Annotated in this window: 53 protein-coding genes, 1 tRNA gene and 1 pseudogene (2 of these 55 only partly in view); 29 read left to right on the top strand and 26 right to left on the bottom strand. The window is 70.6% G+C overall.

Features of this window, described 5'->3' with window-relative positions; translation table 11 throughout:
- The 3 genes in view from iolB to iolC are tightly spaced (at most 57 nt apart) and all read right to left on the bottom strand, a layout consistent with a single transcriptional unit that may run on beyond the window.
- A protein-coding gene (gene iolB / locus ACFPQ9_RS02550; protein WP_380848352.1) for a 5-deoxy-glucuronate isomerase crosses the window boundary here: on the bottom strand, positions 1–50 show its start. The gene continues 838 nt to the left of window position 1, outside the view; only the first 50 of its 888 coding nucleotides appear in the window; it begins with the start codon at positions 48–50; the stop codon falls past the left edge of the window.
- Positions 51–107: 57 nt separating this feature from the next.
- A complete protein-coding gene (locus ACFPQ9_RS02545) occupies positions 108–986 on the bottom strand; it encodes a Cgl0159 family (beta/alpha)8-fold protein (protein ID WP_380845762.1) in 879 nt (292 codons plus the stop codon).
- A gap of 34 nt (positions 987–1,020) precedes the next feature.
- Complete coding sequence (gene iolC, locus ACFPQ9_RS02540) at positions 1,021–1,980, bottom strand: 5-dehydro-2-deoxygluconokinase (protein WP_380845759.1); 960 nt, start codon at positions 1,978–1,980, stop codon at positions 1,021–1,023.
- A 298-nt stretch (positions 1,981–2,278) separates the two neighbouring features.
- Here iolC and ACFPQ9_RS02535 point away from each other — a divergent pair, with 298 nt between their 5' ends.
- The 5 genes from ACFPQ9_RS02535 to ACFPQ9_RS02515 are packed head-to-tail and all read left to right on the top strand — an operon-like array spanning position 2,279 to position 7,230.
- Positions 2,279–3,295, top strand: coding sequence for a sugar ABC transporter substrate-binding protein (locus ACFPQ9_RS02535; protein WP_380845756.1), 1,017 nt, complete (start codon positions 2,279–2,281; stop codon positions 3,293–3,295).
- The gene (locus tag ACFPQ9_RS02530; RefSeq protein ID WP_380845753.1) at positions 3,295–4,374 is read left to right on the top strand and encodes an ABC transporter permease; all 1,080 of its coding nucleotides are present in this window, start codon (positions 3,295–3,297) and stop codon (positions 4,372–4,374) included. The genes ACFPQ9_RS02535 and ACFPQ9_RS02530 overlap by 1 nt, the downstream gene beginning before the upstream one ends.
- A gap of 5 nt (positions 4,375–4,379) precedes the next feature.
- Positions 4,380–5,288 carry an ATP-binding cassette domain-containing protein gene (locus tag ACFPQ9_RS02525; RefSeq protein ID WP_380845750.1) on the top strand — a complete coding sequence of 303 codons (909 nt, stop codon included), beginning with the start codon at positions 4,380–4,382 and terminating at the stop codon, positions 5,286–5,288.
- 1 nt (position 5,289) lies between these two features.
- Entirely contained in the window at positions 5,290–6,192 is a 903-nt protein-coding gene (locus ACFPQ9_RS02520; RefSeq protein WP_380845747.1) for a sugar phosphate isomerase/epimerase family protein, read from the top strand.
- A gap of 18 nt (positions 6,193–6,210) precedes the next feature.
- The gene (locus tag ACFPQ9_RS02515; RefSeq protein WP_380845744.1) at positions 6,211–7,230 is read left to right on the top strand and encodes a Gfo/Idh/MocA family protein; all 1,020 of its coding nucleotides are present in this window, start codon (positions 6,211–6,213) and stop codon (positions 7,228–7,230) included.
- A 56-nt stretch (positions 7,231–7,286) separates the two neighbouring features.
- Here ACFPQ9_RS02515 and ACFPQ9_RS02510 read toward each other — a convergent pair whose 3' ends face one another.
- The 4 genes from ACFPQ9_RS02510 to ACFPQ9_RS02495 form a co-directional block, all read right to left on the bottom strand.
- A complete protein-coding gene (locus ACFPQ9_RS02510; protein WP_380845741.1) occupies positions 7,287–8,309 on the bottom strand; it encodes a Gfo/Idh/MocA family protein in 1,023 nt (340 codons plus the stop codon).
- Entirely contained in the window at positions 8,306–9,310 is a 1,005-nt protein-coding gene (locus ACFPQ9_RS02505; protein WP_380845738.1) for a Gfo/Idh/MocA family protein, read from the bottom strand. Before ACFPQ9_RS02505 ends, ACFPQ9_RS02510 begins: the two co-directional genes overlap by 4 nt.
- A 119-nt stretch (positions 9,311–9,429) precedes the next feature.
- Positions 9,430–10,206: an SDR family oxidoreductase gene (locus tag ACFPQ9_RS02500; protein ID WP_380845735.1), complete on the bottom strand. Its 777-nt coding sequence runs from the start codon at positions 10,204–10,206 to the stop codon at positions 9,430–9,432.
- 16 nt (positions 10,207–10,222) lie between these two features.
- The gene (locus tag ACFPQ9_RS02495) at positions 10,223–11,389 is read right to left on the bottom strand and encodes a phytanoyl-CoA dioxygenase family protein (RefSeq protein WP_380845732.1); all 1,167 of its coding nucleotides are present in this window, start codon (positions 11,387–11,389) and stop codon (positions 10,223–10,225) included.
- Between the two features lie 126 nt (positions 11,390–11,515).
- On the opposite strand from ACFPQ9_RS02495, the gene ACFPQ9_RS02490 reads away from it, so the two are divergent.
- On the top strand, positions 11,516–12,535 hold the full coding sequence (locus ACFPQ9_RS02490; protein ID WP_380845729.1) for a LacI family DNA-binding transcriptional regulator: 1,020 nt from the start codon (positions 11,516–11,518) through the stop codon (positions 12,533–12,535).
- Positions 12,536–12,629: 94 nt separating this feature from the next.
- Here ACFPQ9_RS02490 and ACFPQ9_RS02485 read toward each other — a convergent pair whose 3' ends face one another.
- Positions 12,630–13,784, bottom strand: coding sequence for a Gfo/Idh/MocA family protein (locus ACFPQ9_RS02485; RefSeq protein ID WP_380845726.1), 1,155 nt, complete (start codon positions 13,782–13,784; stop codon positions 12,630–12,632).
- 122 nt (positions 13,785–13,906) lie between these two features.
- On the opposite strand from ACFPQ9_RS02485, the gene ACFPQ9_RS02480 reads away from it, so the two are divergent.
- On the top strand, positions 13,907–14,911 hold the full coding sequence (locus ACFPQ9_RS02480; RefSeq protein ID WP_380845723.1) for a LacI family DNA-binding transcriptional regulator: 1,005 nt from the start codon (positions 13,907–13,909) through the stop codon (positions 14,909–14,911).
- Here ACFPQ9_RS02480 and ACFPQ9_RS02475 read toward each other — a convergent pair.
- On the bottom strand, positions 14,901–15,245 hold the full coding sequence (locus tag ACFPQ9_RS02475; RefSeq protein ID WP_380845720.1) for a cupin domain-containing protein: 345 nt from the start codon (positions 15,243–15,245) through the stop codon (positions 14,901–14,903). The two genes, ACFPQ9_RS02480 and ACFPQ9_RS02475, sit on opposite strands and share 11 nt — an antisense overlap.
- Positions 15,246–15,418: 173 nt before the next feature.
- On the opposite strand from ACFPQ9_RS02475, the gene ACFPQ9_RS02470 reads away from it, so the two are divergent.
- From ACFPQ9_RS02470 to ACFPQ9_RS02440, 7 genes and pseudogenes are all read left to right on the top strand, one after another.
- Positions 15,419–16,069, top strand: a complete 651-nt coding sequence (locus ACFPQ9_RS02470; protein ID WP_030966991.1) for a GntR family transcriptional regulator — start codon at positions 15,419–15,421, stop codon at positions 16,067–16,069.
- A 61-nt stretch (positions 16,070–16,130) separates the two neighbouring features.
- Positions 16,131–16,880, top strand: a complete 750-nt coding sequence (locus tag ACFPQ9_RS02465) for a PIG-L deacetylase family protein (protein WP_380845716.1) — start codon at positions 16,131–16,133, stop codon at positions 16,878–16,880.
- Entirely contained in the window at positions 16,877–17,611 is a 735-nt protein-coding gene (locus tag ACFPQ9_RS02460; RefSeq protein ID WP_380845713.1) for a 4-carboxy-4-hydroxy-2-oxoadipate aldolase/oxaloacetate decarboxylase, read from the top strand. The genes ACFPQ9_RS02465 and ACFPQ9_RS02460 overlap by 4 nt, the downstream gene beginning before the upstream one ends.
- Positions 17,608–18,720 carry a 4-oxalomesaconate tautomerase gene (locus tag ACFPQ9_RS02455; RefSeq protein WP_380845710.1) on the top strand — a complete coding sequence of 371 codons (1,113 nt, stop codon included), beginning with the start codon at positions 17,608–17,610 and terminating at the stop codon, positions 18,718–18,720. Before ACFPQ9_RS02460 ends, ACFPQ9_RS02455 begins: the two co-directional genes overlap by 4 nt.
- Positions 18,717–19,667 (top strand): VOC family protein, encoded by a 951-nt coding sequence (locus tag ACFPQ9_RS02450; protein WP_380845707.1) that lies wholly within the window; start codon positions 18,717–18,719, stop codon positions 19,665–19,667. The genes ACFPQ9_RS02455 and ACFPQ9_RS02450 overlap by 4 nt, the downstream gene beginning before the upstream one ends.
- Before the next feature lie 44 nt (positions 19,668–19,711).
- Positions 19,712–20,346 (top strand): annotated as a pseudogene (locus ACFPQ9_RS02445) (MFS transporter); the annotation flags it as partial.
- A 161-nt stretch (positions 20,347–20,507) separates the two neighbouring features.
- Entirely contained in the window at positions 20,508–20,795 is a 288-nt protein-coding gene (locus tag ACFPQ9_RS02440) for a hypothetical protein (RefSeq protein WP_380845704.1), read from the top strand.
- Here ACFPQ9_RS02440 and ACFPQ9_RS02435 read toward each other — a convergent pair.
- Positions 20,788–21,729: an alpha/beta hydrolase gene (locus ACFPQ9_RS02435; RefSeq protein WP_380845701.1), complete on the bottom strand. Its 942-nt coding sequence runs from the start codon at positions 21,727–21,729 to the stop codon at positions 20,788–20,790. The two genes, ACFPQ9_RS02440 and ACFPQ9_RS02435, sit on opposite strands and share 8 nt — an antisense overlap.
- A 175-nt stretch (positions 21,730–21,904) precedes the next feature.
- On the opposite strand from ACFPQ9_RS02435, the gene ACFPQ9_RS02430 reads away from it, so the two are divergent.
- Positions 21,905–21,978, top strand: a tRNA-Pro gene (locus ACFPQ9_RS02430).
- A 64-nt stretch (positions 21,979–22,042) separates the two neighbouring features.
- Here the strand turns inward: ACFPQ9_RS02430 and ACFPQ9_RS02425 are convergent.
- The 6 genes from ACFPQ9_RS02425 to ACFPQ9_RS02400 form a co-directional block, all read right to left on the bottom strand.
- A complete protein-coding gene (locus tag ACFPQ9_RS02425; protein ID WP_380845698.1) occupies positions 22,043–22,993 on the bottom strand; it encodes a formylglycine-generating enzyme family protein in 951 nt (316 codons plus the stop codon).
- Positions 22,983–24,500: a sulfatase family protein gene (locus ACFPQ9_RS02420; RefSeq protein WP_380848349.1), complete on the bottom strand. Its 1,518-nt coding sequence runs from the start codon at positions 24,498–24,500 to the stop codon at positions 22,983–22,985. Before ACFPQ9_RS02420 ends, ACFPQ9_RS02425 begins: the two co-directional genes overlap by 11 nt.
- A gap of 83 nt (positions 24,501–24,583) precedes the next feature.
- Positions 24,584–25,585 carry an aliphatic sulfonate ABC transporter substrate-binding protein gene (locus tag ACFPQ9_RS02415; protein ID WP_380845695.1) on the bottom strand — a complete coding sequence of 334 codons (1,002 nt, stop codon included), beginning with the start codon at positions 25,583–25,585 and terminating at the stop codon, positions 24,584–24,586.
- 20 nt (positions 25,586–25,605) lie between these two features.
- Positions 25,606–26,391 carry an ABC transporter ATP-binding protein gene (locus ACFPQ9_RS02410; RefSeq protein WP_380845692.1) on the bottom strand — a complete coding sequence of 262 codons (786 nt, stop codon included), beginning with the start codon at positions 26,389–26,391 and terminating at the stop codon, positions 25,606–25,608.
- Positions 26,388–27,239: an ABC transporter permease gene (locus ACFPQ9_RS02405; protein WP_380845689.1), complete on the bottom strand. Its 852-nt coding sequence runs from the start codon at positions 27,237–27,239 to the stop codon at positions 26,388–26,390. Before ACFPQ9_RS02405 ends, ACFPQ9_RS02410 begins: the two co-directional genes overlap by 4 nt.
- Complete coding sequence (locus ACFPQ9_RS02400; protein ID WP_380845686.1) at positions 27,226–28,491, bottom strand: ROK family transcriptional regulator; 1,266 nt, start codon at positions 28,489–28,491, stop codon at positions 27,226–27,228. The genes ACFPQ9_RS02405 and ACFPQ9_RS02400 overlap by 14 nt, the downstream gene beginning before the upstream one ends.
- Before the next feature lie 153 nt (positions 28,492–28,644).
- Between ACFPQ9_RS02400 and ACFPQ9_RS02395 the strand changes: the two genes are divergently transcribed.
- The 4 genes from ACFPQ9_RS02395 (at position 28,645) to ACFPQ9_RS02380 (ending at position 35,190) form a co-directional block, all read left to right on the top strand.
- Positions 28,645–29,985 carry a family 43 glycosylhydrolase gene (locus ACFPQ9_RS02395; protein WP_380845683.1) on the top strand — a complete coding sequence of 447 codons (1,341 nt, stop codon included), beginning with the start codon at positions 28,645–28,647 and terminating at the stop codon, positions 29,983–29,985.
- A gap of 103 nt (positions 29,986–30,088) precedes the next feature.
- Positions 30,089–31,429: an L-lysine 6-transaminase gene (lat, locus tag ACFPQ9_RS02390; RefSeq protein WP_380845680.1), complete on the top strand. Its 1,341-nt coding sequence runs from the start codon at positions 30,089–30,091 to the stop codon at positions 31,427–31,429.
- 33 nt (positions 31,430–31,462) lie between these two features.
- Complete coding sequence (locus ACFPQ9_RS02385; protein ID WP_380845677.1) at positions 31,463–33,016, top strand: aldehyde dehydrogenase family protein; 1,554 nt, start codon at positions 31,463–31,465, stop codon at positions 33,014–33,016.
- Entirely contained in the window at positions 33,013–35,190 is a 2,178-nt protein-coding gene (locus tag ACFPQ9_RS02380) for a thiamine pyrophosphate-dependent enzyme (RefSeq protein ID WP_380845674.1), read from the top strand. Before ACFPQ9_RS02385 ends, ACFPQ9_RS02380 begins: the two co-directional genes overlap by 4 nt.
- 8 nt (positions 35,191–35,198) lie before the next feature.
- On the opposite strand, the gene ACFPQ9_RS02375 is transcribed toward ACFPQ9_RS02380, so the two are convergent.
- The gene (locus ACFPQ9_RS02375) at positions 35,199–35,627 is read right to left on the bottom strand and encodes an ATP-binding protein (RefSeq protein WP_380845671.1); all 429 of its coding nucleotides are present in this window, start codon (positions 35,625–35,627) and stop codon (positions 35,199–35,201) included.
- A 150-nt stretch (positions 35,628–35,777) separates the two neighbouring features.
- Between ACFPQ9_RS02375 and ACFPQ9_RS02370 the strand changes: the two genes are divergently transcribed.
- A complete protein-coding gene (locus tag ACFPQ9_RS02370; RefSeq protein WP_380845668.1) occupies positions 35,778–36,545 on the top strand; it encodes an IclR family transcriptional regulator in 768 nt (255 codons plus the stop codon).
- Between the two features lie 42 nt (positions 36,546–36,587).
- Positions 36,588–38,102 (top strand): glycerol kinase GlpK, encoded by a 1,515-nt coding sequence (glpK, locus tag ACFPQ9_RS02365; protein WP_380845665.1) that lies wholly within the window; start codon positions 36,588–36,590, stop codon positions 38,100–38,102.
- A gap of 111 nt (positions 38,103–38,213) precedes the next feature.
- Here the strand turns inward: glpK and ACFPQ9_RS02360 are convergent, their stop codons facing one another.
- The 6 genes from ACFPQ9_RS02360 to ACFPQ9_RS02335 all read right to left on the bottom strand — a co-directional run bounded on the left by ACFPQ9_RS02360 (position 38,214) and on the right by ACFPQ9_RS02335 (position 44,423).
- Positions 38,214–39,179, bottom strand: coding sequence for an ABC transporter permease (locus ACFPQ9_RS02360; RefSeq protein ID WP_380845662.1), 966 nt, complete (start codon positions 39,177–39,179; stop codon positions 38,214–38,216).
- Entirely contained in the window at positions 39,166–39,960 is a 795-nt protein-coding gene (locus ACFPQ9_RS02355; RefSeq protein WP_380845659.1) for an ABC transporter ATP-binding protein, read from the bottom strand. The genes ACFPQ9_RS02360 and ACFPQ9_RS02355 overlap by 14 nt, the downstream gene beginning before the upstream one ends.
- 34 nt (positions 39,961–39,994) lie before the next feature.
- The gene (locus ACFPQ9_RS02350; RefSeq protein ID WP_380845656.1) at positions 39,995–41,101 is read right to left on the bottom strand and encodes an aliphatic sulfonate ABC transporter substrate-binding protein; all 1,107 of its coding nucleotides are present in this window, start codon (positions 41,099–41,101) and stop codon (positions 39,995–39,997) included.
- A 168-nt stretch (positions 41,102–41,269) separates the two neighbouring features.
- Positions 41,270–41,371 carry a putative leader peptide gene (locus ACFPQ9_RS02345; RefSeq protein ID WP_380845653.1) on the bottom strand — a complete coding sequence of 34 codons (102 nt, stop codon included), beginning with the start codon at positions 41,369–41,371 and terminating at the stop codon, positions 41,270–41,272.
- An 86-nt stretch (positions 41,372–41,457) separates the two neighbouring features.
- Positions 41,458–43,419: an FAD/NAD(P)-binding protein gene (locus ACFPQ9_RS02340; protein ID WP_380845650.1), complete on the bottom strand. Its 1,962-nt coding sequence runs from the start codon at positions 43,417–43,419 to the stop codon at positions 41,458–41,460.
- Positions 43,416–44,423 (bottom strand): amino acid ABC transporter permease, encoded by a 1,008-nt coding sequence (locus tag ACFPQ9_RS02335; protein WP_380848346.1) that lies wholly within the window; start codon positions 44,421–44,423, stop codon positions 43,416–43,418. Before ACFPQ9_RS02335 ends, ACFPQ9_RS02340 begins: the two co-directional genes overlap by 4 nt.
- Positions 44,424–45,022: 599 nt before the next feature.
- On the opposite strand from ACFPQ9_RS02335, the gene ACFPQ9_RS02330 reads away from it, so the two are divergent.
- The 8 genes from ACFPQ9_RS02330 to ACFPQ9_RS02295 all read left to right on the top strand — a co-directional run bounded on the left by ACFPQ9_RS02330 (position 45,023) and on the right by ACFPQ9_RS02295 (position 52,384).
- Positions 45,023–46,159: an LLM class flavin-dependent oxidoreductase gene (locus ACFPQ9_RS02330; RefSeq protein WP_380845647.1), complete on the top strand. Its 1,137-nt coding sequence runs from the start codon at positions 45,023–45,025 to the stop codon at positions 46,157–46,159.
- The gene (locus ACFPQ9_RS02325; protein WP_380845644.1) at positions 46,156–46,671 is read left to right on the top strand and encodes a GNAT family N-acetyltransferase; all 516 of its coding nucleotides are present in this window, start codon (positions 46,156–46,158) and stop codon (positions 46,669–46,671) included. Before ACFPQ9_RS02330 ends, ACFPQ9_RS02325 begins: the two co-directional genes overlap by 4 nt.
- Complete coding sequence (locus ACFPQ9_RS02320; protein ID WP_380845641.1) at positions 46,668–47,660, top strand: ABC transporter substrate-binding protein; 993 nt, start codon at positions 46,668–46,670, stop codon at positions 47,658–47,660. The genes ACFPQ9_RS02325 and ACFPQ9_RS02320 overlap by 4 nt, the downstream gene beginning before the upstream one ends.
- Positions 47,657–48,421, top strand: coding sequence for an amino acid ABC transporter ATP-binding protein (locus ACFPQ9_RS02315; protein WP_380845638.1), 765 nt, complete (start codon positions 47,657–47,659; stop codon positions 48,419–48,421). Before ACFPQ9_RS02320 ends, ACFPQ9_RS02315 begins: the two co-directional genes overlap by 4 nt.
- A gap of 88 nt (positions 48,422–48,509) precedes the next feature.
- Positions 48,510–49,799, top strand: a complete 1,290-nt coding sequence (locus tag ACFPQ9_RS02310; RefSeq protein ID WP_380845635.1) for a sulfite oxidase — start codon at positions 48,510–48,512, stop codon at positions 49,797–49,799.
- A gap of 92 nt (positions 49,800–49,891) precedes the next feature.
- Positions 49,892–50,449 carry an NADPH-dependent FMN reductase gene (ssuE, locus tag ACFPQ9_RS02305; RefSeq protein WP_380845632.1) on the top strand — a complete coding sequence of 186 codons (558 nt, stop codon included), beginning with the start codon at positions 49,892–49,894 and terminating at the stop codon, positions 50,447–50,449.
- Positions 50,450–50,612: 163 nt separating this feature from the next.
- On the top strand, positions 50,613–51,872 hold the full coding sequence (locus tag ACFPQ9_RS02300; protein WP_380845629.1) for an acyl-CoA dehydrogenase family protein: 1,260 nt from the start codon (positions 50,613–50,615) through the stop codon (positions 51,870–51,872).
- Between the two features lie 53 nt (positions 51,873–51,925).
- Entirely contained in the window at positions 51,926–52,384 is a 459-nt protein-coding gene (locus ACFPQ9_RS02295) for an RrF2 family transcriptional regulator (RefSeq protein ID WP_380845626.1), read from the top strand.
- An 11-nt stretch (positions 52,385–52,395) separates the two neighbouring features.
- Here the strand turns inward: ACFPQ9_RS02295 and ACFPQ9_RS02290 are convergent, their stop codons facing one another.
- The 3 genes from ACFPQ9_RS02290 to ACFPQ9_RS02280 all read right to left on the bottom strand — a co-directional run.
- Entirely contained in the window at positions 52,396–53,136 is a 741-nt protein-coding gene (locus tag ACFPQ9_RS02290) for a class I SAM-dependent DNA methyltransferase (protein WP_380845623.1), read from the bottom strand.
- Between the two features lie 77 nt (positions 53,137–53,213).
- Entirely contained in the window at positions 53,214–54,488 is a 1,275-nt protein-coding gene (locus tag ACFPQ9_RS02285; RefSeq protein WP_380845620.1) for a cytochrome P450, read from the bottom strand.
- A 35-nt stretch (positions 54,489–54,523) separates the two neighbouring features.
- On the bottom strand, positions 54,524–54,932 hold the final stretch of the coding sequence (locus ACFPQ9_RS02280) for a glutamine synthetase family protein (RefSeq protein WP_380845617.1). Its footprint extends 938 nt past the window's final position; the window shows 409 of its 1,347 coding nt (coding positions 939–1,347); its start codon lies beyond the right edge, outside the window; it ends in the stop codon at positions 54,524–54,526.

Genomic DNA, 54,932 nt, shown 5'->3' with positions numbered 1-54,932 from the left:
ACGACGTACGGGCCGCCGAGCGCCTTTCCCGCAGGAAGGTGATACGTCATCGCGTCCTCAAGCGTCACAGTCGTTCCTCCGTGTCACAGTCCGTGTAACCGTCCGGGTCACAACAGGCCGACGGCCGTGTCCACCGCCGTCTCCACAGTGCCCTCGGCCGGGTAGAGCAGCGAGCGGCCGACGACCATGCCCTGGACGGTGGGCAGCCGCAGGGCCTTGCGCCAGCGCTCGTACGCCCCCTCCTGGTCCTCCCCGACCTCGCCGCCCAGCAGGACCACGGGCAGCGTGGACGTCTCCAGGACCTCGGCCATGTCGTCGGGGTCGTCGGTGACGGGCAGTTTCAGCCAGGTGTAGGCCGAGGTGCCGCCGAGGCCGGAGGCGATGGCGATCGACTTGGTGACGGCCTCGGCGGACAGGTCGTTGCGTACCTTGCCGTCGACGCGCCGGGAGAGGAACGGCTCGACGAAGAGCGGCAGCCGCAGCGCCGCCATGGCGTCGATGGCGCGGGCCGTGGACTCCAGGGTGGTCAGCGAGCCCGGGTCGTCGTAGTCGATACGGATCAGCAGCTTGCCCGCGTCGAAGCGCAGCCGGGCGATGTCCTCGGCGCGGTGGCCGGTGAAGCGGTCGTCCATCTCGAAGGACGCGCCGGCCAGGCCACCGCGGTTCATGGAGCCCATGACAACCTTGTCCTCCAGGACACCGAGGAGAAGCAGGTCCTCCAGGATGTCCGCGGTGGCCAGGACGCCGTCGACGCCGGGCCGGGAGAGCGCGATGCAGAGACGTTCCAGCAGATCGGCCCGGTTGGCCATGGCCAGACGCCGGTCGCCGACGCCGAGGGCGCCTCGGGCGGGGTGGTCGGCGGCCACGATCATCAGGCGGCCGCTGTCGCCGATCAGCGGGCGCCGCACCCGGCGGGCGGCGGCCTCGGCGATCGCCTCCGGGTGCCGGGCTCTGACCGCGCTGAGGTCGGGGATGCTGATGCTCAAGGAAAGCTCCGTTCAGGGGTGGCTGGGGCGGCCGTCACGACGCCGGTGCGAGGAGGCCCTCGACCTCGGACTCGGTGGGCATCGCGGAGGAGCAGGCGAGGCGGGAGGCGACGAGCGCGCCGGCGGCGTTGGCGTACCGCATGACCTTCTCCAGCTCCCAGCCGGACAGCAGCCCGTGCACCAGCGAGCCGCCGAAGGCGTCGCCCGCGCCGAGTCCGTTGGCGACCTGGACCGGCACCGGTGGGACCTCGGCCTCCGTGCCGTCCCGGTGCACGGCGAGGACGCCCTTGGGGCCCTGCTTGACGACCGCCAGCTCCACACCGGCCGCAAGCAGCGCCTCGGCGCACGCGCGGGGCTCGCGGACCCCGGTGGCGACCTCGCACTCGTCGAGGTTGCCGACGGCGACCGTGGCGTGCCGCAGCGCCTCGGCGTAGTACGGGCGGGCCTGCTCGGGGGCGCGCCAGAACATGGGGCGCCAGTCGAGGTCGAAGACCGTGGTGCCGGCCCTGTCGCGCGCCTTGAGGGCGGCGAGGGTGGCGGAGCGGCTCGGTTCCTCGCTCAGACCCGTGCCGGTGATCCAGAAGACCCGGGCCGCGCGCACCGCCCAGTAGTCGAGCTCGTCGGAATGTATCTCCAGGTCAGGCGCCTTAGGCTGCCGGTAGAAGTAGAGCGGGAAGTCGTCCGGCGGGAAGATCTCGCAGAACGTCACCGGCGTCGGATACGCCGCCACGGGCGTCACCCAGCGGTCGTCGACGCCGAAGTCCTTGAGGGCCTCGTGCAGGTAGGCGCCGAACGGATCGTCGCCGGTGCGGGTGATCACGGCGGTGCTGCGGCCGAGCCGTGCGGCGGCCACCGCCACGTTCGCGGCGGAGCCTCCGAGGAACTTGCCGAACGTCTCCACCCGCGCCAGAGGGAGGCCGGACTGCAAGGGGTAGAGGTCGACTCCTATTCTTCCCATCGTGATCAAGTCGAAGGACTTGGCTGACTCGGCCATGCGTGACGCTCCTAGAGCTGGACAGGGGTTGCGGGTCCCAAGGGGCCTGCCGCCTCCCAGGTGTAGGACGTGAAGGCCGACGCTGTCAATAGTTTGTACTTACATTCGGACCTGAGTGTGAAATGATGTCTTAACAAAGTATTGACAGCGGGCGCATCTAGGGATTGGATCCCGTCCCAGCGCAACCGCCGTGTTCCACGGCACACAGGACGCGGACCGCGAGGTCCGGGTCATGGATCCCAGTGATCAATCCCTTTCCCCCGTCGCACACCCCGTCGCACAGTGAGGTGCTGGAAAGATGGACCGCTCTTACCCCCGCTCCCGCAAGCTGGTCCCCATGGTGGCCATGGCCGCCGCGGCCGCGTTGACTCTCGCAGGCTGCTCCAGCAGCTCTGGTGGAAAGGAGTCCGAGGAGGGCGGGGCGAACGCCTCCGCGGGCAAGGCGAACACCCCCCGGATGACGGTCGCCCTGGTGACCCACCAGTCGCCCGGCGACACGTTCTGGGACATCGTCCGCAAGGGCGCCGAGGCGGCCGCCGCCAAGGACAACATCAAGCTGATCTACTCCGCCGACCCGAACGCGGGCAACCAGGCCAACCTGGTGCAGAACGCGATCGACCAGAAGGTCGACGGCATCGCGATCACTCTCGCCAAGCCGGACGCCCTCAAGGACGTCGTCGGCAAGGCCAAGGCGCAGAACATTCCGGTCGTCGGCCTCAACTCCGGTGTCAGCGAGTGGCAGAAGCTCGGTCTGATGGAGTTCTTCGGCCAGGACGAGACGGTGGCCGGCGAGGCGCTCGGCAAGCGGCTGAACGAGGCCGGCGCCAAGAAGGCCGTCTGTGTCATCCAGGAACAGGGCAACATCGGCCTCACCCAGCGCTGTGACGGCGTGAAGAAGACCTTCGAGGGCACGACCGAGACCCTGAACGTCAACGGCACGGACATGCCGTCCGTGAAGTCCACGATCACCGCCAAGCTCAAGACGGACAAGGACATCGACTACGTCGTCGCCCTCGGCGCCCCGTTCGCGCTGACGGCCGCGCAGTCCGTGGACGAGGCGGGCAGCAAGGCGAAGGTCGCGACCTTCGACCTCAACAAGGAACTGACCGGAGCGATCAGCAAGGGCGACATCGAGTTCGCCGTCGACCAGCAGCCCTACCTCCAGGGCTACCTGGCGATCGACTCCCTGTGGCTCTACAAGAACAACGGCAACTACATGGGCGGCGGCGAGGCCCCGGTGCTGACCGGTCCGGCCTTCGTCGACAAGACGAACGTCGAGAAGATCGACGCGTTCGCCGCGAAGGGCACTCGGTGATGAGCATGACCCGACAGGCTGAGCCGGCGGTGACCACACCGCCGGCCTCCGGCCCCGGCAAGGAATCCGACGGGCGGACCCGGCAGCGGCCAGTGGCGCTGCGCCTCCTCGCCCGTCCCGAGGTGGGTGTCTTCCTCGGTGCGGTCGCGGTACTGATCTTCTTCCTCATCACGGCCCCGGCCGTGCGTGACGGCAGCTCGATGGCGAACATCCTGTACCAGTCGTCGACGATCGGGATCATGGCGCTCCCGGTTGCGCTGCTGATGATCGGCGGCGAGTTCGACCTCTCCGCCGGTGTCGCCGTGATCACCTCGGCCCTGACCGCGAGCATGGTCAGCTACCAGCTGACGATGAACGTCTGGGTCGGCGTGATCGTCGCCCTGATCGTGTCCCTCGCGGTCGGTCTCTTCAACGGCTGGCTGCTCGTCAAGACCGGCCTGCCGAGCTTCCTGGTCACCCTCGGCACGTTCCTGATCCTGCAGGGCGTGAACCTGGCGGTCACCAAGCTGGTCACGGGCAACGTCGCCACCGACGACATCAGCGACATGGACGGCTTCGACCAGGCCAAGGCCCTCTTCGCCTCGTCCTTCGACGTCGGCGGCGTCAATGTGAAAATCACCGTGGTGTGGTGGCTGGTCTTCGCGGCGCTGGCCACGTGGGTGCTGTTGCGTACCAAGTACGGCAACTGGATCTTCGCGGTCGGCGGCAACCAGGGCAGCGCCCGCGCCGTCGGTGTTCCGGTGACGTTCACGAAGATCTCCCTGTTCATGCTGGTCGGGTTCGGCGCCTGGTTCGTCGGCATGCACCAGCTGTTCTCGTTCAACACCGTGCAGTCCGGCGAGGGTGTGGGCCAGGAGCTCATCTACATCGCCGCGGCCGTGATCGGCGGCTGTCTGCTGACCGGCGGCGCCGGCTCCGCGATCGGCCCCGTCTTCGGCGCCTTCATGTTCGGCATGGTCCAGCAGGGCATCGTCTACGCCGGCTGGAACCCGGACTGGTTCAAGGCCTTCCTCGGCGTGATGCTCCTCGGCGCCGTTCTCATCAATCTGTGGGTCCAGCGCACGGCGACCCGGAGGTGACCCGAATGACCAGCAAAGAAACCGGCACCCACGGCGCCGTCCTCCAGGACGAGGCCCCCGACAAGGACGCCCCGATCGTCGAACTGCGCGGCGCGGGCAAGTCCTACGGCAACATCCGCGCCCTGCACGGCGTCGACCTGAAGGTGTTCCCCAGCCAGGTCACCTGTGTCCTCGGCGACAACGGCGCCGGCAAGTCGACCCTCATCAAGATCATCTCGGGTCTGCACCAGCACACCGAGGGCGACTTCCTCGTCGACAACGCACCCGTCCGCTTCTCCACCCCCCGCGAGGCGCTCGACAAGGGCATCGCCACGGTCTACCAGGACCTCGCGGTCGTCCCGCTGATGCCGGTGTGGCGGAACTTCTTCCTCGGCTCCGAGATGACGAAGGGCCCCTGGCCCGTGCGCCGTCTCGACATCGAGAAGATGAAGAGGACCGCCGACGAAGAGCTGCGCAACATGGGCATCGTCCTGGACGACCTGGAGCAGCCCATCGGCACGCTCTCCGGCGGCCAGCGCCAGTGCGTCGCCATCGCCCGCGCCGTCTACTTCGGCGCCCGCGTCCTCATCCTGGACGAGCCCACCGCCGCCCTCGGCGTCAAGCAGTCCGGCGTGGTCCTGAAGTACATCGCCGCCGCCCGCGACCGCGGCCTCGGCGTCATCTTCATCACCCACAACCCGCACCACGCCTACATGGTCGGCGACCACTTCAGCGTCCTGCGCCTGGGCACCATGGAGCTGAACGCCTCCCGTGACGAGGTGAGCCTGGAAGAGCTCACCAACCACATGGCCGGCGGCACCGAACTCGCCGCACTCAAGCACGAGTTGTCCCAGGTGCGCGGCGTCGACGTCGAAGAGCTCCCCGAAGAGTCCGACCTCACCGCACCCGTGGCCTCCTCGGAAGGGAAGTCCTGACATGGCCCCTGCGCTGGACCGCATCCGGGTCGGCTCTGCCCCCGACTCCTGGGGCGTCTGGTTCCCCGACGACCCCGTCCAGGTGCCCTGGGAACGCTTCCTCGACGAGGTCGCCGAGGCCGGCTACGACTGGATCGAACTGGGCCCTTACGGCTATCTGCCGACCGACCCGGCACGTCTGACCGACGAGATCAACAAGCGCAACCTCAAGGTGTCGGCCGGCACGATCTTCACCGGTCTGCACCGCGGCCCCGCCGTCTGGGAGTCGACCTGGCAGCACGTCAGCGAGGTCGCCGCGCTCACCCAGGCCATGGGCGCCGAGCACCTCGTGGTCATCCCGTCCTTCTGGCGGGACGACAAGACCGCCGAGATCCTGGAGCCGCCGGAGCTCACCGCCGAGCAGTGGGCCCACCTCACCAAGGGCATGGAGCGGCTCGGGCACGAGGTCAAGGAGACGTTCGGCCTCGACATCGTCGTGCACCCGCACGCCGACACGCACATCGACACCGAGGCCCATGTCGAGCGCTTCCTCGACTCGACCGACTCCGACCTCGTCAACCTCTGCCTGGACACCGGTCACTACGCCTACTGCGGCGGCGACAGCGTCAAGCTGATCGAGACCTACGGCGAGCGCATCGGCTATCTGCACCTCAAGCAGGTGGACCCGGAGATCCTCGCGGACGTGGTGAAGAACGAGATCCCGTTCGGACCCGCCGTCCAGCGCGGCGTGATGTGCGAACCCCCGGCCGGCGTACCGGCGCTCGGCCCGGTCCTGGAGGCCGCGCAGAAGCTCAACGTGGACCTGTTCGCCATCGTCGAGCAGGACATGTACCCCTGCGAGCCGGACAAGCCCATGCCCATCGCGGTCCGTACCCGCAAGTTCCTGAGGTCCTGCGGCGCCTGACGACCCGAAAGGACAGCCATGACTGAGCGCGCCATTCTCGGAGTCGCAGTCATCGGTACCGGAAAGATGGGCGCGGACCATGTGCGCCGCATCCAGGAGGTCATCAGCGGGGCACGGGTGACCGCCCTGGTGGACGTCGACGCGGAACGCGCCAAGTCGGTCGCGGCCCGTGTCGACGGCTGCACCGTCCACACCGACCCGGCCGCCGCGATGGCGTCGACCGACGTCGACGCGGTGATCGTCGCCTCGCCGGGCCCCGCCCACGAGGCGGCCCTCCTCGCGGCATTCGAGCACGATCTGCCGGTGCTGTGCGAGAAACCGCTCACCCCGGACGCGGCGTCCGCGCTGCGGGTGCTTGAGGCCGAGCAGAAGCTCGGCCGGCGCCGGGTCCAGGTGGGCTTCATGCGGCGCTACGACGCCGAGTACATGAAACTCAAGTCCCTGCTGGAGACAGGGCAGTTGGGCCGCCCGCTGATGCTGCACAACCGGCATCGCAACGTGGCCAGCCCGCCCGGCTGGACCTCCGAGATGCTGATCAACGACTCCGTCACGCACGAGATGGACGTGACGCGCTGGCTGCTCGGCCATGAGATCACGGCCGTCACCGTGCTCGCCCCGACACCGTCCGGGAACGCCCCGGACGGCATCCGCGACCCGCAGTTCCTGCTCTTCGAGACGGACGGCGGCGCCATCGTCGACGTCGAGATCTACGTCAACTGCGGCTTCGGCTACCAGGTCCAGGCCGAGGTCGTCTGCGAACGCGGCACCGCCCGCGTCGGCGACGGCCACGCCATGGTCACCCACGCGGCCGGCCGCTGGGGCGGCACCATCGCCCAGGACTACATCGAGCGCTTCGCCGACGCCTACGACCGCGAGGTCCAGACGTGGGTGGACGCGACCCGGCGCGGCGAGGTCACCGGTCCGAGCACCTGGGACGGCTACGCGGTGGCCGCCGTCTGCGAGGCGGCCGTACAGGCACTCCAGGAGGGCGGCCGGGTCCCGGTGGCCCTGACCGAACGACCCGCGCTGTACGCCTGACGACGACGCGCCGGAGGGCCGGGGGAAACTTCCCCCGGCCCTCCGGCGCGTTCGGCTCAGCCCGCGAGCGCCGTACGCGGTCGCGGCTCGAAACCCGCCGCCCGGTACGACTCGTCGATCAGCGACATCGTCGCCAGCGCGTCGTCCGCGTCCAGCGGAAGCGGGCTGTCCCGGCGGATGTGGGCGGCGAGCGCCTCCAGTTGGTAGGTGTACGACGAGCGGGTGCCGAGGCGTTCCGTCCGCTCACCGTCCAGGGTGCGCACCACGAGACGGTCGTCCAGGTGCGGCAGCACGAAGTTCGGCGCCAGGGCCTCGCCCCGGGATCCGACGATCCGGCAGCTCATCGCCAGGTCGTCGTACGCCATGTGGCAGCGGGCCGACGCGGTCGCCCCGCCGGGGAACTCCAGGTCGGCGTCCAGCCACTCGTCGACACCCGGTGCCCCCGTCCGCTCCCCGCCCCGCGCTGACACGAGCCGCGGCGCACCGCCGGCCCAGGGCGCGAGCATCCGCACCGCGTGCAGGCCGTAGCAGCCGAGGTCCATCACGGCGCCGCCGGCCAGCGACAGCGACCAGCGCGGGTCTGAGTCGCCGGGCGCGGGAATGGCGACCAGCGTCTCCACCCGGCGCAGGTCGCCCAGTTCACCGCTGTCGAGGATCTCGTGCAGGCGCCGGGTGACCGGGTGGAAGAGGTAGTGGAACGCCTCCATGAAGACGCTCCCGGACTTGGCCGCCGCGTCCCGTACCTCGGCCGCCTCCTGCGCGTTGCTCGCCGACGGCTTCTCCGACAGCACGTGCTTTCCGGCCGCCAACGCGGCGAGGTTCCACGGCCCGTGCAGACCGTTGGCGAGCGGGTTGTAGACGAGCTCGACCTCGGGGTCGGCGAGCAGGTCGGCGTAGGAGTCCACCACCCGCTCCACATCGTGCTCGTCGGCGAACGCCGCGGCACGCGTCCGGTCGCGCGCGGCCACCGCCACGAGGCGGTGGCCGGTCGTCCGGGCCGGACCCACGAGAGAGAGCTCGGTGATGCGTGCCGCGCCCAGCACGCCGATGCGCAGCGGTTCCCGGCCCGAGTCGTTCATCCCTGCCGTACCTCCTCGATCGTGACCGGACGGTGCTCGTGCAGCGACAGGGTGCACGCGTCGGCGATCCAGCCCGCCTCCAGGGCGTCCTCGATGGTGCACGGGGAGGGCCGGGTGCCGGCCACGACCTCGGTGAACGCGGTCAGTTCGGCGCGGTAGGCGGCGGTGAAGCGGTCCATGAAGAAGTCGTGCGGGGTGCCCGCCGGGAAGGTCACGCCGGGCTCGACCGAGCGCAGCGGCAGCTTGTCCTCCAGGCCGACGGCGATGGAGTCGGTGAAGCCGTGGATCTCCATGCGGACGTCGTAACCCCGAGCGTTGTGGCGGGAGTTGGAGACCACCGCGATCGTGCCGTCGTCGAGGGTGAGGATCGCGCCGGTGGTGTCGGCGTCGCCCGCCTCCTTGATGTAGTCGGCGCCCTTGTTGCCGCCGACGGCGTACACCTCGGTCACCTCACGGCCGGTCACCCACCGGATGATGTCGAAGTCGTGCACCGAACAGTCCCGGAAGATGCCACCGGAGGCGGCGATGTACGCGGCGGGCGGCGGTGCCGGGTCGAGCGTGGTCGAGCGGACCGTGTGCAGCTTGCCCAGCTCGCCGCTCTGCACGGCGGCACGGGCGTTGACGAAGCCGGTGTCGAAGCGCCGGTTGTAGCCGATCTGGATCGGCACGTCGCTGCCCTGGACGGCCTTCAGTACCTGGACGCCCTCGGCCATGGTCTTCGCCACGGGCTTCTCGCAGAAGACGGGGATGCCGGCCTCGACGCCCGCCAGGATCAGCGCGGGGTGCGCGTCGGTCGCGGCGGCGACGACGATGCCGTCCACGCCGGCCGACAGCAGGGCCTCCGGCGAGTCCACGACCTCGGCGCCGAACCGCTCGGCGGCGGCCTTGGCGGCGTCCGCGAACGGGTCGGTGACGACGAGCGAGTCGACCGCGTCGAGTGCGGAGAGTGTCTCGGCGTGGAAGGCGCCGATACGGCCGAGGCCGAGGATTCCGATACGCATGGGGTGTTGCTCCTTGAAATTGATGCGGGGGGCACTACAGCGCCCCAAAGGGGCGCGGGGAACTGCGCGACAAGCCACGACGACGCGGCAGACGACTGACGACACATCGCGGCAGTTTCTCAGTCGAGTCCGCCAAGTACGTTCTGGTCCCAGTCGATCACCGACCCGGTGACCACGCCCGAACGATCCGACAGCAGGAACACCACGAATTCGGCGATCTCGTCAGGTTGGCCCAACTTGCCCATCGGAAGGCGGGCGGCAGCCTCCTCCCGCCAGTCATCGCCGGCCCCGTGGAACGCCCTCTGTGTCGCGTCCTCCCCCTCCGTCGCCGTCCAGCCGATGTTCAGGCCGTTGATCCGGACCCGGTCCCAGCGGTGTGCGTGCGCGGCGTTGCGGGTCAGCCCGATCAGGCCCGCCTTGGCGGAGACGTACGGCGCGAGGAACGCCTGACCGCCGTGCGCCGAGGACGTGATGATGTTGACGATCGTGCCGGGCGCCTTACGGCCGACCATGTCCGAGACGGCGGCCTGCATGGCGAAGAACGGTGCCTTCAGGTTGATCGCGATGTGCTGGTCGAACAGCTCTGGCGTGGTGTCCAGGAGCGTGCCCCGGGACGTCAACCCCGCCGAGTTGACCAGGCAGTCGATACGGCCGTAGGCGTCGACGACCTCGGCTACGGACGCCTTGGCCTGCTCGGCGTCCGACAGGTCGGCCCGCACGAACATGGCCTTGCCGCCGTCGGCGGCCAGCTCGGCCACCAGGGCCTCACCGGGTTCCGGGCGCCGCCCGGTGACGGCCACGACGGCCCCTTCGCGGACGGCCGCCCGCGCGATGGCGGCACCGACGCCCTGGCTGCCGCCGTTGACGAGGACGACCTTGTCGTCGAGAAGTCCCATGTGGTTCGGGGTCCTTTCAGCTCTGGCGGCGCTCGGCGCCGGCCCGCAGTGCGTCGCGCAGCGCCTCGGGCGTCCATGTCCCGGCCAGCGCACTCCGTACGACGTCCGCCTGCGAGGGCGGCGCGAGACCGTCGACCGGCGGGTCGCTGTCGAGGTTGGTGGGGAAGGGGTAGCCCTCGGCGCTCGCGGCGATCACGTTCGCCGTCCACGCCGCGTCCGCGCCCTCGCTCGCACGCCGGAGCAGCACGGGGAACACGGCGTTCGCCACGGCCTCCCGGTCGACCGTCTCCATCGCCCGCCCGAACGCGGAGGACACCTGGAGCAGGTTCGCCATGCGCCGGATGTCCGACGAGTGGTTGGTGCCGGCCGCGTGGAAGAGCGCCGGGTTGAAGTAGACCGCGTCGCCCTTGGCGAGCGGGAGCTGGACGTGGTGCGCCTCGAAGTACTCCTGGAACTCGGGCAGTCGCCACGCCAGGTAGCCCGGTTCGTACGTCTGCGAGTGCGGCAGATACATCGTCGGCCCGGACTCCACCGGCATGTCGCAGTGCGCGACGGCGCCCTGGAGGGTGAGCACGGGGGAGAGGCGGTGGACGTGGGCCGGGTAGGCGGCCGCGACCTCGTTGGAGAGGAAGCCCAGATGGTAGTCGCGGTGCACGCTCTGCGCCGCGCCGCCCGGGTTGACCACGTTGACCTGCGAGGTCACCTGATAGCCGGGCCCGAGCCAGGCGGTCGAGACCAGCGCCAGGATGTCGTTGGCGTAGTAGTCGGCGAACGCCTCGGGGTCGTAGAGGGCCGCCTTCTCCAGCGCGTTCCAGACCCGGTCGTTGGCACCCGGCTTGGCGAAGTGGTCGCCGGCCGTGGCGCCCGAGGCGCGCTGCTCGGCGATCAGGGCGTCGAACACGGCACTGAGCCGGTCGACGACACCGTGGTCCGTGAAGGCGCCGTGGAAGACCACGATGCCCGGCCCGTCGGTCAGGGCGCGGGCCAGCTCGGCCCGCACCGCACGGCCGTCCTCGGCGCCGCGCAGCCGGTCGCTGTCGTAGACCAGGACCTCGCGCTCCACGGCGGAGGCGTACGGGTAGTCGGCGAGGTCGGTCGTCCGCTCGACCAGCTCACGGAAGTCTGCGAGGTCGCAGTCGTGCTCGGACAGCCAGGCCCGGCGGTGTACGGAGGTGAAGGACATCGGTGTCCTCTCGGTGACGGGGTGACTCATCGGTGACAGGGGCGACTCAGCGGTGCCATTCTTGTCATGACAATCCCGTCGAACAACCAGCAGGCGACCATCAAAAACCCCTCAGGGAGCCGTCGTATGGGTCACCCCTTCCCGATCCGGGAGATCGCACGTCAGGCGGGCCTGAGCGAGGCCACGGTCGACCGGGTCCTCAACGGCCGGGGAGGGGTGCGGGAGAGCACCGCGCGGGAGGTCCAGCAGGCGATAGCCGACCTGGACCGGCAGCGCACCCAGGTGCGGCTGATGGGCCGTACCTTCATGATCGACATGGTGGTGCAGGCGCCCGAGCGTTTCACCACCGCCGTGCGCGCCGCCCTGGAGTCCGAGCTTCCGTCCCTGCACCCGGCGGTCGTACGCTCACGCTTCCACTTCCGTGAGACCGGTCCGGTGCAGGAGCTGACCCGGACCCTGGACCGCATCGCGCGACGCGGGTCACAGGGCGTGATCCTCAAGGCCCCCGACGTCCCCGAGGTCACCGCGGCCGTCGCCCGGCTCGCCGAAGCCGGCATCCCGGTGGTGACGCTGGTGACCGACCTGCCCGCCACTGCCCGGCTCGCCTACGTCGGCATCGACAACAGGGCCGCCGGCGCCACCGCCGCCTACCTCATGGGCCAGTGGCTCGGCGACCGCCCCGGCAATGTGCTGACCAGCCTCAGCAGCGGCTTCTTCCGCAACGAGGAGGAGCGCGAGATGGGATTTCGCAGCGCCATGCGCACCCTGCACCCCGAGCGCACCCTCGTGGAGATCGCCGAGGGACAGGGGCTGGATGCCACGCAGTACGACCTCGTCCGGGCCGCGCTGGAACGCGACCCCGACATCCGCGCCGTCTACTCGATCGGCGGCGGCAACATCGCCACGCTGCGGGCCTTCGAGGACGCGGGCCGCGACTGCGCCGTGTTCATCGCGCACGACCTCGACCACGACAACACACGGCTGCTGCGCGAGCATCGGCTGTCCGCCGTGCTGCATCACGATCTGCGGCAGGACATGCGGGAGGCGTGTCACGCCGTGATGCGGGCGCATGGGGCGTTGCCGCCGGCGGGGGTGACCATGCCGTCGCCGATTCAGGTGGTCACGCCGTACAACATGCCTTTCTAGGCCGTGTCGCGGTTGTTCCGGTGCGTGTCGCGGCTGCGCCGACCACCCCCACGTGTGTCGCGGCTGCGCCGACCACACACACCCACCCGGAACGTCATCCCGCCACCTCCACCCACGCACCGCTCTCGGCCGACCGGGACATGGCGTCCAGCACGGTCGCGCTGTGCACGGCGTCCGCGAGGGTCGCGCCGCGCGGGGTGCCCTCGGCGATCGAGCGCAGGAAGCGGTGGGCCTCGATCACCTTCAGGTCGTCGTAGCCCATGCTCGTCGCGGCTCCCGGCTGGAACACGCCGTACTCGCCCTGTGCCGGGCCGACGTAGAGCGTGCTGACCGGCTGGTCCTGGTAACTGGTGCCGCGGCTGATGCCGAGTTCGCCCATGCGGCGGAAGTCCCAGAACACCGCGCCCTTGGTGCCGTGCACCTCGAAGCCGTAGTTGTTCTGCTCGCCCACCGACACCCGGCAGGCCTCCAGGACTCCGCGGGCGCCGGAGGCGAAGCGCAGCAGGCAGCTGACGTAGTCCTCGTTCTCGACCGGGCCGAGTTCACCGGTGGCGAGGCTGTGCCCGGCGGTGGCGCCGGTCGGGCGGGCACGCTCGGGCACGAAGATCGCGGTGTCGGCGGTCAGCGAGGCGATGTCGCCGAGCAGGAAGCGCGCGAGGTCGGCGCCGTGCGAGGCGAGGTCGCCGAGGACGCCGCTGCCGCCGCGCTCACGCTCGTAGCGCCAGGTCAGAGCGCCCTGAGGGTGGGCCGCGTAGTCGCTGAAGAGGCGGACGCGGATGTGGGTGACGGTGCCGATCTCGCCGGAGGCGATCAGGTCGCGGGCGCTCTCCACGGCGGGCGCGTTGCGGTAGTTGAAGCCGACCGCGCTCTGCACGCCTGCCTCGGCCGCCGCGTCGGCCACCGCGCGGGCGTCCTGCGCGGTCAGACCGACCGGCTTCTCGATCCAGATGTGCTTGCCGGCCTCGGCCATCGCCACGCCGATCTCCCGGTGCAGGAAGTTCGGGGCGGTGATGCTGACGGCCTGAATGCGCGGGTCGGCGGCGACGTCACGCCAGTCGCGGGTGGTGGCGGCGAACCCGAACTGCGCGGCGGCCTCCTCGGCCCGGCCGGGCACCTCCTCGGCGACGGTCAGGAGGCGCGGGCGCAGGGGCAGTTGCGGGTAGTGGTGCGGGACGCGGGCGTACGCCTGGGTGTGCACCCGTCCCATCCAGCCGAATCCGACGACGGCGACGCCGAGCGTGTCCACCATTGCAGCCCCTCTTTGGACCGGTCCATTTCCTGTCCGGACCACCTTCGGTTCCGCTTGTGACCGGTGTCAACCCCTCCGGCTCCCTTTGACAAGGGCGGGTGCCTGTGGAACGGTCCATCCTCATGAGACCGCCGACCATCCGTGACGTCGCCGACCGGGCGGGCGTCTCCAAGTCGCTGGTCTCGCTCGTGCTGCGCGGCTCGGAGCAGGTGCGCCCGGAGAAGCGGGAAGCCGTCCTGCGGGCCGTGACCGAACTCGGCTACCGTCCGAACGCCGCCGCGCGCAGCCTCAGCGAGCAGCGCACCCGCACGGTCGGCGTCCTCCTCAACGATCTGCGCAACCCTTGGTACGTGGACATGCTGGAGGGCCTCAACTCCCTCCTGCACGACAACGGCCTGCACATGCTGCTGGCCGACGCCCGTCTCAACCGCCGCACCGGCCAGGACCCCGCAGGACCCTTTCTGGACCTGCGGGTCGACGGCCTGGTCGTGGTCGGCACGCTGCCCGACCCGGCCGCGCTCGGTGCGGTCGCCGAACGGCTCCCGGTGGTGGTCGCGGGCGCCCGCGAGCCGGCGCTGCCCGGCGTGCACGTCGTCGCCAACGACGACGAGCGGGGCGCCCGCCTGGTCACCGAGCACCTGATCGGACTGGGGCACCGGCGCATCGCGCACATCGCGGGATTCGGCGCGGTCGGCGAGCTGCGGCGGCGCAGCTTCGAGGCGACGATGCGGGCGCACGGCCTCGCGGCCGAGGCCGTCGTCGAGTCGAGCGACATGACCGAGGAGGGCGGCTACCGCACGACGGTCCGGCTGCTGAGCCGCGCGGACCGGCCGACGGCCGTCTTCGCCGTGAACGACATCGCCGCGATCGGCGCGCTGTCGGCGGCCGAGGAGTCGGGACTGCGGGTGCCGCGCGACCTCTCCGTCGTCGGCTACGACAACACGAGCATCGCCCGCCTGCGCCACGTCTGGCTCACCACGGTCGACAACGCCAGCCACGAGGTGGGCCGCCGCGCCGCCCGCTGCCTGCTCGACCGGTTCGAGGGCGCTGCGGGAGCGGGCGAACTCCACCTGGCGGCACCGACGTTGGAGATCCGGGGCTCGACGGCGCCCCCGCTCACAGATTGATCGAGTAAGCCTTCCGCAGCGTCTCGTGCACCGTCCACGTCGTGCGGTCGCCCTCGCGCAGCACGGCCATGTCGCCGGGCCCGACCTTCAGCGTCGGCCCGCCCTCTACCTCGATGGTGGCCGAGCCGCTGATCACGACGAACAGTTCGTCGGCCTCGGTGTCGGTGACCACACCGGGGGTGATCTGCCAGATGCCCCGCACCTGACGGCCGTCCTGCGACTCCCACACCACCTTTCCGGTCACCTCGGGCGTCCCGGCCAGGATCTGTTCCGGAGCGAGGGGCTCGGGTTCGAGGTCGGCGTCGGGGATGTGCAGTACGAAGCTGTGCGTCATGCGGCCGACCCTAGCCGGGGCGGGCGGGGGAGCGGTCTGGACAGTGTGTGGGGTGTCGGTGGTGGCGGGCGGACAGTTCGTCGCCGCCCTGTGTGTCAATACGGCGGACAAAATTGTTGACAATTCTGTTTGACTAGATTTACGTTCGACAGGCACTCACTCAGGGAGGGCACATGCCGAACGAAGCCCGTCCGGGCACCGGAGAGCAGGCCAAACAGCATGCGCTCGCGCAGCTGCGGCAGGCGATCCTGCACGGCGAGATGGCACCGGCCCAGCGGCTGGTGGAGAACGAACTCGCCGAGCAGTTCGGTGTGACACGGGCCAGCATCCGCGCGGCACTCATCGACCTGGAGGCTCAGGGACTGGTCGAGCGGATCCGCAACCGTGGCTCACGGGTGCGGGTGGTGACCGTGGAGGAAGCGGTCGCCATCACCGAGTGCCGCATGGTGCTGGAAGGACTCTGCGCGGCCAAGGCGGCGGTCGCCGCCAGCGACGAGCAGCTGACCGTGCTGGCGGATCTGGGTACGGCCATGACGAAGGCCGTCAACGACGGCGAGCCCATGACGTACTCCGAGCTGAACCAGGAACTGCACGCGAGGATCCGTGAGTTCTCCGGCCAGCGGACGGCCGTGGAGCTGCTGGAGCGGCTCAACGCACAACTGGTGCGCCATCGCTTCCAGTTGGCGCTGCGGCCCGGTCGCCCGCAGCACTCCCTGAACGAGCATCTGGCCATGATCGAGACGATCCGCGCCCGGGACCCACAGGCGGCCGAGGCGGCCGTCCGCGCCCATCTCACGAGCGTGATCGAGGCGTTGCGCGACTGACGCACACGCACCGGACGCGGGGAGGCGGGCGCCCCACCTGTCCATCTAGGAGATCGCACCCATGACCCAGGCCCACCCGCCCGCCGTCCCACGTTCCACCCTCGTCATCACCGCACACGCCGGCGACTTCGTGTGGCGGGCGGGCGGCGCCATCGCCCTGGCCGCCTCCCGGGGCGAGAAGGTCACCATCGCCTGTCTGACCTTCGGCGAGCGCGGGGAGTCCGCCAAGGCCTGGCGCGAGGGCCGGAAACTGGCGGAGATCAAGGAGATACGCCGCGACGAGGCCGAGCGCGCCGCCGCCGCCCTCGGCGCCGAGGTCCGTTTCTTCGACGCCGGCGACTACCCGCTGCTCCCCACCGCCGAGCTGACCGACGAGCTGGTCGCCGTGTACCGGCAGACCCAGCCCGACGTCGTCCTCACGCACCCGGCCGAGGACCCGTACAACGGTGACCACCCGGCCGCCCACCGCATGGCCGTCGAGGCCCGGATCCTCGCCCAGGCCATCGGCTACCCCGGCGACGGCGACATCATCGGCGCCCCGCCCGTCTTCTACTTCGAGCCCCACCAGCCGGAGATGAGCGGCTTCCGGCCCGAGGTCCTGCTCGACATCACCGAGGTGTGGGACACCAAGCGGGGGGCCATGGAGTGCCTCGGCGCCCAGCGGCACCTGTGGGACTACTACACCGACCTCGCCGTCCGTCGCGGGGTCCAGCTCAAGCGCAACGCCGGACCCAACCTGGGCCTCGCCCACAAGACCCTGGCCGAGGCGTACATGCGCCCCTACCCGCAGATCGCGAAGGAGCTGGCATGAGCGGCGTCATAGTCACCGACCCCCCGAAGGCGGACCTGAAGGACGTCGACGCGCTGGCCGGGTTCGGCGTCGCGACGGTCAGCGAGGCCATGGGCCGAACCGGCCTGCTGGGTCCGGGAATCCGGCCCGTCCAGCAGGGCGTACGAGTCGCCGGCACCGCCGTCACCGTGCTGAGCTGGCCCGGGGACAACCTCATGATCCACGCCGCGGTGGAGCAGTGCGGCGAGGGCGACATCCTCGTCGTCACCACCACCTCCCCGTCCACCGACGGCCTGTTCGGCGAGCTGTTCGCCACCGCCCTGCACCGGCGCGGGGTGCGCGGCGTCGTCATCAACGCCGGTGTCCGCGACACCCAGGAGCTGCGCGAGATGGGCTTCCCCGCCTGGTCGCGGGCCGTCTGCGCACAGGGCACCGTCAAGGCCACCGGCGGCTCCGTGAACGTACCGGTCGCGATCGACGGCCAGGTCGTCCACCCCGGCGACGTGATCCTCGCCGACGACGACGGGGTCGTGGTCGTTCCCCGCGAACGCGCCCGCGAGACGGTGGAGAAGGCCGAGGCCCGCGAGGCCAAGGAGGCCGCGACCCGCGCCGCCTTCCTCGACGGCCAACTCGGCCTGGACCGCTACGGGTTGCGGGAGACGCTCGCAGGGCTGGGTGTGGTCTATAGGTCGTACGACGACTACGTCCATGACGACCGCGGCGGCGCTGGGCGAGACGGGGAACGGTCATGACGCGGCCGCCCGCCGAGGTCCGCTGCATGCTGATGCGCGGCGGCACCTCCAAGGGCGCCTACTTCCTGGGCGCGGATCTGCCCACGGACCCCACCGCCCGCGACGACCTGCTGCTGCGTGTCATGGGCAGCCCGGACGAGCGGCAGATCGACGGGCTGGGCGGCGCGCACCCCCTCACCAGCAAGGTCGCCGTGGTGTCGCCCTCGGCCGATCCACGGGCGGATGTCGACTACCTGTTCCTCCAAGTCGCCGTCGACCGAGTCGAGGTGAGTGACCGTCAGAACTGCGGGAACATCCTCGCCGGAGTGGGCCCGTTCGCCGTGGAGCGCGGGCTGGTCCCGGCGGGGGAGGAGGCAACCTCCGTACGGATCCGTATGGTCAACTCCGGCGATCTCGCGACGGCGACCTTCCCGACCCCCGGCGGCCGGGTCGAGTACACCGGCGACGCCGAGATCTCCGGCGTACCGGGCAGCGCGGCCCCCGTGGTGATCGAGTTCCCGCCCGGCGCCGGGAAGCTGCTGCCCACGGGCCGGGTCCGCGACACGCTGGACGGCACGACGGTGACCTGCGTCGACAACGGCATGCCGACCGTGCTGATCACCGCGGCATCCCTCGGCGTCACCGGCCACGAGGCGCCCAAGGACCTGGAGGAGGACCTGGCCCTCGCCGACCGGCTCCGCGAACTCCGCCTCGCGGCAGGGCACTTGATGGGCCTCGGCGACGTCTCGGACGCCACCGTCCCCAAGCTCACCCTCCTCGCGCCGCCCCGCCACGGCGGCGCGATCACCACGCGCACGTTCATCCCGGTCCGCTGCCACCCGTCGATCGGCGTCCTCGGCGCGGCGAGCGTCGCCGCCGGTCTGCGCATCGAAGGCGGCGTCGCCATGGACCTCGCCCGCCTCCCCGAGCGTGGCGACCGCCTCCGCATCGAACACCCCACGGGATTCCTGGACATCGAGACCAGCCTCTCCACCGACGCCGCCGGTCTGCCCACCGCACGCCGTACGGCCGTCGTCCGTACCGCCCGAAAGATCTTCGACGGCACCGTCTTCCCCAGGTCCGCCGAGACGGCCCCACCGCCCGCACCCACCCCCGGAGGTCCGCGATGACCCCGCCGCTCGGCGACATCGCCCACATCGGCCACGCCCAGCTCTTCACCCCGGACCTGGACGCCGGCGTCGCCTTCTTCACCGACTATCTGGGGCTCACCGTCAACGAGGAGCAGGGCGACACCGTCTACCTGCGGACTTACGACGACTACGAGCACCACAGCCTGGTCCTCACCGCCCGCGCACAGCCAGGCCTCGGCCGCCTCGCCCTGCGCACCGGCAGCGAGGAGGCACTGCACCGCCGTGTCGAGGCCGTCGAGGCGGCGGGCGGCAGCGGCAAGTGGGTCGAGGACGAGCCAGGGCTCGGCAGGCTCTACCTCACCACCGACCCGGACGGGCACGAACACGCCCTGTACTGGGAGAGCGAGTACTACCGGGCCCCCGCGGAACTACGGCCGGCGCTGAAGAACCAGCCGCAGGCCAAACCCAACCGGGGCGTCGGCGTACGGCGCCTGGACCACGTCAACTTCCTCGCCGCCGACGTGCTCGCCAACGCCGAGTTCCAGCAGCAGGTGCTGGGCGCCCGGCCCACGGAGCAGATCCGCCTCGACTCCGGTCGCATCGCGGCGCGTTGGCTGACGTACACCAACAAGTCGTACGACGTCGTCTACACCTCGGACTGGACCGGCTCCAGCGGCCGGCTGCACCACATCGCCTTCGCGACCGACACCCGCGAGGACGTCCTGCGCGCCGCGGACCTCGCCATCGACACCGGCGTGTTCATCGAGACGGGTCCGCACAAGCACGCCATCCAGCAGACGTTCTTCCTGTACGTCTACGAGCCCGGCGGCAACCGCATCGAGCTGTGCAACCCGCTCACCCGTCTCGTGCTGGCCCCGGACTGGCCGCTGATCACCTGGACCGAGGCCGAACGGGCCAAGGGCCAGGCGTGGGGCCTGAAGACGATCGAGTCCTTCCACACCCACGGGACGCCCCCGGTCGCCTGACCCGACGGCCCTCCGCACCAGGCGCTTCCCCCAGGTGGCACTGGATTGACTGTCTATCGTCCGCTGGCGTCGGCAGACTGGCCGTGCTGGCCGTGCTGGCCGTCGGCCTGTGCTGGCTGGCCGTCCTCTTCGACGGCCTGGACATGTTCATCTACGGCTCGGTCCTGCCCCACATGCTCGCGGAGAAGGCCCTCCGCCTCACCCCCGACCAGGCCGGTGACCTGGGCAGTTACGCCACCTTCGGGATGCTGGTGGGCGCCCTGACGGCGGGCACCGTCGCCGACCGGATCGGCCGCAGGAAACTGATGGTGGCCTGCGTCGCACTGTTCTCGCTGGCATCGGCGCTGTCGGCCTGCTGATGACCGCCCACCATGCGGGCGGCATCCTCTCCGCCTACGTCGCCCTGTGGGTCGTGGAACCCCTCGGCTGGCGGGCGGCGTTCTGGTTCTGTGTGCTCCCGCTGCTGTTCGTGCCGGTGCTGGTGCGTTTCCTGCCCGAGTCGCTGAGCTTCCTGGTCGCCAAGGGGTGCGACGCGGAGGCACGTGAGCTGGCCGGCCGCTACGAGGTCGAACTGCCCGCCGCCCCGGCCGACAAGCAGGCGGCGGGCGACCGCCGGCACGCCCTGGCCGACCTCTTCCGGGGCGGCGAGTGGACCCGGACCCTCCTGTACTGGCCGGCGTGCGGCGCCCGTCATATCAACTGGCCCGTCATATGTACTGATGGTCCGAACTGGGTTATACGACGGTCTCGCGTATTGTTGCGTCATATGCCCGCTGTGACGCGTGGCGGCTCTCGGGACGTCGGGGGTAAGTGAGTTGAACTTGAAGGGGGACGGGGGACGTGGTGGCACTTCTCGCGGTGGTGGCTGTCGTCGGATACATGGCAAAGGCCGGCCTGCCCTGGTGGGTGGTCGCGGCAGTGGCCCTGTTGACGGCAGGGTTCGCCGCGGGTGTCTCCGGGGGCCCGGGGCGAGGCGCGAGAAGCACGACGGTCGGACAGCCGATCGCGCCCCCGCCGGACGACAGGGACGCCGCCGACCCGCCGATCGCGGCGAACGTGGGTGGGGCGGCCCCCGACGGCTGGGACACACCGGCCCCGACGGCGGGCTCGGACCGTGCCCTCAGATGAGGCGGCCGCCCGTGGCCTCCCTCAGATGCCGGGCGATGAGCCCATAGACCTCGCGCGCCTCGGCGTCGTCGATCCCGTCGTACCCATGATCGAAGCCGGCCACGTCGTGGTGCTCGACCAGCGCCCCGGCCTGGCGCAGCCGCTCGGCGTAACGCTCGCCCTCGGCCCGGAGCAGGTCGTACTCGGCGGTGATCAGCAGCGCCGGCGCGGTGCCCTTCAGATCGGCGGTGTCCGAGGGGTGCGCCGGAGAGACCAGCCGGTCGGCGCGCCGTCGGACGTCCGGGACGTACGACGTGTCGAAGACGTCGGCCATCCAGGGCCGCAGCATCGGCCTGGCGATGGCGGCGCGCTTGTCCCGGGCGTTCGTCGCCAGGTCGAGCGGGGGATAGTGCAGCACCTGGAGGGCGATCGAGGGTCCGCCCTCCTCGAGCGCCTGCCGGGCCACGGCCGCCGCGAGCCCGCCTCCGGCGCTCTGCCCGCCCACGGTGAGCCGTTCGCCGTCCCAGCCCTCCGTGCCACCGTGCTCCGCGACCCACCGGACGACCTCGTAGGCCTGCCGCGGCGGCGCCGGGAACGGGTGCTGCGGGGCGACGGCGTAGTCCACATTGATCACGACCGCCCCGGCCTCGACGGCGAGGAGGCGGCACAGCGGGTCGTCGGTCTCGGTGAGCGTCATGACGAAGCCGCCGCCGTGGAAGTTGATGTGCACTGGCGGGGCGGGCTCGTCGACCGGGGGCAGATACACGGTGGCGCGGGCGGGCGCGATGGACGTCGGAATCGTCAACTCGCGTACCTTGCGCGGATATTCTGGAAACCGCCGATGCCAGGACGAGACGGCTCCCCGTCCGGCGGCCCGGCGTTCCTGCCTCACGGCCACACGCTGCATCACCTTGGCGACCAGGGCGGCCACCGAGGGCCGGGCCAGCACAGACATACGGCTCCGATCGGTCGCGGCCCGCGGGCTGCGCGCGCCACCGTGAGACTCTATTGAGTTAGGCAATTATAGGAGCCGACAATAATGGGTCAAGGGTTGAGTCGCGTCAGGGCGGGGGGTGCCGATGAGGTAGGGTTGACCTGCGTGATCGCGCGGTACTCCGTGTGACGGGCACCGGGACGTGGCGCAGCTTGGTAGCGCACTTGACTGGGGGTCAAGGGGTCGCAGGTTCAAATCCTGTCGTCCCGACGGTGCGAAGGGTCTTCGCAGGCGACAGCCTGTGGGGGCCCTTCTTCATGTGGGGGCTTCCGGCTCAGCCGTCGTTGGCGCAGCGGAAGCCGAGGTTGGCCGAGGAGGAATCCGGGGTGTTGGAGGAGCGGGCGGCCACCCGGTAGCGATTGCAGTAGGAGTCGTGGCAGAGGTAGGAGCCGCCGCGCAGGACCCGTGCGGTGCCGGTCCCGGGACCGTGCGGATCTTCCGGGGCGCAGTGGGCGTAGTAGGTGGGAGAGAACCAGTCCGAGCACCATTCCCACACATTGCCTGCGGTGTTCCACAGGCCGAAGCCGTTGGGGCGGTAGGACTTCGCCGGCGCGGTGGTCAGGTGGCCGTCCTCGGCCGTGTTGGTGTGCGGGAAGCGTCCCTGCCAGATGTTGCAGCGCCACCTGCCGCCGGGGGTGAGCTCGTCGCCCCAGGGGTAGCGGCGTCCCGCCAGGCCGCCGCGCGCCGCGTACTCCCACTCCGCCTCGGTCGGCAGGCGCTTGCCCGCCCACCGGGCGTAGGCGGTCGCGTCGTTCCACGAGACGTGGACGACCGGGTGGTTCTGCCGACCGGTGACATCGGAGCGGGTGCCTTCCGGGCGGCGCCAGTGGGCGCCCCTGACGTTGATCCACCAGGGCGCTCCGGCCGCGGTGCCGAGGACGTCGGCGGCGGGGGCGTCGACCACGAGGTGGAACACCGCCGAGGAGCCGTGGCGTTCGGCTTCGGTGACATGCCCTGTGGCCTTGACGAACGTGGCGAACTGGGCGTTGGTCACGGCGGTCTCGTCGATGTGGAAGGGCTTGAGACGCACCGTGTGGACGGGGGTCTCGCCGTCGGTGCGGTACCCCTCGTCGAAGGCGTCTCCCATGGCGAACTCCCCACCGGGCAGGCGGACCTGCCCGCGCGTCGAACGCGTGCGGACGGCGGTCACCGGTGCCGACGGCTGTCCCGAAAGGGGTGCGTCAGGGGAGGTGGGGGAGCAGCAGGAGTGCTGGTCACGAGCCATGGCGGTACGTGGATTCGTCGAGCCCGCTCAGGGTCGGGTCGTGGGCCACCTCGCCGACGTCGTACATCGATGTCATCCAGTGGTAGAAGTTGTCGCCGCGCTCGCGCAGCAGGCCGTACAGACGGCGCGTCATCCGGGCGCGGACCTCCGCCTGCTCCGGATGCTCGTACACGTTCTGCAGTTCGTCCGGGTCGTTGTGCAGGTCGTACAGCTCGTTGACCGAGTCGGGATTGACGACGAGCTTGTAGCGGTCCTCGCGCAGCATGCGCTGCGGGTAGGGGAAATGGTGGCCGTGGAACTCGCAGACGATGTCCTCGTCCCAGTCCGCCGCCTCCCCGTGCACGAGCGGCAGCAGGCTCCGCGAGTCCACCGCGGGCTTCGGGTCGATGCCCGCCAGTTCGAGGATGGTCGCGGTGCAGTCGAGCAGGCTGGCGAACTCGGTGCGCACGACGCCGCCGGGAGCGCCCGGGACCCGGAGCAGACCGGGGGTGCGGTAGATGTCCTCGTACATCGCCGGACCCTTGTCGTGCAGCCGGTGCGAGCCGGTGAACTCCCCGTGGTCGCAGGTGAAGAACACGGCGGTGTCGTCGGCCAGTCCGAGCCGTCGCATGGCTTCCATGACCCGGCCGATCTGCCGGTCGATGAGCGCGACGTAGCCCCAGTAGACCGCGATGAGTTTGCGGGTGGTCTCGATCGGCATGGTGTCGAAGGTCCAGTGCGCGCTGTAGTTGCGCTGCACCGGGGGCTTGCCGTGGAAGGTCTCCGCGATGGACCGCGGGAGTTCCACGTCGTCCGGATCGATCAGGTCGAAGTACTCGTCGGGGAGGATGTACGGCAGGTGCGGTCCGAAGAAGTGCAGGGCGAGGAAGAAGGGTTGGTCGCGTTCGTGGGCGTCCGCCGCGTACTGTTCGAGCTTCTCGATGGCGCGGGTGGCGAGGTAGTGCTCGAAGGTCGCCTCCACGGGCTGGTGCAGCCGGGCGGCGAGGAGGTTGCCGGGACCGCCGTTGGGCAGGGTGCCGCGGATGCGGTCACTGATCTCGTACGGCGGCAGCCCGTGCTCGGCGAGGTGGGCGAGGTAGTCCGGGTGGTCCACCGGGTTGTGCCAGCCCGGCAGTTCGGGCCCGTCGAAGCCGTAGTCGGCGGCGGTTCTGCGGGTGCCGACGTGCCACTTGCCGATGAGGCCGCAGTTGTAGCCGCTCTTGCGCAGGGCCTGCGAGAACGTGAACTGGTCCTCGGGCAGGTCCTCCAGGTAGCCGACGTTGCGCTCGTGGTTGGCGAGGAGCTTGTGCCGGAAGGGCGCCTGGCCGGTCAGCAGGCTGGCCCGGGCCGGGGTGCAGATCGCGGTCGGCGTGTACCAGCGGTCGAAGCGGGTGCCGGTGGCGGCGAGTTCGTCGAGGACCGGGGTGTGCGCCAGCGGGTTGCCGTAGGCGCCGAGGGTGTCCGCCCGGTGCTGGTCGGTCATGAGGAAGAGAATGTTCTTCCTGGACGCGCCGGACGCACCGGACACGCCGGGAGCACCGGTCGCGCCGGACCCACCGGTCGCGCCGGACGTACTCGACGCGCTGGACGTACTCGACGCGCTGGACCGGGTCATTCGCCCGCTCCGACGAAGAGGTCACCGGTGTAGTAGGTCTTCGGGTCGACGGGCTTCTTCAGCTTGCCCGCCCCGACGAAGTAGTCGTTCATGCCCTTCAGCCAGGTGTCGATGGTGCCGTCCCGGGTCAGGGAGTCGAGTTCCTCGACGCTGAGCACCTTGTTGTTGGCGGCGTCGGCCTTGACCTGGTCGACGGGGAGCTTCAGCTTCTCGGCGGTGAGTTCGACGGCCTCGTCGGTGTGGGCGGACCGGAACGCGATGGCCTCGCGTAGGACGGCGAGCACCTTCTCGACCTTCTGCGGGTTGTCGGCCACCAGGTTGTTACGGGCCACGAAGGCGGTGGGGAAGGAGACGTCGTCCTCGAAGTCGGCGTTCTTGGCCAGCTCCTGGAGGTCGGGGACCTGCTTCTTGATGGTCGCCGCCGCGGGATACCAGAAGCCCGCTCCGTCGACCTGCTTGGAGGAGAACGCGGAGACGATGGTCGACGGGTCCATGGGGACGAGCTTGACGTCGTTCTTGGTCATGCCCGCCTTCTCCAGGGCGAGCGAGAGGATCATGTCGCCGGAGGTGCCTTCGGGTACGGCCACGGTCTTGCCCTTGAGCTGCCTCATCGAGGTGATGCCCGGCTGGGCGATCACCCGGTCGGAGTTGCCGAGGGTGTTGATCGCGACGACCTTGGCCTGGCCCGAGGCGGGAAGCCACATCGCGCCCGGACCTATGTAGCCGAAGTCGAGGTTGTCCGTGCCCAGCGCCTGGATCTGCAGCGGCCCGTTGGTGAAGGCCTTGGCCTCCGAGGTCAGACCGTGCTTCTTCCACAGGCCCTTGGCGTCGGCGATGGCGATCAGGCTCGCGCCGTTGAAGTCGTTGATGTAGCCGAAGCGGACCTTGTCGCCGGAGGCCCCGGAGGACGAGTCGCCGCCGCACGCGGTCAGCAGGGCCATGGCGGCGAGGCCGGCGACGGTGGCCGAGAGGCGTCTGCGGGTGAGGGTGGATGACATGGTGATGAACCCCTTCCGGTTCATGCCGCGGTGCGGCCCTCCTGGTGGTACACCGAGTGCCACACGCGGTTGCGCAAGGAGGCGAACTCGGGGCTGAGGCGGAACTCCTCGTCGCGTGCGACGGCGGAGCCGACCTCGATGACGTCGTAGATCCGTCCGGGGCGTGCCGCCATGACGATCACCCGGCTGGCGAGGAACACGGCCTCGTCCACGTCGTGGGTGATGAACAGCACCGTGCGCTTGTCCTGGCTCCAGGTCCGCAGCAGCTGCTCCTGGAGTGTGACCCGGGTCAGGGCGTCGAGCGCGCCGAACGGTTCGTCCATCAGCAGGATGGACGGGTTGACGGCGTAGGCGCGGGCGATGGCGCAGCGCTGGCGCATACCGCCGGAGAGGGTCTTGGGCAGCGCGTCGGCGAACCGTTCGAGGCCCACCAGCTCGATGAAGTGGTCCGCCCGGCCGCGCCGTTCGTGCTTGGGGACACCGGTCGTGCGCAGCCCGAACTCCACGTTCTGACGTACGGTCAGCCACGGGAAGAGGGCGTACTGCTGGAAGATCACCCCTCGTTCGGGTCCCGGCCCCGACACGGGTGCGCCGTCCACCAGGGCACGGCCCGTCGTGGTGGTCTCCAGCCCGGCGAGGATGTTCATGAGGGTGCTCTTGCCGCAGCCCGAGGGGCCCACGACGGTGACGAACTCGTGCTCGGCGATGTCGAGCGAGACGTTGTCGAGTGCGGTGAGGGTGTCGCGGCCCAGGGGATACGTCTTGGTGACGCCCTGGACGGATATCTTGGCCGGTTTGCTGGTCATCGGCGTTCCTGCCATCCGGTGAGCCTGCGCTCCGCGAGGAGCAGGACGCGGTCCATGAGCAGACCGAGGATCCCGATCGAGATCAGGCCGACGAAGATGGTCGGCAGGTCGTAGTAGAGCTGGGCGTTCTGCATGCGGTAACCGAGGCCCTCCTGGGCGGCGATCAGCTCGGCGGCGACCAGGGTGGCCCAGGCCGAGCCGAGGCCGACCCGCATGCCGACGAGGATGAACGGCGTGGAGGCGGGCACCACCACACGGGCGAAGATGACCGCGTCCCCGGCTCCCAGGACCCGGGCCGCGTTGATCAGCGTGCGGTCGACGTTCACCACGCCCTGGAAGGTGGAGATCACACACGCGAGGAACGCGGCGAGAAAGATGACGAAGATCTTCGGGGTCTCGTCGATGCCCATGACGACCACGGCCAGCGGGATGATCGCCAGCGGTGGCACGGTGCGGAAGAACTGGATCCACGGTTCCATCAGGCCGCGCGCGACGCCGTACCAGCCCATGAGGAAGCCGACCGGGATCGCCGCGGCCGTGCCGAGCGCGAAGCCGGTCAGGACCCGCAGCAGACTGGCCGAGGCGTCGTCCGCGAGTGTCCCGTCGCCGATCAGGGTCCCGGCGCGCGAGACGACCTCGGGCGGGGTCGGCAGTTTGAAGCCCGCCGCCGCCAGGCCCCACCACAGCGCGATGCCCAGGGCGAGCGACACGGCGTTCAGTAGGAGGGGCAGCCCCCGCCGGCTCGACGGCCGGCGCTCCGCCGTGGTCGTCGTCTCCTCCGCGGTCCCGGACGTCGTCCCGGGTACGGGATGTCGTGGTCGTGCGCCCCGCTTGTCAAGGACGGACATGGGCGGCTCCTTCGGTGGTGGAATCGCGGGCCCCGGCACCGCCCTTCACATCGGCGGTCTCCGGATACCTGGCCAGGAGTGGGGAGTTGTGGAAGACCGCGGCGAGGGCACCGATGGCACCGTCGTCGTCCGAGAGCCGCGCTGCCTCGACGACGGGAGCGGCCGACGCGGTCGGGAAGAGGTCGGCGCCGAGGGTGGCGGCGACCTGATCGACGATGACGGGCGCCAGTTGGGTGATCTCGCCGCCGATGACGACCTTCGCCGGGTTGAGGGTCATCGTCGCCGCCCCGACGACCCGGCCGAGGACCCCGGCCGCCTCGCGCAGCACCCGGTCGGCGACGGGGTGGGCGCGGGCCACGGCGTCCGCCAGGTCGCGCAGGTTCTCCAGGGGCAGCCCGAACTCCCAGCAGGCCGCGAGGATCGCGGGGACCGAGGCGACCGTCTCCAGACAGCCGCGCTTGCCGCACCGGCACGGCCTGCCCGCCGGATCGACGGTCACATGCCCCAGCTCGCCGGCCAGCCCGGACGAACCGGTCACCAGCTGCCCCCCGACCACGAGTCCGCCGCCGACACCGTCCGACAGCCGTACGTACACCAGGTCGGCGACGCTGTCGGTCCCGCTGATGGCCTCGGCCAGGGCGGCCAGACGGGTGTTGTTGTCGACGATCACCGGGGCGTCGAAGCGTTCGGCGAACGCGACGTCGACCCCTTCCGGGGCCGGGCGCAGCACCGTCCCCGAAGGGGTGGCGCGGGGCCAGGACCTGCCCTCCGGCGCCGGGTAGGGACCCGGCACGCCGATGCCGATGCCTTGCAGCGCTCCGTAGTGGACGCCGGCCTCGGCGGTCAGCCGCTCCACCAGCGCGAGGGCGAGCGCGGTGCGCTCCTGCCAGGGCGTGGTGTCGTCGTAGCGGGTCGCGCCCGACGCCATGATCTCGTGGGAGGCGTCGGCCACGACCACGTGGACGCGTCGATGGCCGAAGTCGACGCCCATGAACTGCGCCGACGCCGGGTCGAGTGCCAGCCGTTCGGCCGGCCGCCCGCTGCCCTCACGCCGGGAGGCATCGGTGTCCACGATCACGATGGCGCCCCGTTGCAGGAGGCTCGCGGTGATCTCGGAGAGGGTCGTGCGGGACAGGCCCACGATCCGGGCGATCTCGCCGCGGCTCATGGCGCCGTTCTCCTGCAAGGCACGCAGGACGCGTTCCTCGTGGGTCCGCCTGACCAGTGCGTGCACTCCGCTGGGCATCTGCATGTCGGTCAAGGTAGGGACGCGGCTCTTTTTCTGTCAACACTCCGACAGAAGCATTCTGAGCACTTGTCCATGCGGCAGTGTGAGCTACAGCGGATCCTGATTATTTGTCCGGGGTCTTGACGTAAAAGACGGGCCGTTCTCATGCTGTGCGGCATGCCAACCAACGACAGCGCGTTGAACCGTCGGTCCCTCCTGGCCGGCGCCGCCGGCCTGGGAGCCGCGGCGGCACTGCCCACGACCGCGGCCCAGGCGGCCCCCGCGGCATCGGTGAACGAGGCCTCGGGGCGGAGGTATCCGCCGAACTGGCCCGACCCCGAGCCCTACGGTGTCGCGGACACCCGACTCGACCTGTGGCCCCGGGAGGACAACTCCTTCGTCCTCCCGCTGGAGCTGCGCCCCCGCGACAAGGAGCGCGGAGTCGTCTGGATGCGGGACACCTACGTCAACTGCTTCGTCGTCGACGGCCGCCCCGTCTACGTCGCCACGGGCACCACGCGTGTGCCCGGCCTCGACGCGGCGGGACCGTGGAACGACGGCCTCTTCGTATGGGTGTCCCCCTCCCTCGACGGGCCGTGGAGACTGGCCGACACGACCCGCATCCGGCCGGACGCCGAGAAGGGCAAGGTGTGGTCGCCCGAGTTCGCCGGCGAGAACCGGCCCGGACGCACGGTCGTCGCGCCCTGGCAGGAGTACTGGCACGACGACCGGTTCGGCAAGCGCGGCAACGTATGGGCTCCGGAGGTGCACTACTTCAGGGGCCGGTGGTACATCGTCGCGTGCATGGGCGACCACTCCCGCAAGGTCGGCTCGTTCATGCTCGTGAGCGAGGGCGGTGTCGAGGGGCCGTACCGGCTGATCGAGGGGAACCTGGAGAAGCCGTTCGGCGACTCGTTCATCGGAGGGCCGGCCTTCATCGAGCCCGGCGCCTACCACCACATCGACGGCAGCCTGTACAGCGAGGGCGACGACGCCTGGCTCGTGCTGCACAACAACCTGTACGCGAGGTTCCGCGACGACATGGAGGACATCGTCCCCACGAGCGGCCTCCCGGAGTTCCGGCAGACGCCCTACGATCCCGAGCCGTATCTCGAGGGCGCGTACGTGTTCAAGCACCGAGGCAGCTACTACCTGCTGCACGCCGCCTGGGACCGGACGTCGGTCGATGTCTACGGAAGCACCCGCAACGCCTATGACACGCCCGGAACGGGCCGTGTGCAGTACCAGTACGACGCGATCGTCGCCGTCTCCGACCGGTTCGAGGGGCCGTATTCCGAGCGGTGGACCCTCGGCGTCGGCGCCGGGCACAACAACATCTTCAAGGATCACAGCGGCAACCTCTGGGCGACGTTCTTCCGCAACCCGGCCGCCGGCTACTGGAAGGACCCGGAGCGCACAGCCGATGCCGCCGTGCCCGGCGTCGTACGCCTGGAGTGGACCGGGCCGGAGCACGACCGCCTCTACGTCAGGCGTCGTGACGGGATCGCCTGCCTTTGACCGAAACCTTGCGGTCAAATTCGCGTCATCTCTAAAATAATTGCGCCGGTTCTCGCGTTCAGCGAAAGATCTTCCGTGAACGGCTATCGAGGGTAGGTGCCCCATGACGGTTGCCGCTGCGTCGACGGTCCGCCCGGACGAGGTGCACGAGAGACTCGCCCGCCATGTGCTGACCGATGGTTTCAAGCTCGTGCTCGACCCACTCGCCAGCCGGGGCTCGTGGATCGTCGACGCGCGCACCGGTGAGAAGTTCCTCGACCTCTACTCCTTCTTCGCGTCCGCTCCGCTGGGGCTCAACGCGCCGGGCATCGTGGACGACCCGGAGTTCATGTCCCTGCTCGCGCGGGCGGCCGCCAACAAGCCCGCCAACCCCGACATCTACACCACGCACTACGCCGAGTTCGTCGAGACGTTCGCCCGGGTGCTGGGCGATCCTGACCTGCCGCGGCTGTTCTTCGTCGAGGGCGGGGCGCTAGCCGTCGAGAACGCGCTCAAGACGGCGTTCGACTGGAAGAGCCGCCGCAACGAGGCCGCGGGCCGCTCACCCGATCTCGGCACCAAGGTGCTCCACCTGCGCAAGGCGTTCCACGGCCGCAGCGGCTACACCCTCTCGCTGACCAACACCGAACCGGGCAAGACGGCCCGCTTCCCGACGTTCGACTGGCCGCGCATCGACGTACCCGCCATACGGTTCCCCCTCGAACGCCACCTCGCCGAGGTGGAGGAGGCCGAGCGGCGGGCCCTCGGGCAGGCGCGGCGGGCCTTCGAGGACCACCCGCACGACGTGGCCTGCTTCCTCGCCGAGCCGATCCAGGGCGAGGGCGGCGACAACCACATGCGCCCGGAGTTCCTGCGCGCCATGCAGGCGCTCTGCCACGAGTACGACGCGCTGTTCGTGCTCGACGAGGTGCAGACCGGAGTGGGGATCACCGGCACCACCTGGGCCTACCAGCAGCTCGGCCTCGAGCCGGACGTCGTCGCCTTCGCCAAGAAGGTCCAGCTCGGAGGCATCATGGCCGGCCGCCGGGTCGACCAGGTACCCGAGAACGTCCTCCGGGTCTCCGGGCGCATCAACTCCACCTGGGGCGGCGGCCTGGTCGACATGGTGCGCTCACGCCGCATCATGGAGATCATCGAACGGGACGATCTGGTGGACCGTGCCGCCGCCGTGGGAGCGTGGTTCCTCGGCGAACTGCGTGATCTCGAAGTGCGGTACGCGCCCATGACGTCCAACGCGCGCGGGCGCGGACTGATGAGCGCCATCGATCTGGCGGACAGCGGCGCACGGGACGAGGTGGTACGGCGGCTGCGAACCGAGGAACAGGTGATCGCGTTGCCGTGCGGTGAGCGTTCGGTGCGCTTCCGCCCCGCCCTGACCGTCACGGAGGACGAACTCGGGTTCGCGCTGCGGGCCCTCGACCGGGTCCTCGCCGGTCGGCACTGACCCCGTAAGAACAGCGGACAAGGAGCAAAAACCATGGCCCGTTCCGTCGCCTCGATCGTTGCCGGCCGGTCGGTCGCCGGCGCTCCCGGCGGGACTCTCCAGCGCCCCAATCCCGGTCGGACGGCTGAACTGGTCACCCAGGTCTCCCTCGGGGACGCCTCTACGTTCGTCCGGGCCGCCGAGGCCGCGAAGGCCGCCCAACGGTCCTGGGCGGACGTCCCGGCTCCTGTGCGCGGATCCGCGATCGGGAAGATCGGCCGGCTCGTCGAGGCGAACAAGGACCGGCTCGCCGCCATCGTGACCGAGGAGATCGGCAAGCCGCTCGCCGAGGCGCTCGGCGAGGTCCAGGAGATCATCGACACCTGCGACTTCTTCCTGGGGGAGGGCCGCCGGATGTACGGGCAGACGGTGCCCTCGGAGATGCCCGACAAGCAGCTGTTCACCTTCCGCAACCCCGTCGGCGCGGTCGCGGTGATCACCGCGGGCAACTTCCCGGTGGCCGTACCGTCCTGGTACCTGGTGCCGGCGCTCGTCACCGGCAACACCGTCGTGTGGAAGCCCGCCGAGTACGCCGCCGCCAGTGCCAAGGCGCTCTTCGAGCTGTTCGTGCACGGCGGCGGCCTGCCCGACGGCGTGCTCAACCTCGTACTCGCCGACGGGGAGCAGACGTACGCCGGTCTGGAGGCCTCCCTCGACGCCGGTCTGGTCGACAAGGTCGGCTTCACCGGGTCCACGCTCGTCGGCCGGAAGATCGGCGCCCTGTGCGGAAGCCACCTGCAGAGCCCGTGCCTGGAACTGGGCGGCAAGAACCCCCAGGTGGTCACCCCGAGCGCCGACCTCGACCTGGCGGTCGAGGGTGCGCTGTTCTCCGGATTCGGCACCGCGGGGCAACGCTGCACCTCGCTCGGGACGCTCGTCGTGCACGAGTCGGTCCACGAGGACTTCCTCGCCCGCTTCGACGCCGCGAGCCGCGCGGCCCGGATCGGCGACGCCTTCGAGGACGTCCTCTACGGCCCGATGCTCGACGAGCGCTTCGCACAGCGCTACGAGACCTTCCTCGGGTGGATCAAGGACCACCACCGGACGTACGGCTCCGACGGCATCGGGCGGATCACGGCCGGCAACCCGCGCAAGGGCTTCGTCGGGGACCCCGAAGCGGGCATGTTCTACCACCCGGTGATCGTCGACGGAGTGCGCCGCGACGACGACCTCTTCCTCACCGAGACCTTCGGCCCCCTCGTCTCGGTGACCACCTACCGTGACTTCGACGAGGCAATCGACCTGGCCAACGCCCACGGCTACGGGCTGTCCGCCGCGATCTACACCACCGATCCGCACGAGGTGTGGAGGTACCGGCGCGGCATTTCCGCGGGCATGGTCAGCGTCAACAACACCACCTCCGGCGCCGAGGCGCACCTGCCGTTCGGCGGCAACGGCAAGTCGGGCAACGGCTCCCGCCAGTCGGGGCAGTGGGTGCTCGACCAGTTCACCCGCTGGCAGTCGATGAACTGGGACCACTCCGGCCGGCTGCAGAAGGCGCAGATGGACGTCGCGACGCTCGAACCCGACCTGGCCTTCCGCCTGTGAGCGGCGTCGAGGACCTGGACCGGCACTTCCGCGAGACGGTGGCCGGTCTGCGGCCCGCCGCCCACGCCGCCGGCCCACTGGACCCCCGTACCGCACTGGACCTGTTCGACGCCCAACTGGAGAGCCGCCACACCGACTTCGCCGCGCGCTGGATGCAGCGGCAGGGCCGCGGCTACTACACCATCGGCTCCAGCGGGCACGAGGGAAATGCCGCACTCGCCCTCGCGCTGCGCCCCACCGACCCCGCGCTGCTGCACTACCGCTCCGGCGCTTTCTACTGCGCCCGCGCACGGCAGGCCGGCGGCGTCGACGCGGTCCGGGACATCCTGCTGGGGGTGGCCGCCGGCGCCGACGAGCCGATCGCCGGCGGGCGGCACAAAGTGTTCGGGCGCCGCGAACTGGCCGTCATTCCGCAGACGTCGACCATCGCCTCCCACCTGCCGCGCGCGGTCGGCGTGGCATGGAGCATCGCCCGCGCCCAGCGGCTCGGGGCCGAGTGTCCCTGGCCCGGCGACGCCGTCGTCTGCTGTTCCTTCGGTGACGCCTCGGTCAACCACTCCACGGCGGCGGGCGCCATCAACAGCGCCTGCCACGCCGCCTACCAGGGCCTGCCGATGCCGGTGCTGTTCGTCTGCGAGGACAACGGCCTGGGGATCAGCGTGCCGACACCGCAGGACTGGGTGCGCCGTGCCTACGGCAACCGGCCCGCTCTCGCCTACTTCGCCGCGGACGGATGCGATCCGCGGTCCGCCTTCGACACCGCCCGCGAGGCGGTCGCCCATGTACGGACGCACCGGCAACCGGCGTTCCTGCACCTGTCGACGGTGCGCTTCCTCGGCCACGCCGGTTCGGACGCCGAAGCCGCCTACCGGACGCCGTCCCAGGTCACCGCCGATCTGGAACGCGACCCACTGCTGGCCACGGCCCGGCTGCTCACGACGACCGGCGTCCTCACCCCGCACCGGATTCTCGACCGGTACGACGAGGTGGGCGCACGGGTGTCCGCCGTCGCCAAGGAGGCCCTCGACAGCGAACCCCTGACCACCGCCACCCAGATCGCCGCCCCCGTCGCACCCCGCCGTCCCGACCTGGTGGCGGTGGCCGCTCGCCGTACGAGCGAACCGTCCACGACGCCCGTGGGCGAGCCCGTCACCGTCGCCCAGGCCCTCACCCACACCCTCGCCGACCTGCTGGGCAGTCACCCGCAGATGGTCGTCTTCGGCGAGGACGTCGGCCGCAAGGGCGGGGTCTACGGACTGACCCGGGGACTGCGGCGGCGGTTCGGTGCCGCCCGCGTCTTCGACACGCTGCTCGACGAGCAGGCCATCCTCGGTCTGGCGCTGGGGGCGGGGCTGTCCGGGCTGCTGCCGGTGGCGGAGATCCAGTACCTCGCGTATCTGCACAACGCCGAGGACCAGCTGCGCGGCGAGGCCGCCACGCTCCAGTTCTTCTCCCAGGGCCAGTACCGCAACCCCCTGGTGGTCCGCATCGCCGGTTACGGCTACCAGCACGGGTTCGGCGGTCACTTCCACAACGACAACGCGGTGGGCGTCCTGCGTGACATCCCCGGCCTGGTCATCGCCTCCCCGTCCCGCCCCGACGACGCCGCCGCGATGCTGCGCACCTGTGTCGCGGCCGCCGAGACCGACGGCACGGTCAGCGCCTTCCTCGAACCGATCGCGCTCTACCACACCCGGGACCTCCACACGGAGGGCGACGACGCCTGGCTCGCCGCGTACCCGTCCCCCGCACACCACGTACCGATCGGCCGGGCCCACACCTACGGCACAGGCACGGACCTCACCCTCGTGACCTTCGGCAACGGCCTGCCCCTCTCCCTGCGAGCCGTCCGCCGGCTGGAGCGACAGGGCGTCGCGTGCCGGGTCGTCGACCTGCGCTGGCTGGCACCGCTGCCGGTCGACGACCTGCTGCGGGAGGCCGAGGCGACGGGCCGCGTCCTCGTGGTCGACGAGACCCGTCGTACGGGAGGCGTGTCGGAGGGAGTCGTCACCGCCCTGGTCGACGCCGGATTCACCGGGGCGATCCGACGGGTCACCAGTGCGGACAGCTTCGTCCCGCTGGGCAAGGCGGCGCAGCTGGTGCTGGTGTCCGAGGCCGACGTGGAACAGGCCGCGGGCGAGGTGCTCTCAGAGAGGCCCCATCCTCGCCGGTGACGGCTGCTTCAGCCCGACGGCAGCTCCGCCCAGCGGACGGCTCCGTCCGCGTCGATGTCGACGCCGCAGCGCGACGCCAGAGCGTTGACGATGTCGAGGCCGCGGCCGTGTTCGTCCGGGTCGATCGCAGGGGTCGGGTGGCCCGCCGGTGTCGCGGGGCCGAGGTCGGTCACCTCGACGCGTACCGTGCCGCAGCCCTCCGTCAGGCTCCGCGAGAGGCGCAGTGTGGCCGGGGGCAGGGCGTGGACGATGGCGTTGGTGAGGAGCTCCGAGACGACCAGCAGTACGTCGGCCGCGCACTCGGCCGTGAGGTTCCAGTCGGACAGCACCGCACGGACATGTCGCCGTATGCTGGCGACGGCCCCCGGGACGTGCGGCAGCGAGAAGACGTGTTCGACCTCCCTACGGGGCGCGGCGGTGAGCTGCGCTGTTGTCATCTGTCCTCCTCGGGGGCGGTCCCGCCCGGCCGCGGCTCCGGCTCAGGCGTCCTGGAACGCTAAACAAGGAAAATCCACCGGTCAACGAACATCGGTCGGCATTACCGAACGACAGTCCCATACCGGAAAAACTCGGACTACCATCGGCTCATGGCCGGCCCAGTCCAGTCCATCGAGCGTGCGGCGGCGATCCTGCGGCTGCTCGCCGGTGGTTCCCGCCGACTGGGGCTCGGGGAAGTGGCCTCGTCGCTGGGGCTCGCCAAGGGCACCGCCCATGGAATCCTGCGCACGCTGCAACACGTGGACTTCGTCGAGCAGGACCCGGCGACCGGGAAGTACCAGCTCGGGGCGGCCCTGCTGCACCTCGGCACCAGCTATCTCGACGTCAACGAACTGCGCTCGCGATCCATCAACTGGGCCGACGCCCTGGCCGCCCGCAGCGGGGAGGCCGTCCGGCTGGGCACGCCCCTGGAGGGCAGGGTGCTCGTGATCCACCATGTCTTCCGGCCGGACGACACCCTCCAGACCCTGGACGTCGGCGCGCTGCTGCCCCTGCACGCCTCCTCGCTCGGCAAGGTCCTGCTGGCCTTCGGAGCGACGCCGGTGGAGCCGCTGCTTGAGGACGAACCGGAGGCGTACACCCGGCACACCCTCATCCACCCCTCGGAGCTGAACCGGGCGCTCGGCGAGATACGGGACCTGGGCTGGGGCGCCGAGGTACAGGAGATGAGCATGGGCGAAGCCGGGATCGCCGCGCCGATCCGGGGCCAGGGCGGTCTCGTGGTGGGCGCGATCGGCGTGTCCGGCGCCGTGGAGCGGATCTGCGACAGCAAAGGCCGGCCGCTGCCGGCCCTGATCACCGTGTTGCGGGAGGCGGCACGCGCGATCTCCAGAGACCTGGGAGCGGCTCGCTGGTAGGCCCCCAGCACCTCCGCGACACATCGGAAGGCAGGGCCGATCATGGTTGAACGGTATGTGATGTCCATCGATCAGGGCACCACGTCCACCCGCTGCATCCTGTTCGACCACGGAGGGCGGCTGGTGTCGGTCGCCCAGCGGGAGCACGAGCAGTTCTTCCCCAGGCCGGGCTGGGTCGAGCACGACGCCGTCGAGATCTGGCGCAACCTCCAGCGCGTCGTCCCCGAGGCGCTGTCGAACGCCGGGATCGACGCCGGCCAGATCTCGGCGATAGGGATCGCCAACCAGCGCGAGACGACCGTGCTCTGGGACCCCCGGACCGGGATCCCGCTGGTCCGGGCGATCGTCTGGCAGGACACCCGCACCGCGGCGCTCGTCGACGACCTCAGGAGCGACCCGGGCGACGACTTCTTCCTCGACCGCTGCCGCCTGCCCCCGTCGACGTATTTCTCCGCACCCCGGATCCGCTGGCTGTTCGACAACGTCGAAGGGCTGGAGCGGCGCGCCCGCGACGGCGAGGTGCTGTTCGGCACCATCGAGAGCTGGCTGATCTGGAATCTCACCGGCGGACCCGACGGGGGCCTGCACATCACCGACGCCACCAACGCCAGCCGCACCATGCTCATGGACATCCGCACGCTGACCTGGGACACGGAGCTCATGGAATTCTTCGGCGTGCCACGCGCGATGCTGCCGGAGATCCGGTCCTCGGCGGAGAGCTACGGCGAGGCGAGCGCCCTGCTCCCGGGCGTTCGGATCACGGCGGCCCTCGGCGATCAGCAGGCGGCCCTGTTCGGGCAGACCTGCTTCTCACCGGGAGAGGCCAAGTGCACCTACGGCACCGGCAGCTTCCTGGTGATGAATACCGGCACCGACCTCGTCCGCTCCGAGCACGGGCTGCTGACGACGGTCGCGTACAAGATCGGGGACCAGCCCACCATCTACGCGCTGGAGGGCCCGATCGCCGTCACCGGCTCGCTGGTGCAGTGGTTCCGCGACCGGCTGGGCCTGATCCACAGCGCCCCCGAGATCGAGACTCTGGCCCGCACCGTCGAGGACAACGGCGGCTGCTACATCGTCCCCGCGTTCTCCGGTCTGTTCGCACCACACTGGCGCAGCGACGCCCGCGGCGTGATCGTCGGGCTGACGTCCTACATCACCAAGGGCCACCTGGCCCGCGCCGTCCTGGAGGCCACCGGCTGGCAGACCCGGGAAGTCGTCGACGCCATGAACGCCGACTCCGCGCTCGCGCTGAAGCAGCTCAAGGTGGACGGCGGCATGACGTCCGACCATCTGCTGATGCAGATCCTGGCCGATGTGCTCGACGTCCCCGTCGTCAGGCCCCTCGTCGCCGAGACGGTGTCCCTGGGCGCCGCCTACGCGGCCGGTCTGGCGGCCGGCTACTGGCCGGACCTCCAGGTCCTGCGCCGCAACTGGCACCGGGCCGCGCAGTGGCTGCCGGACATGGAGCCCGAGCGGCGGGACTGGGAGTACGAGTGCTGGAAGCGGGCCGTCGAGCGGTCCCTGGGGTGGATTCAGCCACCGAAACGCCCGTGACCCGCCGGCCCGGGTCCACAACCGCGCGTTCCCCGGAGAACGGCCCAGCGGGTCTGCCACCGTCCGCAGACCCGCTGGGTGCCCGGCCCCGAGGCCGGTGGTGCTCCCGCCTCAGCGGGTGACCAGCAGACCCCGGCTGCGCAGCACCCGCCGTTCCAGCGGGCTGAAGATCAGCAGGTCGATGGCGATACCGACGAGCAGGATGAGGAAGATGGCCAGGAAGACCTGGGACATGCTGCTGTTGTTGCGGCCGTTCTCCAGCAGCTGGCCGAGGCCGACGCCGAGATCGGGGGAGGACGCGATGATCTCCGCCGCCATCAGCGACCGCCACGAGAACGCCCAGCCCTGCTTCAGGCCCGCCAGATAACCGGGAAGCGCCGCCGGCATCACCACGTGCCGGGCCTCGCGCAGACCGGTCGCGCCCAGGGTGCGCCCGGCCCGCAGGAACAGCGGCGGGATCTGGTCGATGCCCGCGACCAGGCCGTTGGCGATGGAGGGGACCGCGCCGAGCAGGATCACGGCGTACATCATCGAGTTGTTCAGACCCAGCCACAGCACGGCAGGCGGCACCCACGCCACCGACGGCAGCGACTGGAGGCCGGACAGGATCGGCCCGATCGCCGCGCGTACGAACTTCACCCGCGCCACCAGCAGACCCAGCGGTGTGCCGATGGCCAGCGCCAGCAGGAAGCCCAGCAGGCCGCGTGAGACGGACGTCCAGATGTAGTCGAGCAGCGTGCCCTGGAGCCAGGCCTCACGTACCTCGCCCCACACTTCGGACGGCGAGGGGAGCTTGTACGCGGGGACGACCTCCGCCCACACCAGCAACTGCCAGACCACCAGCACCAGCGCGACCGCCGTGACGGGCGGCAGCACCTTGCGGGTCAGGGTCTCGCGCAGCGACGTACGGCGGACCTGCACCGAGTCCAGGGCATCGAGCCCCGCCTCCAGTCCGGCCAGGTCCTCGGCGCCGTTCTTCCCGGCGTCCTTCCTGGCGCCGACCTTGTCGTCGCCCGTGATCGTGATGTCGTCGTGGGCCTCGCCCTTGACGTCGACGCCGTTGTCAGTGCCGGCCATGGCGGCGGATCTCCCCACGCAGTTCTTCGGTGATCTCGGCGGACAGTTCGGCCACCGCCGCGTCCTCGATGCGACGCGGCTGCGGGATGCCGACCGTCCATTCCCGGGCGATGCGGCCCGGGCGCGAGGACAGCAGGACGACGCGCTGCGCCAGCCGGACCGCCTCGCGCACGTTGTGCGTCACGAACAGCACCGACACGCCCGTCTCCCGCCAGATACGGGTGAGTTCGTCGTGCAGTACGTCCCGGGTGATCGCGTCGAGCGCCGCGAACGGCTCGTCCATCAGCAACAGCCGGCTGTCCTGGGCCAGCGCCCGCGCCAGCGCCACCCGCTGACGCATACCGCCCGACAGCTCGTGCACCCGCTTGCCGTGCGAACCCTTCAGCCGGACCAGTTCGAGCAGCTCCTCGGCGCGCTCGCGCCGTTCGGCCTTGGCCACCCCGCTGAGTTTCAGGGCGAGTTCGATGTTCTTGCCCGCGGTCAGCCACGGGAACAGGGCGTGCTCCTGGAACATCAGGGCGGGCCGGCCGTCCGTGCCGATCGAGCCGGCGGACGGCAGGTCCAGGCCCGCGACCAGGTTGAGCAGAGTGGACTTGCCGCAGCCCGAGGCCCCCAGGAGGGTGACGAACTCACCCGGTGCGACATCGAGGGTGATGTCGTCGAGGACGAGCTGCTGCCCGGCGGGGCCGGCGAAGGACTTCGAGACGTGCTCGATCCGGGCGGCGTACGGCACCGCTGTGGCGTCCTCGGTGACCTTGGCGGTCGTGGCCGTGGCGGCCATGGTCGTCACCTCCTGGGAACTCTCGGAACGCTGCTTACTTGACGCCGAGACCGGCGTCGTCGACCTCGTCCTTGCCGTCGGCCTTGAGGACCTTGTTCAGCGGTGCGAGGTCGTAGATGCCGTTCAGGTCGGGCTGCTCCAGCAGTCCGGCCTTGACCGCGTGCTCCGCCTCGGTGTCGAGGGTCGCGGCCAGCGGATCGTCGAGGAAGGCGATCGACTTCCATGCCGGGTCGATCACCTCGGCGGGCAGCGCCTTGCCGGAGAGCTCCTCCAGGGCCTTGTTCGCGGAGGCCTTGGCCTTGTCCGGGTTGGCGTTGATCCACGCGTTGGTCTTCACCGAACCGCGCAGCACGGCCTCGACGACGTCCGGGTGCTCCTTCAGGAAGCTCTGCGACACGATGATGTTCGTGATCACGAACTTCTTGTCGGGCCACAGGTCGGCCTCGTCGAGGAGCACCTTGCCGCCCTCGGCGACCAGCTTGGACGCGGTCGGCTCGGGCACCCAGGCGCCGTCGATCGAGCCCGACTTGTAGGCGTCCGGGGTCACCTTGTTGTCCGTGCGGACGACGGAGACATCGCCCTTGCCGCTCTCGGCGTCGACCTTCCAGCCCTGCTCGGAGATCCAGTTGAGCAGCGCCACGTCCTGGGTGTTGCCGAGCTGCGGGGTGGCGATCTTCTTGCCCTTGACGTCCTTGAGGGACCTGATCTTCTCCGGGTTGACGACGAGCTTCACGCCGCCCGAAGCGGAACCGGAGACGATCCGCAGGTTCTTGCCGGCCGCCTTGGTGTAGCCGTTGATGGCGGGGGAGGGACCGATCCAGCCGATGTCGATGGAGCCGGAGTTCAGCGCCTCGATCTCCGACGGACCGGCGTTGAAGGTCGACGCCTTGATCTTGGTGCCGCCGAGCTCCTTCTGGAACAGGCCCTCCTGGACGCCGACCAGGGCGGTGGCGTGGGTGAGGTTGGGGAAGTAGCCGATCTTCACCTCGTCGACGGAGAGCTTCTTGGCGTCCGCCGCGACCTCGGCCTGCTTGCCGTCGTCGGTTGACTCGGCGCCGTAGCCGCAGGCGGTCAGCAGCAGGGGGAGGGCCGCGATGACGGCGAAGGTGCGAAGGGTGTTGAGCGGTCTTGCGGCAGACACGGAGGTGTCCTCTCGGGGAGAGCGATCAGGAAGGGCGATCAAGGGCTGCGACACGGGCGTTGCGCCCGGCGTCGGCGTGCACCGGCACACCGCTCACCTGCCATCCGGACGGGACAGCAGGGAGCGCAGCGGTGTGGGGGGACGCGTGGGGGGTTTCCGCGGAGAGTCTCAGACGCGGCGACAGATGGCGCTGGACGTGCGCGCGAAGTCGATGTGGCGACGCGAGGTCAGAAGCGGCAGCAACAGGACCGCGTGGTTGCGCGTGCTCATGGCCACCCCACCCCCACGGATTCCTAGTTTTCCTACCTGGTTGATGGGGATCGTGGCAGAAGGTTGCGTCCACCCCAAGGGGTTGTTCACATAGTGGACGCAGCTATCTCACTTATTGGGAAGCGTGAGCTCAGGGCCTGGAGCAAGGCACGGGCAATCGCATCATTCTGCTGAAAGGCGGGCGTATTGGTGCGAGGTCGGGCGAAGGCGGCGACGGCTCGGCTGTTGGTCGGCGCGCCGAGGGCGATGCGGCGCGGGTGGCCGCCGCCCAGGGACGGGTCGATGACGTGGCCGTCCGCGGGGGAGACGGCGAGCAGACCGGAGCGGTGGGTGTGGGTGGGGTCGGCGATGACCTCCTCGGTCAGGGCGCCGGTCCGGCGCAGGTCACGCAGGAGCGGGTCCGCCGTGCGTTCGAGCGAGGGGGTGGGCAGATACGCCTCGATCAGGGCGGTGGCGTGGACGACCTGACCGGGGACGGTGGGACTGGTCGCGGTGAAGGTGCCGGTGTCCTCGTCGGTGTCGATTCGGACACCCGCGCCCAGGAAGTGGACGACCCCGGCCCGGGACAGGGCCAGCAGCTGGCGCAGCCGGAAGCCGGGCGGGCCCGAGGCCAGAAAGCTGAAGAACCCGTGCCACCACCCGTCCAGGTCCTCGGCGACGGAGCGCGCCGTCAGCCGTCCGGCGGCGACCAGGCCGGGCAGCTGCCCGTACACGGAGAGCAGTGCGAGGAACGCCCCGAGGTCGGCGCTGAACCCCGGGTCCTCGCGACGGGTCACGTCCTGGTGGATGTGGTCGCGCAGATGTTTCTGGAAGGCCTCGGGCGTGGGAAAGGAACGCCCGTCCAAGGGGTGGTCCAGGGTCTCGAAGTCCAGGCGGTCCGTCGGATCCGGTACGGCCGTCGCGACCAGGGCCTCCATCTCCTCGGCGTACCAGTCCAGACGGTCGTACGCCGCCACGAAGTCCGGCCAGGACAGGGCCGTGCGCTCGGGATGGGCATGGAAGAGCTCGTGGTAGTGGCCGAAGCCGATCTCCTTGGCCATCAGCGGCCACACGTCGCGCCGCAGGTCCAGCGGGCGCTCCTCGGCGAGCAGCGCGTCGACCTGGGCCGGCCCGAAGTGGCGCGGCAACGGCGGCCGCGGTCCCCGGAGCCGGTAGCGCGTCTTGGAGTGGTACGGCACCCCGCGCCGCGATCCGACGTGCAGCACGGGCTCACGGCCGGACGGGAGGTAGGCGAGGGAGCCGTCGGCCTCGGTGCGGAAGGTGCCGCCGCGGCCCTCGGCCGACAGGGACATCAGATCGATGAAGGCGAGCCCGAAGCCGCGCAGGATGACGTCCTCGCCGGGCCGCAGGGCGGACAGGTCGGAGTCGGCGGAGAACTCCGGCGGGAGATGGAACCGGTCGTGGCGGCGGGCGAAGCCGGCGTGCGCACGGTGCTCGGCGGCCGGTGTGGAGCCGAGGTGCCCCTGCGCCAGGACCACCAGATCGGCGCTGAGCGGGGTGGCACGGCCGGCCAGGTGCACCTGCTGCGGGCCGTCCGGGGGCCCGGTGACGGAGGTCGCCGTGGTGGGGTGCCACTCGACCGTGACGGTGGGCGGCAGCTGGTCCAGCGCCCTGCGGAACACCCAGTCCAGATAGGCGCTCTGTGCCCGGCGGGTGGGGAAGTCGGCACCGCTGAGCACACGCAGCTCGGCGAGCACCTCCGGGTCGGCGGGCTCGGCGGTCGGGGTGTGCAGCGGCCCCCGGCCGGAGAACGGGGCCGCCCATTCGGCGAGCGAGGGTCCGGACCGTATCGGACCTTCGATGGTGGACGACTCGTCGGTGAACATGGTGACGTCCTCGGCCATGGAGTTCATCCGCAGCAGCGCTGACTGCTCGCGGCGCCAGACGCGTCCCGGTCCCGGCGGATGCGGGTCGACCAGGTGGATGCGCAACTCTCTTGCGCCGTCCCACAGTTCGGGAGCATTGGCCGCGATGCGCTCCAGGAGGCCCGTGGCGCGCGGACCCGCGCCGACGACGACCAGGACGGCCCTGGCAGGGCTGCCGCTCATCGGTCACCGCCGGTCACCGGGCGGGCGTCGGCGGCCGTCGCGGCGCGCAGCCGGAGGCGTACGGCGGTCAGATGGCCGCGCAGCCGCTGGAGCGGGGTGGGCGGCAGGGTGCGGGAGTCCCCGCGGGCGTAGTACCGCTCGACGTAGAACTGGCCCGCGCCGAGCACCGTGGTGACCGCGATGTACCACAGGGTGGCGACCATCAGCAGCGGGATGATCTGGTAGGTCTGGTTGTAGATCAACTGCACTGAGTACAGCAGGTCGTGCACGGCCAGCACGCTGACGATGCTGGTGCCCTTCAGGGTGCCGATCAGCATGTTCCCGGCCGTCGGCACGATCGAGCGCATCGCCTGCGGCACGACGATCCGGCGCAGGGTGCGGCGTCTGCTCAGCCCGAGCGCCTGGGCGGCCTCGGTCTGACCGGAGTCCACGGAGAGGATGCCGCCGCGTACGACCTCGGCGGCGTAGGCGGTCTCGTGGAGGGTCAGGCCGATGACCGCGGTGAGGGTCGGACCGAGCAGGTTGACCGTCTTCACGGTGAGGAACTGCGGGCCGAACGGGATGCCGAGGCCGAGCGTCGGATACAGCGCGCCGATGTTGAACCAGAACAGCAGCTGCACCAGCAGCGGGGTGGACCGGAAGATCCACACGTATCCCCAACTCAGCGTGCGTAGCACGGGGTTGACGGACAGCCGCATGACCGCGAGCAGGATGCCGAGCACAAAGCCGAGCACCATCACCACGGCGGTCAGCCACAGGGAGAGCAGCAGTCCGTCGAGCACGGCGGACGTGGTGAAGTACCGGCCCACCACGTCCCACTGGAAGGCGTCGTTGCGGACCACGGAACTGAGCACCATCGCGAGGACGAGCAGCGCGACGGCGGCGGCCAGCCAACGGCCGGGGTGCCGGCGCGGCACGATCCGCGGCGGCTCCTCGTCGGTCGCGCCCGGTGGCCGCACGGATTTCGGGGCAGGGGTGGAGGTGACATCGGACGGCGTGACCATGGGGAGGCTCTCCGGGGAGGGGTGGCAGACGTGGGTGACCACCCGAAGGCACTCGTGGGCGCGCGGCGCGGGTACGGTGCGGTCGGGGTTGGGCGTCGTCACGTAGCCGCGTCCCTCAACGCGGCCGGAGGGGCCGCCCCGTGGGGCAGGGCCTGTCCGTCATCGATCGTATGTGCCCACTGCGCGGATGTGTCAACAACCGGTGAGCGGCGCCGGCCGGGGCGGTCCGGCATCCGGGCCCTGCTTGACGGGAAGCACGATGTACTGCTCAATTAATCGCATGAATGCCCAGCAGCGCTTGGTCTCGCGCGGTCACATCGACTTCGGTCGGGTGTGGTCCGCGGCGTGTTGCGCCTGACTCGGCAGCGGGCCGTCTGACCGGCCCTTCCCTCCCTCGGTGACCCCGTCGCGGGCCGAGCTCTCTCTTCGCGCGCGCTGCCGCAGCACTGCCTTCCGTCTTCACCGACGCCCGGCGTCGTCACTCCCGCACCGAAGCCATCGGGCCCCTCGCCTCGCCTGATGCCCCATCACTTCAGCCTGTGCGCACGGCAGTCGAGTCATGCCCGGGCGCGCACCGCACTGCCCGAAAGGTCACCTCCATGCCCGTGGAGTTCCTCGGCATCGCCGCCACCAACGACGGCTCCGAAACCACACCGCGCTCCGGCGCCGCCTTTGACAAGGACTACACGCTCCGGCTGGCCCGGGCGCACGAGGACCACGGCTGGGACCGGGTGCTGTTCGCCTACGGCTCCGGCTCGCCGGACCCCGCACCGGCCGCCGCGTACATCGCGAGCCGACTGGACCGCCTCCAGATCCTGCTCGCGCACCGACCCAACGTCTCCTACCCGACCTTCGCGGCCAAGACCTTCGCCACCCTGGACCGGATCAGCGACGGCAGGCTGACCGTGCACTTCATCACGGGCGGCAACGACCACGAGCAGGGCCGCGAGGGCGACACCCTCACCAAGGACGAGCGCTACGCCCGCACCCTCGAATACATCCGCGTCGTCAAGAAGATCTGGACCACCCACGAGCCCTTCGACCACGAGGGCGAGCACTACTGCTTCCACGACTTCGTCAGCGATGTCTTTCCCGTGCAACAGCCCCGCCCCGGCGTCTCGTTCGGCGGCTCGTCGCCCGCCGCGTACACCGCCGGAGGCGCCGAGGCCGACATCTACTGCCTGTGGGGCGAGCCGCTCGCGAAGACCGCCGAGCAGATCGAGCAGGTGAAGGCCGCCGCGAAGGCCGCGGGCCGCACCGACGTCCCCCGTATCCAGGTCGCCTTCCGCCCGATCATCGCCCCCACCGAGGAACTGGCCTGGGAGAAGGCCCGCAGCACGGTCGGCGCGATCAAGGCCCGCAAGGAGAGGGGGGAGGCGATCACCAAGCACCACAACGGCAGCCCCCGGCCCCAGAACACGGGCTCGCAGCGGCTGCTCGCCATCGCCGAGGCCGGCGAGCGCTACGACCGCGCCCTGTGGACCCCGACGGCCGCCGCGACCGGCGGCGCGGGCAACTCCAACGCCCTGGTCGGCACCCCCGAGACGGTGGCGCAGGCCCTCCTCGACTACTACGACCTCGGCGTCGACATCCTCTCCGCACGCGGCTACGACCTCCTGGGCGACGCCATCGACTTCGGCCGCCATGTGATCCCGATCGTCCGCGAGGAGGTCGCCAAGCGCGACGCCCGGCGGGCCGCACGCGGGTCGGAGACCCTGGCTGCGGTGAACGGATGACCTCCGCACCGGAGTTGACGGTGATCGAGGTACCCGTCTCCGACGCCAGAGTCGAGCCGTTGCTCCGCGAACTCGGCGACGAGTACTCCAGACGCTACGGCAAGGACGCCCACGCCGAACTCGCCCGCTATCCCGACGAGGAGTTCACCGCGCCGTACGGCGGCATCCTGCTCCTGCTCATCGAGGACGGGGAGCCGGTCGCCGGCGGCGCCTTCCGCCGGTACGACGACACCACCGCCGAACTGAAGCGGATCTGGACCCACTCCGCGCACCGCCGGCGCGGCCTCGCCCGGCGTGTGGTCACCGAGCTGGAGCGCGAGGCCGGCGCCCGTGGCTACCGGCGCGTCTACCTGACCACCGGCCCCCGCCGGCCCGAGGCCCGCGCCCTCTACCTGGCCGCCGGCTACGCCGCCCTGTTCGACACCGAGGCCGACCCGGAGACCATCGGGCCGCTGCCCTTCGAGAAGCACCTCGCCGAACCGGACCACACGGGAAAGGCCTCCACCCTGTGAACATCCGCACCATCGGCAGCCGCCTGCGCGGCGCCACCGCTCTCGCGCTGCTGCCCCTGCTCGCGCTGACCGCCTGCGGTTCCGGCGCCACCGACGGCGCGGCGGAGGTCGGCGCCCCGGCCTCCCCCGTGCCGACCGACGACCCGGTCGCCGCCGTACGCAAGGTGGACTCCGCCGCGGCGCTGCTGCCCGCCGACGTGCGCGAGGCGGGCAGGCTGAAGGTCGGCAGTTCGATCGGGTTCCCACCCGGGGCGTACTACCCATGGGGGTCCCCCCGCTCGAGCGAAGCCGAGAGTGGGGGAGGCACGGACAAGGCGCCGGCCGGACAGGACATCGACCTCGCCGACGCCGTGGCGAAGGTCCTCGGCGTGAAGCTGGAGCGCCAGGACGCCTCCTTCGAGACGATCCTGCCCGCCCTCGGCAGCGGCAAGTACGACTTCGGCACCGGCAACTTCGGCGTCACCGCCGAACGCTTGAAGACCATCGACTTCGTCACCTACATCAACGACGGCCAGGGCTTCGCGGTGAAGAAGGGCAGCACCGAGCTGAAGACGAAGGTCACCGACCTCACCCAGCTGTGCGGGCTGACCATCGGCACCGGCGCCGGCACCACCTTCGAAGCGACCCTCACCGCGCAGAAGGGGGTGTGCGCGAAGGCCGGCAAGAAGCCGTACGACGTGAAGGTCTACTCGGAGAACGCGGCCACGCTCACCGCGCTCCAGCAGGGCCGCATCGACGTGATCATGTCGACCATCAACGGCCTGCGTCACCAGGCTGCCCAGCCCGCTTCGCAGACCGCGTTCCTCGGCGAGTTCCATCGCCTCGATGTCGGCTTCGCCTTCAAGAAGGGCTCCCCGCTCACCAAGGCGTTCCAGGCGGCCGTGGACGAGCTGATCAAGGACGGCGCCTACGCCCGGATCCTCAAGAAGTGGGGCACGTCGGCCTCCGCGATCGACGCCTCGCGGATCAACCCGCCCGAGCACACATGAGTGCCGTCATGGTCGACGTCCACGGTGTCCACAAGAGCTTCGGCCCGCTTCAAGTGCTGCGCGGCGTCGACCTGCAGGTGCGTGCGGGCGAGGTGACGGTGATCCTCGGCCCGTCCGGCTCGGGCAAGTCCACGCTGCTGCGCACCATCAACCACCTGGAGAAGGTCGACCGCGGCTGGATCAGCGTCGACGGCGAACTCATCGGCTACCGCCGCTCGGGGGACAAGCTGCACGAGCTGAAGGAGAAGGAGGTCGCCAAGCAGCGCACGAACATCGGGTTCGTCTTCCAGAACTTCCACCTCTTCCCCCATCTGACCGTGCTGGACAACCTCGTCGAGGCGCCCGTCTCCGTGCTGCGCCGCCCCCGGAAGCAGGCGGAGGAGACGGCCCGCAGGCTCCTCGGCAGGGTCGGCCTCGCCGACAAGGCGGACACCGACCCGCGCCGGCTGTCCGGCGGTCAGCAGCAGCGTGTGGCCATCGCCCGTGCCCTCGCCCCCGAACCGAAGGTGCTGCTCTTCGACGAACCCACCTCGGCGCTGGACCCCGAGCTGGTCGGTGAAGTCCTCGACGTCATCAGGGACTTGGCCGGCACAGGCACCACCATGATCGTCGTCACCCATGAGATCGGCTTCGCCCGCGAGGTCGCCGACTCCCTGGTGTTCATGGACGGCGGGATCGTGGTGGAACAGGGGCCGCCCGCGGTCGTTCTGGACAACCCGCGCAAGGAGCGCACCCGCGACTTCCTGTCCAAGGTTCTCTGATGAGGGGCCGCGCCGTGGACCTCCGCCGCGTGGCCGCCGATCCCGCTCCGCCCTGCCCAGCCTCCACACCGATCACGAGGACCCCGCCATGTCCGCACCCGCTGTGCCGCCCTTCCGTCCCCCGGCCCGTATCGACGAGGCCGCCCACGACCGCCGCAGGCTGCGCCAGTGGCTGGCCGGGGAAGCCAGGGCCGACGGGGTCAGCCGCCGTCGGCTGCTCACCCTGCTCGCCGCCACGGCCGCCGCGGCCGTGCTCCCCGCACCGGGTCCGGCCCGCGCGGCCGGCACCCCGATCGTCAAACCGCTGCCGCCCGAGTGGTTCGTCCAGCGCGGCACCAACGCCGAGACCCGCTGGGAGGCTCTGCGCGGAACCGGCCACCACACGCCCAACGAACTGTTCTTCGTGCGCAATCACACCGCCACCCCCGTCCTGGACGCCCACGACTGGCGGCTGCGGCTGTGGGGCAGCGGGCTGCGGGGCGCGCCCGGCGAGGACAGGCCGGTCGAGTTCGGGTACGACGATCTGCGAGCCCTGCCCGCCGTCACCCGGACCGCGTTCGTCGAGTGCGCAGGAAACGGCCGTAGTTACTACACGACCCAGCAGGGCGACACGGTCACCGGCACCGCCTGGACCCTGGGCGCGGTCGGTGTCGCCCGCTGGCGCGGGGTCGGTCTGGCGGACGTGCTGCGCAGGGCGGGGCTGTCCCCGTACGCCGTGGACGTGCAGCCGCGCGGCCTGGACGCCGAGTATGTCAGCGGCGGCGAGAGCCTCGGCAGGGTGCGCCGGCCGTTGCCACTCGCCAAGGCGCTGCACGACGTCGTCCTCGCGTACGAGATGAACGGCGAGCCGCTGCCGCCCGACCACGGGTATCCGGTGCGGGTGCTGGTGCCCTCGTGGGTGGGGATCTCGTCGATCAAGTGGGTGGGCGACATCGAGGTGTCCGCGCAGCCGCTGTTCTCGCCCTGGAACACCACCTTCTACCGGCTGTTCGGGCCCGGCCACCCGCAGGAGGGCAGCGCGCCCCTGACCCGGCAGACGCTCAAGAGCGCCTTCGAGCTGGCCGACGGGGCCACCTTCACCGCGGGGGAGGGCCAGGTGGTGCACGGCCGGTCCTGGTCGGGTGCGGGAGCGATCGCGCGGGTCGACGTCAGCACCGACGGCGGGACGAGCTGGCGCCGGGCCCGGCTGCACGACCGGCCCGCCGCCGACACCTGGACCCGCTGGTCGGTCACCTTCAAGCCCGACACACCCGGCGTCACGCACCTGCTGGCCCGCGCCACCGACACGGCCGGTCGCCGCCAGCCGGACGTCGCCGTACCCAACACGCAGGGCTATCTGTTCGACGCGGTGGTCCGGCATCCGGTAACCGTGACCTGACCGGGCCACCTCACGAAGCCCACGAGATGGGCCGCCACGTCCTCACCGGCGAACTGCCGCAGTTCGCCCGCCACTTCTGAAAGGTCCCTCCCATGGCCACCATCCTCTCCGTCTCCGGCAGTCCGTCCGCCACCTCCCGCACCGCCCGGCTGCTGCGCCACCTGGACGACCGGCTCACCGCGCAGGGGCACGACGTGATCCCGCTCGACGTCCGCACGCTCCCGGCCGACGCCCTGCTGCACGCCGACTTCCGGCACCCGGCGATCATCGAGGCCACCGCCCTGTTCGAGCGCGCCGACGGCATCGTGATCGGCACGCCCGTCTACAAGGCCGCCTACTCCGGCCTGTTGAAGTCGCTGCTCGACCTGCTCCCGCAGTACGCGCTGGCGGGCAAGACCGTGCTCCCGCTGGCCACCGGCGGCACCACCGCCCACGTCCTTGCCATCGACTACGCCCTGCGCCCGGTCCTGAACTCCATGGGACCGGCCCACATCACCCCGGGCTGGTTCACTCTCGACAAGGACATCAGCGTCGGCGACGACGGCAGCCTGGCCGTCGCGCCGGGCCCCGCCGAGGCCCTGGCCCAGGTCACCGACCAGTTCTCGCTCGCGCTCGGCGGCCGTCCGACCCTCCTGGCGGCCACCGGATGAGCACCGCGGCCGTGCCCGACCCGCATCCGACGAGGCCGGACGCCGACTCGAACTCGCCAGACAGGAGTGCGAATCGGCCAGAGCGGACAGTCTTCCCTAGTTTTCCTATCGAATTACTAGGGAAGTGTTGACCCCCGTCGAAGGAGCGAGTGAGGATGACGGCATGACGATCGCCCCTCCGGCCCCGGCCGCTCCGTTCGGCGACCCCGGGCGGGACGCCCTCGTCCCGTCGGCGGACGGGCCGGCCGACTGGCTGCACATCGCCCGCGAACTCGCGGACGACCTCGCCACGGACGCCGCTTCGCGCGAGGAGGCCGGCAAGCCCCCGCTCGACGAGGTGGCGCGGCTGCGCGAGGCGGGTCTGCTGACGCTGCTGGTGCCGGTCGCGCACGGCGGAGCGGGCGCGGACTGGCGTGCCGCCTACGCGGTCGTACGGACCGTCGCCGCGGCCGACGGCGCTGTCGGCCACCTCCTGGGCAGCCACTACTTCCTGTCCCACAGTGCCCGCTTCTTCGCCGCGCCCGACCGCGCCGCCCGTGTCGAGCGGGCGTCCGCGGCGGGCCGGTGGTACTGGGGCGGGGGCATCGCCTCGCAGGAACCGCCGCTCATGCTGACCCCCACGGCGAGCGGCTACCTGCTGGACGGCCACCAGCGGTACGGCTCCGGCGTGGGCGTCGCCGACCGGCTGCTGGTCCGCGCCGCCGTGCCCGGCACCGGCGAACCGCTCGCCGTCCTCGTCGACCCCGCCCACCCCGGCCTGGTGAGCGGCGGGGGAGGCGACACCTTCGGACAGCGACTGGCCGCCGCGGGCGCCGTCGCCTTCGACTCGGTGCCGGTCGCGCGCCCCGACGTACTGGGCTCCCTCTCCTCCGACGACGGAGTCCTGTCCCCCTTCGCCGGCCTCGCCGCGCCCACCGCACGCCTGGTCTCCGCCCAGTTCTGTCTCGGCGTCGCGGAGGGACTGCTCGGTGAAGTCCGCGAGCACGGACGGGCCGTGCAGTCGCCCTGGCATCCGCTCGCACCCCAGCCCTGGCCGGGGAGCCCGCCGCAGGATCCGTACGTGCTCACCGCCTACGGCGAACTCGCCGTCGCCGCCCGTGCCGCGTCCGCCCTCGCCGACCAGGCGGTGGACGCCCTCACCCGCGGCCTGGAGCGGGGCGAGGACCTCGACGACGAGGAGTGCGCGGAGATCGCCGTCCTCGCGAGCGCCGCCGAGGCCGCCGCCTCCCGCGCCGCGCAGGAGATCACCAGCCGTGCCCTGGAGGCCGTCGGCGCGCCCGCCGCGCTCACCCGGCACGGCCTGGACCGCTTCTGGCGCGACACGCGCACCCACACCCTGCGCGAGCCGGTCGCCCACAGGCTCCGCGAGGTCGGGGACTACTTCCTGAACGGCGCGCATCCGCCGTTCAGCCTCCCCTCCTGACCGAGGCGGCTGCCCGGTGAGGGCCGGCGCGGCGGGTGAGGGATAATCTCAGCATGCGGATTTCGGCCAGAGCGGACTATGCGGTGCGAGCGGCGTTGGAGCTGGCCGCGGCAGGAGACGACACCTCACTGAAGGCCGAAGCCATCGCCGAGGCGCAGGGCATCCCGCACAAGTTCCTGGAAGGCATCCTCGGCGATCTGCGCCGGGGCGGGCTCGTGGTCAGCCAGCGCGGCGGCAAGGGCGGCTACCGGCTGGCCCGGCCGGCGGACTCGATCGCCATCGCCGAGGTGATCCGCGTTGCCGACGGCCCCCTGGTCTCGGTGCGCGGCGTCCGCCCGCCCGACCTTTCCTACATCGGCCCCGCGGAGTCCCTGCTGCCGCTGTGGATCGCCGTACGCGCCAACGTCCGCAAGATCCTCGGCGAGGTCACCCTGGCGCAGGTGGCCGCGGCGAAGCTCCCGGACGACGTGCTGAGTCTCGCGGACGAACCCGAGGCATGGACGAACCCCTGACCGCGTGAGGCTCAGCCGGCCGGCTTCTCCCACACCGACACATGCTTGCCGCTCTCGGCGGTGAACGGCTCGCGCGTCCAGTCGCCCCACCGCTCGCGCAGCCGCAGGCCGGCCAGCCGGGCCATCAGGTCCAGTTCGGCAGGCCACACATAGCGGAACGGGATGGACCAGTGCTCGGCACGGCCGCCCACGATCGTCACGTAGTTCGAGCTCATCGCCTGCGTGGCGACGTCGTAGGTGTCGAACGCCCAGCGGGTGTCGCTGATGTGGAACGGTACGGCGCTCTGCCCGGGCGGCAGCAGGCGCAGATCGGGTACGCCCACCTCGACGACGAAGCAGCCGCCCGGCCGCAGATGGGCGGCGGCGTTGCGGAAGCAGTCGACCTGGGCGTCCTGGGTGGTCAGATTGCCGATCGTGTTGAACACGAGGTAGGCGAGCGTGAACTCGCCCGCGACGCGGGTCGTCGCGAAGTCCCCGATCGTCACGCCGACGGTGTCCCCGCCGGGCTTGGCGTGCAGCCGCTCCACCATCGCGCGGGACATGTCGATGCCGTGCACCGGGACCCCGCGGCCGGCCAGCGGCAGTGCGATCCGGCCGGTGCCGACGCCGAGTTCGAGCGCCGGGCCGTCCCCGGCGAGTTCCGCCAGCAGGTCCACCGCCGGGTCCACCACGTCCGCGCGGAACATGTCCGCCGCTGAATCGTCGTAACCGGCCGCGATGTTCTCTCCGAAGTAGCCGTCGTCATCGCTCACGCCGGGACGGTACTGCCGGCCGCCGCGCCGGGGCACCCGAATTTCCGGACGCCCCGGCGCGGCGGGCACTCATGCTCTTACGCGAGCGTGACCTTGACCGGCAGCTTCTTGATGCCGTTGACGAAGTTGGAGCGCACGCGCGGCACTTCACCGGTCAGCCGGATGTCGGCGAGGCGGGGGATCAGCTCCTCGAACATGATGCGGATCTCGGTACGGGCGAGCAGATTGCCCAGGCACAGGTGCGGGCTGCCCTTGCCGAAGGTGACGTGGTCGTTGTCGGCGCGGGTGACGTCGAAGTCGTAGGGGTTGCCGAAGACCTCCTCGTCGCGGTTGCCGGAGGCGAACCACATGACGACCTTGTCGCCCTCCTTGACCCGTTTGCCGCCGAGCTCGACGTCCCGGGTGGCGGTGCGCCGGAAGTGGTAGACGGGGGAGGCCCAGCGCAGGAATTCCTCGACCGCCGCCGGGATCAGCGAGGGGTTCTCCTGCAGGCGTGCCAGCTGCTCGGGGTGCTGGAGCAGGGCCAGCATGGAGTGGGTGATGGTGTGCCGGGTGGTCTCGTTGCCGGCGACCACCAGCAGCAGGAAGTAGTTGTCGAAGTCCTGCGCGGACAGCGGGACACCGTCCCGCGGGACCGTGTTGACCAGCTTCGACACCAGGTCCGAACCGTCGCCACCGCGCCGCTGCCGGGCCAGCTCACGGCCGTACTCGAAGACCTCGACGGACGCGGGGGAGCGGAACGGCAGATCGCGGTACTGTTCGCTCTCCGCGCTGTGCAGCAGCACGTCCGCGTAGTCGGGGTCGGTGTTGCCGATGATGCGGTTGCCCCAGTCGATGAGCTGCTGGTTGTCCTCCGGCGGCACGTCGAGGAGGCGCGCCAGGACATTGATCGGGAAGTCCGCGGAGACATCGGAGACGAAGTCGAACGTGCCCTTGGCGAGCGCCGCGTCCAGTGTCGTCGCGGTCAGACCGCGCAGGAAGTCGGCGTAGCTGTTGATGACGCTCGCCCCGAACTGCCGCTGGATGACGCTGCGCAGCGCGCGGTGCCGTACGCCGTCCATCTCCAGGATGGAGGCCCGCTTCTTGATCTGGTCGTCGTCGACCTCCTCCAGGTTGACGAACCTGGTGGAGGTGAAGGTCTCCGGGTCGCGGTCGACGCGGGCGATGTCGGCGTGCCGGGTGACCGCCCAGAAGCCGGAGTTGGGGGCCTCCTCGGGCTGCCAGTGCACCGGGTCCTCGTGGCGCAGGGTGTGGAACATGCGCCAGGGCGTCACACCGTCCGTGAATTTGTCGAGGTCGGTGAGGTCGACGTCGGCGAGCGGCATGGGCTCGGAGGCGGAAGCGGAAGTCATCGATGGCTCCTGGGTGTCACAAGGTTCTGCTGAGGTCACAGGTGGTAGGCGTACTCGGTGAACTCCCAGTCGGTGACATGCCGTTGGAAGCGTTCGACCTCGTTGCGCTTGTAGGTGAGGTAGGAGGTGGTGAAGTCCTTGCCGAGCAGGTCGGCCAGGTCGGTGTCCGCTTCAAGCGCGTCGAGCGCGGCGGACAGGTCGGTGGGCAGCATCGCGGAGCGCGCGGTGTCGTAGCCGTAGCCCTCCAGCGGGGGCGGCGGCTCCTCGCCGGCCCGGATGCCGAGGAGGGCGGCGGCGAGGGTGGCGGCGACGGCCAGATAGGGATTGGCGCTCGCGTCGCCGAGGCGCAGTTCCAGGCGGGCTCCGGCGCCCCGCTCGGGCGGGATGCGGACCATCGCGCTTCGGTTGTCCGGACCCCAGTCGATCAGCCAGGGCGCGAGGGTG

The sequence above is a fragment of the Streptomyces coerulescens genome (assembly GCF_042657965.1).
Lineage (GTDB): Bacteria > Actinomycetota > Actinomycetes > Streptomycetales > Streptomycetaceae > Streptomyces > Streptomyces coerulescens.
Note: the sequence above shows the minus strand (reverse complement) of the source record. Positions and strands in the feature narration are given on the sequence as shown.

What these genes read in the sequence shown, in the direction of transcription:
- iolC (WP_380845759.1), bottom strand. Translation starts at nt 1,980, where the DNA reads ATGGCCGAGTCAGCCAAGTCCTTCGACTTGATCACGATGGGAAGAATA.
- ACFPQ9_RS02535 (WP_380845756.1), top strand. Translation starts at nt 2,279, where the DNA reads ATGGACCGCTCTTACCCCCGCTCCCGCAAGCTGGTCCCCATGGTGGCC.
- ACFPQ9_RS02530 (WP_380845753.1), top strand. Translation starts at nt 3,295, where the DNA reads ATGAGCATGACCCGACAGGCTGAGCCGGCGGTGACCACACCGCCGGCC.
- ACFPQ9_RS02525 (WP_380845750.1), top strand. Translation starts at nt 4,380, where the DNA reads ATGACCAGCAAAGAAACCGGCACCCACGGCGCCGTCCTCCAGGACGAG.
- ACFPQ9_RS02520 (WP_380845747.1), top strand. Translation starts at nt 5,290, where the DNA reads ATGGCCCCTGCGCTGGACCGCATCCGGGTCGGCTCTGCCCCCGACTCC.
- ACFPQ9_RS02515 (WP_380845744.1), top strand. Translation starts at nt 6,211, where the DNA reads ATGACTGAGCGCGCCATTCTCGGAGTCGCAGTCATCGGTACCGGAAAG.
- ACFPQ9_RS02510 (WP_380845741.1), bottom strand. Translation starts at nt 8,309, where the DNA reads ATGAACGACTCGGGCCGGGAACCGCTGCGCATCGGCGTGCTGGGCGCG.
- ACFPQ9_RS02505 (WP_380845738.1), bottom strand. Translation starts at nt 9,310, where the DNA reads ATGCGTATCGGAATCCTCGGCCTCGGCCGTATCGGCGCCTTCCACGCC.
- ACFPQ9_RS02500 (WP_380845735.1), bottom strand. Translation starts at nt 10,206, where the DNA reads ATGGGACTTCTCGACGACAAGGTCGTCCTCGTCAACGGCGGCAGCCAG.
- ACFPQ9_RS02495 (WP_380845732.1), bottom strand. Translation starts at nt 11,389, where the DNA reads ATGTCCTTCACCTCCGTACACCGCCGGGCCTGGCTGTCCGAGCACGAC.
- ACFPQ9_RS02490 (WP_380845729.1), top strand. Translation starts at nt 11,516, where the DNA reads ATGGGTCACCCCTTCCCGATCCGGGAGATCGCACGTCAGGCGGGCCTG.
- ACFPQ9_RS02485 (WP_380845726.1), bottom strand. Translation starts at nt 13,784, where the DNA reads ATGGTGGACACGCTCGGCGTCGCCGTCGTCGGATTCGGCTGGATGGGA.
- ACFPQ9_RS02480 (WP_380845723.1), top strand. Translation starts at nt 13,907, where the DNA reads ATGAGACCGCCGACCATCCGTGACGTCGCCGACCGGGCGGGCGTCTCC.
- ACFPQ9_RS02475 (WP_380845720.1), bottom strand. Translation starts at nt 15,245, where the DNA reads ATGACGCACAGCTTCGTACTGCACATCCCCGACGCCGACCTCGAACCC.
- ACFPQ9_RS02470 (WP_030966991.1), top strand. Translation starts at nt 15,419, where the DNA reads ATGCCGAACGAAGCCCGTCCGGGCACCGGAGAGCAGGCCAAACAGCAT.
- ACFPQ9_RS02465 (WP_380845716.1), top strand. Translation starts at nt 16,131, where the DNA reads ATGACCCAGGCCCACCCGCCCGCCGTCCCACGTTCCACCCTCGTCATC.
- ACFPQ9_RS02460 (WP_380845713.1), top strand. Translation starts at nt 16,877, where the DNA reads ATGAGCGGCGTCATAGTCACCGACCCCCCGAAGGCGGACCTGAAGGAC.
- ACFPQ9_RS02455 (WP_380845710.1), top strand. Translation starts at nt 17,608, where the DNA reads ATGACGCGGCCGCCCGCCGAGGTCCGCTGCATGCTGATGCGCGGCGGC.
- ACFPQ9_RS02450 (WP_380845707.1), top strand. Translation starts at nt 18,717, where the DNA reads ATGACCCCGCCGCTCGGCGACATCGCCCACATCGGCCACGCCCAGCTC.
- ACFPQ9_RS02435 (WP_380845701.1), bottom strand. Translation starts at nt 21,729, where the DNA reads ATGTCTGTGCTGGCCCGGCCCTCGGTGGCCGCCCTGGTCGCCAAGGTG.
- ACFPQ9_RS02425 (WP_380845698.1), bottom strand. Translation starts at nt 22,993, where the DNA reads ATGGCTCGTGACCAGCACTCCTGCTGCTCCCCCACCTCCCCTGACGCA.
- ACFPQ9_RS02415 (WP_380845695.1), bottom strand. Translation starts at nt 25,585, where the DNA reads ATGTCATCCACCCTCACCCGCAGACGCCTCTCGGCCACCGTCGCCGGC.
- ACFPQ9_RS02410 (WP_380845692.1), bottom strand. Translation starts at nt 26,391, where the DNA reads ATGACCAGCAAACCGGCCAAGATATCCGTCCAGGGCGTCACCAAGACG.
- ACFPQ9_RS02405 (WP_380845689.1), bottom strand. Translation starts at nt 27,239, where the DNA reads ATGTCCGTCCTTGACAAGCGGGGCGCACGACCACGACATCCCGTACCC.
- ACFPQ9_RS02400 (WP_380845686.1), bottom strand. Translation starts at nt 28,491, where the DNA reads ATGCAGATGCCCAGCGGAGTGCACGCACTGGTCAGGCGGACCCACGAG.
- ACFPQ9_RS02395 (WP_380845683.1), top strand. Translation starts at nt 28,645, where the DNA reads ATGCCAACCAACGACAGCGCGTTGAACCGTCGGTCCCTCCTGGCCGGC.
- lat (WP_380845680.1), top strand. Translation starts at nt 30,089, where the DNA reads ATGACGGTTGCCGCTGCGTCGACGGTCCGCCCGGACGAGGTGCACGAG.
- ACFPQ9_RS02385 (WP_380845677.1), top strand. Translation starts at nt 31,463, where the DNA reads ATGGCCCGTTCCGTCGCCTCGATCGTTGCCGGCCGGTCGGTCGCCGGC.
- ACFPQ9_RS02375 (WP_380845671.1), bottom strand. Translation starts at nt 35,627, where the DNA reads ATGACAACAGCGCAGCTCACCGCCGCGCCCCGTAGGGAGGTCGAACAC.
- ACFPQ9_RS02370 (WP_380845668.1), top strand. Translation starts at nt 35,778, where the DNA reads ATGGCCGGCCCAGTCCAGTCCATCGAGCGTGCGGCGGCGATCCTGCGG.
- glpK (WP_380845665.1), top strand. Translation starts at nt 36,588, where the DNA reads ATGGTTGAACGGTATGTGATGTCCATCGATCAGGGCACCACGTCCACC.
- ACFPQ9_RS02360 (WP_380845662.1), bottom strand. Translation starts at nt 39,179, where the DNA reads ATGGCCGGCACTGACAACGGCGTCGACGTCAAGGGCGAGGCCCACGAC.
- ACFPQ9_RS02355 (WP_380845659.1), bottom strand. Translation starts at nt 39,960, where the DNA reads ATGGCCGCCACGGCCACGACCGCCAAGGTCACCGAGGACGCCACAGCG.
- ACFPQ9_RS02345 (WP_380845653.1), bottom strand. Translation starts at nt 41,371, where the DNA reads ATGAGCACGCGCAACCACGCGGTCCTGTTGCTGCCGCTTCTGACCTCG.
- ACFPQ9_RS02340 (WP_380845650.1), bottom strand. Translation starts at nt 43,419, where the DNA reads ATGAGCGGCAGCCCTGCCAGGGCCGTCCTGGTCGTCGTCGGCGCGGGT.
- ACFPQ9_RS02335 (WP_380848346.1), bottom strand. Translation starts at nt 44,423, where the DNA reads ATGGTCACGCCGTCCGATGTCACCTCCACCCCTGCCCCGAAATCCGTG.
- ACFPQ9_RS02330 (WP_380845647.1), top strand. Translation starts at nt 45,023, where the DNA reads ATGCCCGTGGAGTTCCTCGGCATCGCCGCCACCAACGACGGCTCCGAA.
- ACFPQ9_RS02325 (WP_380845644.1), top strand. Translation starts at nt 46,156, where the DNA reads ATGACCTCCGCACCGGAGTTGACGGTGATCGAGGTACCCGTCTCCGAC.
- ACFPQ9_RS02315 (WP_380845638.1), top strand. Translation starts at nt 47,657, where the DNA reads ATGAGTGCCGTCATGGTCGACGTCCACGGTGTCCACAAGAGCTTCGGC.
- ACFPQ9_RS02310 (WP_380845635.1), top strand. Translation starts at nt 48,510, where the DNA reads ATGTCCGCACCCGCTGTGCCGCCCTTCCGTCCCCCGGCCCGTATCGAC.
- ssuE (WP_380845632.1), top strand. Translation starts at nt 49,892, where the DNA reads ATGGCCACCATCCTCTCCGTCTCCGGCAGTCCGTCCGCCACCTCCCGC.
- ACFPQ9_RS02300 (WP_380845629.1), top strand. Translation starts at nt 50,613, where the DNA reads ATGACGATCGCCCCTCCGGCCCCGGCCGCTCCGTTCGGCGACCCCGGG.
- ACFPQ9_RS02295 (WP_380845626.1), top strand. Translation starts at nt 51,926, where the DNA reads ATGCGGATTTCGGCCAGAGCGGACTATGCGGTGCGAGCGGCGTTGGAG.
- ACFPQ9_RS02285 (WP_380845620.1), bottom strand. Translation starts at nt 54,488, where the DNA reads ATGACTTCCGCTTCCGCCTCCGAGCCCATGCCGCTCGCCGACGTCGAC.